Raw genomic sequence first — 56,569 nt, 5'->3', positions numbered from 1 at the left:
CTTTTGGTCTTGGCCTCACCAGCCTGCTGGCCGCCCCACGCCTTGCTCAGGCTTCAACATCCTTCATACCCTCAGATGTGCCGCCCCCTACGCTGGAGGTCCTGAAATGGGCCCCCGCCACGCGCGCCGCCCTGCAAAGCGTGATGGATGCACACGGCCACTATTCCGAAGGGTATGACGCCAACCAGCGTCCCTATGCGGTGTTTGACTGGGATGAAACCGCCATTGTCGGCAATGTTCAGGAAACCCTGTTCCATTTTATGCTGGAACATTTCAGTTTTCTGCTCCCTGCCGAGCAGTTCCGGCACCTTCTGCACGTAGGTGGGTCCGAGCATCCTCTCCCTGCCCCGTTTAAAAACCTTGCTGGCCAGCCCATCATTTTTTCTGAGCTGATACAGGATATTCTGGAAGACTACCGCGCCCTTGCCGCGCATTACGGCCATATGCCGCACCCGCTCCCACGAGAAGAGCTGGCGGATGATCCGGCCCTGCAGGCCTTCCGGGCGAGAATGGCGCTGTATCATCAGGCTCTGCGCGCCACACATGGGGAGGAAGTGGCCCAGCGCGGGCTCATCCGCCTGCTGGCAGGCCAGACCGTGCAGGATGTTGTCGCCCTTACCCGCGCCGCGAATGAGAGCGCGCTTGGCCAGTCCATTGAGCGCGTGACATGGAAAAGCCCGGCCAGCCGCCCCGGCAGAACCGGCCCTCTGAGCGTGACCATCACGCAGGCGCTGCGCCTGACGCCGGAAATGGCAGACCTTTTCCAGATTTTGCAGGAACAGGGCATCGACCCGATTATCTGCACATCCTCGCTGGAAGAAAGTGTCGCTATTTTCGCAACATCGGCTGAATATGGCTACAATTTACGCCGCGAGCATATTTTTGGTGCGCGCCTCACACAGCATAAAAAGCTCTATGGCCAGACGGAGGAAGCCAATTATCCGTTCCCCTTCGGAGTGGGAAAAACCTCAATCATCCACACGCACATGGCGCACCGCAAACAACCACCGCTGATTATTTTTGCGGGCGAAGACAGTTCCGGCCATCTGCTCTCGGCTTTTCCGGAAACCCGGCTCTGCTGCCTGATCAATCGCAAACAGACGGCAGACATGCAGCCATTTCTGCAAGAGGCCGTGAAACAGCGCGGCACCTCCACCCCGCGCCTTGTTCTGCAAGGGCGGGATGAAAACACTGGAGAATGGAGGCCGGATGAAGCCAGCATCTTTCTGGGGGAAACCAATCCCACCTTGCCGTAAGGCATAAAAAAAGGCCTGCCGGATTACCCGACAGGCCCTTTTCTTGAAGCAACCAGAAACTGGCTGGCTTCTTAGTTCTTGGTTTTGTCGACCAGACGGGATTTTGCAATCCACGGCATCATGCCACGCAGTTTTGCACCAACAGCTTCAATCTGGTGGGCATCATTACGCGCACGCGTTGCCTTGAAGCCGATGTTGCCGGACTGGTTTTCCAGAATGAAGTTACGGACAAAGGTGCCGTTCTGGATGTCCGTCAGAATGCCTTTCATGGCCTTCTTGGTTTCCGGCGTAATCACGCGCGGGCCGGACACATACTCACCATACTCAGCCGTGTTGGAGATGGAGTAGTTCATGTTGGCGATACCGCCTTCATAAATCAGGTCCACAATCAGCTTCGTTTCGTGCAGGCACTCGAAGTATGCCATTTCCGGGGCGTAACCGCCTTCAACCAGCGTTTCAAAGCCAGCGCGGATCAGCTCGACCAGACCACCACACAGAACAGCCTGCTCACCAAACAGATCGGTTTCCACTTCTTCCTTGAAGGTGGTTTCGATCACGCCTGCACGGCCACCGCCAATAGCGGATGCGTAGGACAGAGCGATGTCCAGAGCGGAACCTGATTTGTCCTGTGCGATTGCCACGAGGCAGGGCACGCCGCCGCCACGCTGGTATTCAGAACGCACCGTGTGGCCGGGGCCTTTCGGAGCGATCAGGAACACGTCCAGATCCGGGCGGGCTTCAATGATGCGGAAATGAATGGCCAGACCATGAGCAAATGCCAGAGCGGCACCCGGCTTCAGGTTCTTTTCCAGAGAGTCCTTGTAAAGGGCACCCTGGCCTTCATCCGGCGTCAGCACCATGACAACATCAGCCCATGCTGCGGCTTTATCCGGCGTCATGACCGTAAAGCCAGCCTGCTGTGCCTTCTCGATTGCGGAAGAGCCTTCACGCAGGCCGATCACGATATCCTTAACGCCGCTGTCTTTCATGTTGTTGGCGTGGGCGTGGCCCTGACTGCCGTAACCGATAACAGCAACTTTTTTGGATTTAATCAGATTCACATCAGAATCGCGGTCGTAATACACACGCATTGTCATACTGTTTCTTCCTTATTCTGTCAGAGCGCGGGCGCTCTGCTCTTTCACCTTCAGAGGGACTGAATCGTCTGGGGACCGCGGCAGATTGCGGCGACTCCGGTACGGGAGACCTCAACTAGCCCAAGCGGACGCATCAGCTCGATGAAACTGTCAAGTTTGTCGGTAGACCCCGTCAGCTCGAACACGAAGGACGAAGCTGTTGTATCCACCGCCCGCGCCCGGAACGCCTGCGCAATGCGCAGCGCCTCGGTGCGGGGTTCGCCAGAGGAGACGACTTTAATCATCGCCATCTCACGCGCAACATGCGGGCCATCTGCCGTCAGATCTGCCACGCGGGAAACCGGCACAAGCCGCTCCACCTGCGCCTTGATCTGCCGGATATCGGCCGGGGTGCCGGTGGTCACAATATTCACGCGGGACTGCATGCCATGCTCGTCCACCGGAGCCACCGTCAGGCTGCGGATATTATAACCGCGGCCGGAGAACAGGCCGACAATACGGGCCAGTGCCCCGCTTTCGTTATCGACCAGAAGAGAGATGACCGCAGAGCCGGGAGCTTCCTGCTGCATTGAAAAAATTCCTGAAAACACGCCAGAACAAGCCGTGTGCCTCACACGGCGAAGAAGAAAGGAGGAGCAATCAGACGAGCATCATGCCCTCACGCGTCACCTTCGCACCGCGTTCTTCCTGGTCCGGACCAAGGATCATCTCATTATGCGCCGCACCTGAGGGGATCATGGGGAAGCAGTTTTCCCCTTCCGTCACGCACAGATCCACAACCACCGGACCATCATGCTCCAGAGCAGCACGAATGGTGTCATCCAGTTCTTCCATCCGTGTGGCCCGCAGGCCTTTAGCATGGAAGCTTTCCGCCAGCTTCACAAAGTCCGGCAGGGCATCACTATAGCTTTCGGAATAGCGAGACCCATGCAGCAGTTCCTGCCACTGGCGCACCATGCCCATATAGTGGTTGTTGATAATGAACAGCTTAACCGGCAGACGATACTGCGCGATGGTCCCCAGTTCCTGAATATTCATCAGGGTGGAAGCCTCACCGGCAATATCCAGCACCAGCGCATCGGGATGTGCAATCTGCGCGCCAACGGCTGCGGGCAGACCATAACCCATGGTGCCCAGACCACCGGACGTCAGCCAGCGGTTCGGATCGTCAAACCGGAAGAACTGGGCAGCCCACATCTGGTGCTGGCCAACTTCGGTCGACACATACGTGTCCCGACCTGTCTCACGCGCCAGTTCATAAATCCGCTGGATGGCCTTCTGCGGCTTGATGACAGCATCCGGGGCCTGATCCTGCGAGAACCGCAGACAGTCCAGCGCACGCCATGCTTCAATCTGCTCCCACCAGGCAGCAAGATCGGCCTGATGCGCGTAAGCGGGTTCTTTTTCCCACTCCTCGATCATCATTTCGATAATCCGACCGGCATCGCCCACAATCGGCTGATCGACTGGGATGATCTTGTTGATCTGGGACGCATCAATATCGGCATGGATCTTGAAGGAATCCGGGGAGAACGCATCCACCCGGCCCGTCACGCGGTCATCAAACCGGCTCCCCAGAGCAATCAGCACGTCACAGCCATGAGTGGCCAGATTGGCCTCATACATGCCGTGCATGCCCAGCATGCCCAGATACTGCTTATCGTTCCCCGGATAGGCCCCAAAGCCCATCAGCGTGGACGTAATGGGGAAGCCCGTCAGCTTCACCAGCTTGCGCAGATTTTCACAGGCTTTCGGACCCGCGTTGATCACACCGCCACCTGTATAAAACAGCGGACGACGGGCCTTTTTCATAGCGGCAACGGCGCGTTTCACGGCCTCACGGTCCGGCTCAGCCGTGCCTTTAGCAACGCGCATCGGCGTCTGGCTGGCGGCAACATACGGGGCATCACCCACCGTGATGTTCTTGGGCAGATCAATCAGCACCGGGCCGGGGCGGCCAGAGCGGGCAATGGTGAACGCTTCATGCACCGCAGGGGCCAGATCTTCAGGCCGGCGGACCAGATAATTGTATTTCGTTACCGGGCGGGTAATGCCCGTGGTGTCGGCTTCCTGAAAAGCATCATTACCAATCAGGGAGGACGGCACCTGCCCGGAGAGGCAAATCAGCGGAATGGAGTCCATCAGGGCGTCCAGCAGGCCGGTCACCGCGTTGGTAGCGCCGGGGCCGCTGGTTACCAGCACAACGCCCACCTTGCCGGTGGAGCGGGCATAGGCTTCCGCTGCGTGCACGGCGGCCTGCTCATGCCGCACCAGCACGTGGCGAATACGGTTCTGTTTGAACAGGGCATCATAAATCGGCAGCACAGCGCCACCGGGATAGCCGAAAATAACTTCCACACCCTGCTCATCTAGCGCGCGCATAAGCACTTCCGCGCCCGGAAGGGTCTGCGGTTTCTGTGCATCGGGTGCTGAAGAGGCGGTCTGCGGTGTCATCTTATCCTGTTCTCCCATGGAGGGGCTGGCCGCATCTTTAGGGAACCCGCTGGCAACCGTCAATCCCGAAAAGAATAAAAGAAATAATTTCGAACCATTTTCTTTCCGAAAATTTCGCGAACTCAGGTATGCACGTATCAAGATCATACGTCTGGCCCGGTTTTGTCAGGTCATGATGCGCAAACCACGTGGCCTGCCGCCGCGTGTAACGGCCCGTTGCGAGGATAGCGAGGCGGGCCGCTTCCTCCCCGGACATCTCTCCACGCAGCATGGCCGCAAGCTCTGGCACGCCGTGCGCCCGCATGGCGGGCAGGGCCGGGTCCAGCTTCTGGGCAAGGAGTGCCTGTACTTCTTCCACAGCGCCCTGTTTCAGCATGGCTTCAAACCGTGTAGCGATTCTGGCACGCAGTTCCGGCCGGGGCGGCAACAGGCGCAAGGCTGTAAACCGACACGGTGCAGGCGGTAGCCCCGGCTGAGCCTGCCACCATGCCAGACTACGGCCCGTTCCCCGCCACACTTCCCACGCACGGGAGACACGCTGCGAATCAACCGGTTGCAAACGGGCCGCCATCTCAGGATCAACCTCGGCAAGCCTGGCATGCAGAGCGGGAGCCCCCTCCTCTGCCACCAGTGCACGCGCTTCCGTCCGTGCGGCCTCCCCGCAATCGGGGATTTCCGCCAACCCGTCGGTCAGGGCGCGCATATACATCCCGGTGCCGCCACACAAAATGGGCAGGCGGCCTGTGGCCCATGCCTCATCCATGGCGGCCAGAGCCTGCGTGCGCCACCAGGCCACGCTGCCTTTTTCCGCGGCGGGCAGAACGCCATAAAGGCGATGCGGTACAACCTGCTCGTCTGCTGCACTCGGGCGGGCTGTCAGCACATGCAGGTCTTTGTACACCTGCATGGAATCCGCATTGATGATGGTGCCGCCGAGTTCCTGCGCTACCGCAAGGGCAAGAGCAGATTTGCCCGAACAGGTTGGTCCGGCAATGATCAGGGCCGGGGGTTGGGTTGTCTGGTCTTCCGCTTGCTTCATGCGGGCATTCCTGTCACACACCGATCTGAAATGATGAGCTTTGTTCTGACACTTGTCGCACAACGCGACGCCACCACCCTTGATAACGCTACCATCGCCCTCGCGCGGGATACGCTGGATGGCGCACGGGACATCACCGTTCTCTCACCGGAAGAAGCGGTTGATATCCCCTGCCCCGCCACAGCAGCCGAGCACCTGCCAGCCCTGCATGCTGCACTGGAAGGCCGGGCGATTGATGCGGTCCTGACACATCAGGCCAGCCGACGCAAACGACTGCTGGTCTCGGACATGGACAGCACCATCGTGGCGAATGAAACGCTGGATGATCTGGCCACTCATGCGGGCATTGGCGAGAAAATTGCCGCCATTACCACCCGCTCCATGAATGGTGAGCTGGATTTTGCTACCGCCCTGCGGGAACGCGTGGCCCTGCTGAAAGGCTTTCCGTCTGCCCTGCTGGAAAAGGCGTGGAACGATGCCACCCTGAACGAGGGTGCTAAAGAGATGGTGCAGACCATGCACGCGCACGGGGCGCATACGGCCCTTGTGTCCGGCGGGTTCACCTTCTTTACATCCCGCGTGGCAGCCCTGTGCGGGTTTGATGAAGACCATGCCAATACGCTGATTGTGGATGAGGCGCAGGGCATTCTGACCGGTGAGACAGGGCACCCAGTTCTTGGGCCAGACACCAAGCTGGCTCTGCTGGACCGTCTGGCCACTGAGCACGGAATCCCGCTGGCAGAAACGCTGGCAATCGGGGATGGCGCGAATGATCTGCCGATGCTGAAAAAAGCCGGTCTGGGGCTGGCCTTCCATGCCAAGCCGGTGGTGCGCAAAGCCGTTGCGGCACAGATCAACCAGACATCCCTCAGAACAGCCCTGTTCGTACAAGGCTACCCTGTCTCGGCTTTTTCAGGCACATAAGACAAAGATTACGGCCCGAAGGGAGGAGACCACACGATGCAGCTTGATCCGCGTGATTTTTCTTCCTTCCCCATTGCCCGCACCATTCTGGTGATCGTGGGCTGCGGCCTGCTGATCTACTGCTTTCAGTATTATCTGGTTTTGCCGCCAGACTCTCCCGAACATGTCATGCGCCATGTGGCAGCACTGATTGTCGGCACTCTTATTCTGCTCGGAACAATCTGGGTTTAAAAAAACGGCCTCAAACAGCCAGCCTGAAAATTCCGGGCTGGCGTTTGAGGCCGTTTTTCATAACGACGCTGCGGGCAGGTTTGCCTGCCTCAGTGTCAGGATTTCTTCACGAACTCGGATTTCAGGTTCATGGCCCCGATACCGGGGATCTTGCAGGCAATGTCATGCCCGTCTCCGCCATCAGACAGACGGATGCCCTTAACCTTCGTGCCGCCTTTGACCACCAGTGAAGACCCTTTGACCTTCAGATCCTTGATCACGGTCACAGTATCCCCATCGGCCAGCACATTGCCGTTGGCATCGCGGATTTCCGTGCTGCCTTCTGCGCCGTCAGCCTCGGCGGCCTGATCCTGCTGGCTCCATTCGTGCCCGCATTCCGGGCAGATCCACAATGCGCCATCCTGATACGCATAGGCGGAACCGCATTTGGGGCACTTAACGTCACTATCCATCATCAACCTCGTTGTTATGGATAAGTCCTAAAGCACGGATCTCGCACCTCTCCTACCCCTGACGGACCCGGATGCAGGGCGGCTATGGTGGAAAAGCGCGCTTGCTGCCTCGTTACGGCTTATCAGACGTCCGGCCTGTCCACAGCCAGAGCGCAAGCGGCGGCACAAAGAAATACAGAGCAACAGCCACAATCAGCAGACGCAGTTCAAACAACAGATCCGTATGCAAAATGCTGCGACAGAAAATATTGGCCAGCCCCAGCATCAGCACGACGCAGGCAAACCCACCCAGATTGGCCAGAAAAGACCGCCCGGCATTAATCTGCACAAGGGTTCTGAACACCACGCCACCCGGTTGCTGCTTGTTCATGGCTTTTCCTTTGGTTCTGCTTTGTGTGTTTCTCTTAAGCGCCTGCCGCCGGGAAGTCACTGACCGATCTGGGAAACGCTGCCCCTAGAATCCCAGCCGCCGATGCATTTCTGCCACCAGTTCCGGCGTATCATCCAGCGGCGTGACAGCCCATGGCGTCAGGCCTTGAGCGGATATGTCCTCATCCAGCATGCGGATGCGGCCTGCCGCCTCCAGTCCTTGCAGAAAGCGGGTAATCCGCCGGGAGCGGCCCGGCAGTGGGAACACAAACACGCTGGCCGGTCCTGCCACGGCCTCGGATACCATGGAAACACTATCCATCGTCACCACGAGACTATCCGCACAGGCCACCAGTCCCCGATACGGATTGTCTCCCTCACCGTTCCAGACGGTGCCGCCAGCCCCTTCCACCAATTCCGTCAGAACCCGCAGGGCGTCCGGGTCTGTCCTACGAGAAGGCGTGACAATCAGGCTTCCGCCCTGTTGCCCGACAGCCTGTGCCAGGAGCGCCCCCAGCTTGTGGGCTTCCTGAACCCCAAACTTGAAACGCCCGTTCGAGCCGCCCACCAGCCCAGCAATCAACGGACGCGGCAGACCGGCAAAACGGGGCATCCAGTCTTGCTGCGCCTGCGCCAGCACTTCTGGTGTCAGGCCATGCAGAGCCGTGCGACCCAGCAGCACATTGGGGCCGGAAATTTCGTCATGCTCACAGGCTACAATCAGATCAAACCGCTCCAGAGACTGACGCGGATTTTGCACCTGCACCACAGGCCGCCCCGGCGCCCGCAGCGCCGCCCCTATCGCACCACCTTTGCCGCCAATGCTGATGACCACATTCGCCTGCGCCAGTTCCGGCATGCTCCCAAACGGTGCGCCGGAGGATGTGCGCAGAAAAGGACGGGCCAGAACCTGCGGACCGGCAAGCATCAAACGTGCAAGCCGACCGGGGCTGACGGCCTGAAAGTGGCTCTCCCACCCCGCCCGGCTTGCCAGCCCCAGAGCCTGAGAGCGCATGCCGGCAAAATCTTCCCCCACCACCAGAGCGGAGACAGGATTTGAACCCGGCACCTTTCCGGCATATACGTCTTCAGCCATCAGGCTCCCCTGCTTTTTTTCGTTTCAAACCCGGTCAGGACGGATACCACACAGCATGTCCAACAGCTTTGAGGCAATGGGCCTTCTGCCGTCTTTGTGCACATGGGCCGCACAGGCAGGCATGGAAGAGCCCACGCCCATCCAGCACGCCGCCATTCCCGCAGCCCTTGCACAGAAAGATATTCTGGCCATTGCCCCAACCGGCACGGGCAAGACGGCCGCCTATGCCCTGCCCATGCTGCAACAGCTTCTGGAAAGCAAACGCACGCAGGATGTACTGGTGCTGGTCCCCACGCGTGAGCTGGCTTTGCAGACGGCGCGTGTATTCCGCACCTGTCTGGGCCAGAAGGCCGATAATTCCCGCCAGAAAGCGGGCACCGTTGCGGTTATTCCGCTCTATGGCGGCGCTGACCGGGCGCATCAGGCCGAGCGGCTGCTGCATGACGGACCGCGTGTGCTGATTGCCACCCCCGGCCGCCTGCTGGATTTTGCCGATGGCGGGGAGATTATGCTCGCCTCCTGCACCCGCGTGGTGATGGATGAAGGGGACCGCCTGTTCTCCCCGGAATTTTTTGAAGAAAGTGCTGCCATTGTCAGCCTGCTGCCCCCTGTCCGGCAGACGCTGTTTTTCTCCGCAACGCTACCGGCAGCACTGAAACAGACCGTTCAGCAGTTGCTGCGGCGGCCAGAAGAAATTCATATTACCCGTGCCGCAGAAAAGCGTGGCCCTATTCGTCAGGGCGCACTCTTTATAGAACCTGCCCAGAAAACCGGCTTCCTGCGGCAGTTTTTCATACGGGACCGCACCAACCGAGCTATTATTTTCGTCAAAACCAAAGCCGAAGCCGACCAACTGGCCGCCACACTCAAAAAAGCCCGCGTTCAGGCCGCCCCGCTGCATGCTGACCTTTCTCAGGCCCAGCGCAATGCAACGGTGGCCAGCTTTGCCGCTGGCAAAATTCTGGTGCTGGTCGCAACCGACATCGCCGCGCGCGGACTGGACCTGCCATCCGTGAAAAACGTGGTGAACTATGACCCGCCAGATCAGCCGGAAGCCTATCTGCACCGCATCGGCCGCACAGGGCGTGCGGGCCAGACCGGTTCCGCGCTGACGCTCTGTGCCGCTGCGGAGCGCGCAAAGCTGCGGCAGATTGAACTGGGAGCATCCGTGCGCCTGCGTATTCTTTCGCAGGAACAGGCACTGCCGGACGCGCCCGAGCCTAAGCAGACCTCCCGAACACCGCGCGGAGGGAAGCCCGCCCCACGTCGCACATCCGGCACTTGAACGCGGGCACAAAACAGTGGACCATAGTCTCATGATTTGCACGAAGAGCGCCCGATGAGCACACGCCAGACTGGCTTAGGCCCGGTTCATATTTATGTCTGCCATCACGCCGCGGGCTTTACGTTTGAAGATGAGGTGTTTCGCCCCATTCAGGTGGGCCGGGCGCTGGCCACCACGCACCTGCCCATTCGGGGGGATGATACGGGTGACAATATTTCCAGCAAAAACCGGGAATATTGTGAACTGACAGCCCTGTACTGGGCCTGGAAAAATGATCAGGACGCCGCATGGATTGGCTTCATGCACTATCGGCGGTTTCTGGATTTTGCCTGCACAGGGCTCAAGCCCGACCAGTATGGCTGCATCACCCTGCCGGACATGACGCCCCAGACGCTGAAGCAGATGGGCCTGAACGCCGCGACTGTCCGCAAGACGATTGAAAACACACCCAACGCCTGCGCCGTTCTCCCGGAGAAGTGGTCCGTGCGGAATGTCGGCTTTACGTCGTTCTACCAGCATTATGTGGAAGCCGATTACCACTTCGCGCATGATCTGACCCTGACCCGCGCGGTGATTGCCGACCTCTACCCGGATGATCTCGCCGCCTTTGATACGGTCATGGCCGCGGATGAGGGCTACTTTACCAATGTCTTCGTCTTCCGGCGGGACCTGTTTGACACTTACTGCGCGTGGCTGTTCGCCATTCTCGCAGAAGTGGAACGCCGGGCAGACCTGACGAATTACTCCGCTCAGGCCCGCCGGATTTACGGCTATCTGGGTGAACGGCTGTTCAACGTGTTCATGGCCTCCCCGCATGTGCCCAAAGAGGGCGTGATTGAACGCGCACGCTGCTTCTTTGAAAATACAAAAACCGGGAAAGAGGTCATCCTCCCCAAGAACCCGTCGGCCCCCGCAGCGAACGCCGTGACCATTGTCACTGCGGCAGATGAAAATTTTGTTCCGCATCTGGCAGCCCTGCTGGAATCCATCAAGGCGTCCTTCAACAGAGACCGTTTTCTGGAACTGGTTGTGCTGGACGGGGGCATTCCGCCCCTCAAACGCAATCTGCTGAAGCGGCAGTTCCATATTGATCTGCCCGCCAGTAAAGGCAGCCTGACTTTTCTGGACTGCCAGCATATGTATCGCGGCATCAGCACGCATATGCATTTCTCTCCGGCCACGTTCTACCGGCTCTCACTGGGGCAGCTTCTCCAGCATCATCCGCGTGCGCTCTATATTGATTGCGACACCATTGTTCTGACGGACCTATGCCGCCTGTGGGACACACCGCTGGATGGCAACGTGATTGCGGCAACGCCTGACCTGATCATGAAGAACTTCGTGAATGCAGGCATCCGCTCCATGGAAGAAACCGGAGCCCTCCCCGCCAGCCGCTATCTGAGCGAATATCTGGGGCTGCAAGGCCGGGGCGATGCCTATTTTCAGGCAGGCGTCATCCTGTTTGACCTTGATGCCTTCCGGGCCGCCAATATTTCCAACGCCGCCATCAAGGACCTGAGCAACCGGCGCTACTGGTTCCTTGATCAGGATATTCTGAACAAATATCTGATCGGCAAAGTCAAAATGCTGGATACGTCATGGAACTGTGTGAACAGCATCCGTGAAATCTTCCCGCATCTGAATGCGGACTGGCGCGCCAAGGTTCTGGAAGACCTCAAAAACCCGAAAATTGTGCATTATGCCGGGTATGAGGCCAAACCCTGGAACAACCGTAACGCACCGCTAAGCTTTTTCTACTGGTTCTTCCTGCGGAAAACCTTCTGGTATGAAGCCATTTTCAATGGCGGCACGGCGCCGGGGGATGAACCGGCCCCCTTCCGGCACAGTCTGGTACGCCGGGTGCTGACACGCGGCTGGCATCTGCTGCCGCGCCCCCTGCGCAGGCCTTTGTCCGGGGTTGCCTCGCGCATCAAGCGCGCGTTGTAAGGCTCGATATGCCTCATCAACCTGCCTCCTCAGCCGGACAACATTTATGCAAGGTGACAGCCGTCATTGTCACCTGCAACCGGCTCCCCATGCTGAAAACAGTTCTGGAGCACACGCTCGCCCAGAATTTCTCCGCCGTGGTGGTGGTCAATAACGCCAGTCAGGATGGCACGCGGGACTGGCTGGAAACCCAGACAGACCCGCGCCTGCATTGCGTGCATGAAGCCGTAAATAGCGGGGGTGCGGGCGGGTTTGCACGTGGCATGGACTATGCCGCGCGCCAGACAGACTGTGACTGGCTTGTCTGTTTTGATGATGATGCCTGGCCGCAGCCTGACGCGCTCAGACTGTTTCAGTCCCTCCCTCTCCCTCCCACGGTGGGCGGGGTGGCCGCTGCGGTCTATTTCCCCAACGGGACCGTGTGTGACATGAATCGGCCCGGCCTGAACCCGTTTGCCAGCATCGGGAATTTTTTCCGCCTTCTGAAGACGCGCAGACGCACCTTTGCCATAGATCCTGCGGCTTACCAGCAAAACAAACCTCTGCCGGTCGATTATGCCTCCTTTGTGGGCTTCTTTGTCCGTGCCGCTCTGGTGCGTGGCCCGCTGGGACTGCCGCAGAAAGACCTGTTCATCTACGCAGATGACATCCTCTATGCGTGGAAATTACGATGCCTGGGGCTGAAGATTTTGTTTGTTCCAAGCATCCGATTTTCTCATGACTGCAAGACCACTGTCAGCTTTGCCCGCAACCGGTGGAAAATCTACTATATCACCAGAAACAGAATCCTTTTTTACAAAAAAATTGCCGGATTGCTGTTCCTGCCGTTCGCTCCCCTCCTGCTCCTCAGCACGCTAAAACTGTACTGGAAGAACAGAACCACTCCCCATATCCGCCGCCTGATGCTAGCTGGCCTGCGGGATGGTTTGCGCAATGACACCACACGCACACATACCAACATTGTGACCCTTGCCGGCGAGTCCTGACACGGATGGGATTGCAGCATAAGCCAAGGGGGATAATACTTTCTCCGCTATGCTGTGTCTTATCCCCTCATCTGGCGAAAATGCCCCCCTGATTTTCAGCTTCATAACAGGCTGGGTTTCGTCATGAGTTGTGCGTCCCGCCGCCAGAGCACGCAACAGGGACGCATCCGTCTTCGGACCCTTTCCGAGACACTCCCCCCACCACAGCTCCCCCTGCCACATTTTGATATTGCTCTGCCACCACCGGACCTCAGCCCGTGGCAAGACGGCAATTGCGGCATTCCCGGCGCCTACCATTTTGAAGCCCGCCGTCCCGGCCCGCACGTCGCCATCACGGCACTCATGCACGGCAATGAATATAGCGGAGCCTATGCGCTGGATCATTTGCTTACGCATGCCGTCCGTCCCGAACGGGGGCGTCTGACCCTGATTTTTCTCAATCTGGCCGCTTTTGCACGGTTCGACCCGGCGCGCCCCACCCTGTCCCGTTTTATTGATGAGGACATGAACCGCCTCTGGCAACCGGACCTTATTGCCTCTGAGCACACATCGCATGAGATGGAGCGCGTGCGCGGCGTAATGCCGATCCTCAACACGGTTGATGCGCTGCTGGACCTGCATTCCATGCTCTGGCCTGCCGAGCCGCTTCTTTTGAGCAACATGACAGAAAAAAGCTGCGTGCTGGCCTCAGCTCTTTCGGCTTTCCAAACCCCTCCGCCGCTGGTGGTGCAGGATAGCGGACATGAGGATGGTCCCCGGCTGATTGATTACGTGCGTTTCGCCTCCAACCGCACAACTGCCAAGGCCTGCCTGCTGGAAGCCGGGCAACACTGGCAGCCCAGCGCTGCCACACTGGCCCTCAGCGTCTGCCAGACATTTCTGGAACAGATGGGCACCGTCTCACCCAATAACAGCCCTGCGCCCAGCCGCCAGAAAATCCGGCAGGCCACCGTGACAGACAACGTACAGGCCCTCACGTCCCGTTTTGTGTTTGTCAAAACGTTTCGCAGCGGCGATGTGATTAAAAAAGCGGGGACTTTACTGGCATTTGACGGGTCTGAAGAAATCAGAACGCCTTATGATAACTGCCTGCTGGTCATGCCTAACCTCAGGCCGATGCGCGGGCATACCGCTGTGCGGCTGGCCCGCTCCATCTGAAAAACCCTGAGGCCGGGGCCAAAGCCCCTGCCTCAGAATTTCATATTTTAGCGGTTATAGATCGGGAAGCGTGCGCAGAGTTCACGCACGCGCTCATGCACGGCGTTTTCCACTGCGGCGTCACCTTCCCCGCCAGATGCGGCGAGAGCGGTCAGCACTTCGTCAATCATTTCACCAACCTGACGGAATTCCGCTTCACGGAAGCCGCGGGCTGTGGCTGCCGGGCTGCCCAGACGCACACCAGAGGTGATGGCGGGCTTTTCCGGGTCAAACGGAATGGCGTTCTTGTTGGCGGTAATGCCTGCGCGTTCCAGAGCATGCTCGGCAGCTTTACCGGTCACTTTCTTGGGTCGCAGGTCAACCAGCAGCAGGTGCGAATCCGTGCCACCCGTCACAATGTCAAACCCACGTTCCACCAGAACTTCGGCCAGAACATTGGCGTTCTTCTGGACGGCTTTCTGGTATTCCTTGAATTCCGGCTGAAGGGCTTCACCAAATGCAACGGCCTTACCGGCAATCACATGCATCAGCGGGCCACCCTGAAGACCGGGGAAGACGGCGGAATTGATCTTTTTCGCCAGCGCTTCATCGTTGGTCAGGATCAGACCACCACGCGGGCCGCGCAGGGTTTTATGCGTGGTGGACGTCACCACATGCGCATGCTCAAGCGGGTTCGGATACAGGCCAGCGGCCACCAGACCGGCAAAGTGCGCCATATCCACCATCAGGAACGCGCCAACTTCATCCGCAATGCGACGGAAGCGGGCGAAGTCGATGATACGCGGATACGCAGACCCACCGGCCACAATCAGGGTCGGTTTGGTCTCACGGGCCAGACGCTCCATTTCTTCATAGTCGAGCAGGCCATCGTCTTTCCGCACGCCATACTGCACAGCGTTAAACCACTTGCCGGAATAGTTCGGAGCCGCACCGTGCGTCAGATGACCACCAGCAGCGAGGCTCATACCCAGAATGGTGTCGCCCGGTTTGGACAGCGCCATAAAGGCGGCCTGGTTGGCATTGGCGCCGGAGTGCGGCTGCACGTTGGCAAAGCCTGCGCCGAACAGGGTTTTGACGCGCTCAATAGCCAGCACTTCGATCTTATCGACCTCGGAGCACCCGCCATAATAGCGACGGCCGGGATAGCCTTCCGCATATTTGTTGGTCAGCACGCTGCCCTGAGCCTGCAACACGGCTTCAGACACCATGTTTTCGCTGGCAATCAGTTCAATGCCGTCCTGCTGCCGCTTCAGCTCACTGGCGAGCGCTGCTGCAACATCCGGATCCGTCTTTGTAACCGGCGCATGAAAAAAACGATCCAGATCCGTCTGGCTCATCAGGAGCTCCTCATTTCATCTCGTTCAACCGGCCCATGCACTGTCCTGTAAGTGCCGGGCCGTTCGTTACGTTTAAAACACATCTTGCTAAGAGAGACACTCTAGCCTCTCTATGGGACGAAGACCACCAATTGCTCTATACGTCGTTTTCTTCACGGTCGAGACAGGAGAGAAAAGTCTATGACGCAAAGGCCTGCATCTTCCGCAGCGTCATTCATTACGCGCTGCATGCCTTTGGATAAGCTGGAATCCGCGCAAGGCCTTAAGCGTGTTCTTGGTCCGGGCAGCCTTGTTGCCCTTGGTGTGGGGGCTACCATTGGCGCTGGCCTTTTCTCTCTGACTGGCATTGCCGCTTCAGAAAATGCCGGACCGGCCGTCATCCTCTCGTTCCTGATTGCGGCCATAGCCTGCGGATTCGCCGGGCTGTGCTACAGTGAACTCGCCAGCATGATCCCCATTGCAGGCAGCGCCTATACCTACGCCTACGTCACGCTGGGTGAACTGATGGCGTGGATCATCGGATGGGATCTGGTTCTGGAATACGCAGTCGGGGCCGCGACGGTGGCAGTCAGCTGGTCACGGTACGTGGTCTCGCTTCTGGATTCGTGGGGTCTTGTGCTCCCTCCACGCCTGACAGCCTCCCCTTTTGAGACCGTGCAGATGCCAGACGGCAGCCTGACAGTCGGACTGATGAACCTCCCCGCCGTCTTCATTATCGGGCTGGTCTCCATGATCCTCATCCGGGGCATCTCGCAATCTGCCAAGGTCAATGCCGTCATCGTCGTGATCAAGCTGCTGGTGATTGCTGCCTTTATCGGGTTTGGCATTTCCTACATCCATCCCGCCAACTATCATCCCTTTATTCCGCCGAATGACGGCACGTTCGGGCATTATGGCTGGTCTGGCATCATGCGCGCTGCTGGCACGATCTTCTTCGCCTATGTGGGTTTTGATGCGGTTTCCACCACGGCGCAGGAAACCAAAAACCCGGCGCGAGACATGCCCATTGGCATTCTGGGCAGCCTGCTGGTCTGCTCACTGGCCTATATTGCGTTCTCCTTCGTCATGACAGGTCTGGTCAATTACAAGGACATGCTGGGTGACGCCGCACCCGTTGCCACCGCCATTAACCGCACGCCCTTCCACTGGCTGCAACTGGCGGTAAAAATCGGCATTATCTGCGGCTTTACCTCTGTGCTCATGGGCATGCTGCTGGGCCAGAGCCGGGTGTTTTTCGCCATGTCACGCGATGGCCTGCTGCCCCCCATGTTCAGTCGCACGCATCCGAAGTTCCAGACGCCCTGGCTGTCCAACATCTTCTTTATGATCATCACCTGCCTGCTCAGCGCCTTCCTGCCCATTTCTGACCTGGGGCATATGACGTCCATCGGCACGTTGCTGGCCTTTGTGCTGGTATGTGCCGGCGTGATGGTTCTGCGTCGCAAATCTCCGGATGCACCCCGCGCCTTCCGCGTGCCGGGTGGGGACCTTATTCCGGTTCTGGGTATTCTCAGCTGCTCCGCCGTCATGATCTCGCTCGACAAGCTGACATGGATCCGGCTGGTCGTATGGCTGGCCATCGGCATGGCCATCTATCTCGGTTACGGGCGCTATCGCAGCGTTCTTGCGCGCTCCTGACCCCCGCGCGCATGGGGTTGCATAACGCGGGAAGCGGCGCATACTCGCTTCCCGCTACTCACCCCCGTCGGGTTTCTGCCTGATCTGGCCTCGCATTGCCCGGCCTCTCAGGTCCGCCCGACACGCAATGGAGATCCCGCCCATGCTGGCTGGTCGCTTCCCTCAGGCCCGCCCTCGCCGTAACCGGTTTGATGATTTCACGCGCAGACTGGTCGCTGAATCCTCTCTGGGCATCAACAATCTGATCTGGCCGATTTTCTTCATGGAGGGTACCAACTCCGTGACAGATGTGGCCTCCATGCCCGGCGTACAACGCGTCACGCTGGACCGGCTCGCTGCCCATGTTGAACCCGCCGCTAAACTGGGCATTCCCGCTCTGGCCCTGTTCCCCATCACACCGGCTGAAGCCCGGAATGAAACAGGTTCCGAAGCCCTGAATCCGGACAACCTGATGTGTCGGGCTGCGCGCCTTCTGAAAAAAGAATTCCCCAATGTCGGGCTGATCGGCGATGTGGCGCTGGACCCCTACACCAGCCATGGTCATGACGGCATTATCCGGAATGGCTATGTGGTGAATGATGAGTCCGTCACCATTCTCGCCCAGCAGGCTGTCAATCAGGCTGCTGCCGGGGTGGATATCCTCGCTCCGTCCGACATGATGGATGGCCGCATTGGCAGCTTCCGCACGGAGCTGGACAAGAACGGGTTTGTTGATACCCGCATCATGTCCTACGCCGCCAAATATGCCAGCGCCTTCTACGGCCCGTTCCGCGATGCTCTGGGCTCTGGCGACCTGCTGAAGGGCGACAAAAAGACCTACCAGATGGACCCCGCCAACAGCGATGAAGCTCTGCGTGAAGTGGAGATGGATATTGCCGAGGGCGCGGACATGGTCATGGTCAAGCCCGGCCTGCCGTATCTCGACGTCATCCGTCGCGTGCGGGACACATTTGCCGTGCCGACCTTCGCCTATCAGGTCTCCGGTGAGTATGCGATGCTGATGGCTGCCATCCAGAATGGCTGGCTGGACCATGAGCGCGCCGTCATGGAAAGCCTGCTGGCCTTCCGCCGCGCTGGTGCCCATGGCGTGCTGACGTATTTTGCGATCGAAGCCGCAGAACGCATCAAACAGACATACGGCGTCTGAACAGTCGCCGGAGCCTCTCGCGCTTCGGCCACCGCCCGCATCGCCTTTCTGTGAAACCCCTCAGGGGTTGAAAGCAAGTGCGTTGCGGGCGGCATTCCTGTTACAGTCAGTCAGGCTGTAGGTCTTTAAGGGCCTGCCAATCCCTTTTCCGGACATGACGTATGGTTTCGACACTGCGGCAATCGCAGTTTTTCTACACAACAGCACCCCAGCCCTGCCCCTACCTCCCGGGACAGATGGAGCGAAAGGTGATTGCGGATCTGGCCGTCCCCAATGCGGACGCCCTGCATAACCGCCTCTCTCGTGCCGGGTTCCGGCGCAGTCATACGCTGGCTTATGCCCCGGTCTGCGCCACCTGCTCCGCCTGCACCCCTATCCGTGTTCCCGTTCATCGATTTGAGCCCGACCGCACACAGCGGCGCACCCTGCGTCACAATGCCGATTTGCAGGCCAGACGTCTCCCGCCCATCACCACGCCGGAACAATACGCCCTCTTCCGCCGCTACCAGACAGCACGCCATACGGACGGCGACATGGCCACCATGACGGGGGAAGACTATCGCAGCATGGTGGAAGACACGCCCGTGGAAACTATGCTGTTTGAATTCCGGACAGAGGCCGGTGAACTGATGATTGTCAGCCTGATTGACCGGCTGGAAGATGGGCTATCCGCTGTCTACAGCTTCTATAACCCAGACCTGCCCCGCCGCTCACTTGGCAGTCTGGCAGTGCTGTTCCTTATTGAGGAAACAGCCCGCCTTGGTTTGCCCTACCTGTATCTGGGCTACTGGATTCAGAAGAGCCGGAAGATGTCCTACAAATCCCGCTTCCAGCCTGCCGAAATCCTGACCCACGGCGTCTGGCATACGCTGGACGCTGAGGCGTAACTCCGGCTCAGGCTTTCTTGAGCGCCCAGGACGGAGCTTCCTTACCGACAGCGGCACGTTTGCCCACCCAGGTCTGGAGGTCAGCAAACGGACGCAGGCGCACGTTTCCGGGCCACAGCAGGCCATCCTCAGCTTTAAAGACGACTGCGTTTTTCAGGGACTCACTGGCTTTGCCATATTTCTGCAAGCCAACACCCAGCCCACGACCCATAACCGGCAATTGCTCCAGCGGGAAGATCAGGAAGCGACGGTTGCTGCCCAGCACGGCGACCTGATCACCTTCCGCCGGCACGCAAAGCTGCGCACTTTCCTCGCCCTTCAGGTTCAGCACCTGACGGCCAGAGCGTTTTTCCGCCACCATACTCTCTTCTTCTACCAGCATGCCGCGCCCGGCGCTGGAGGCAACAAGCCGGCGCTGACCGGCCTGCACCGGGAACACGGCAATCACGTCTTCATCGTTCGAAAGGTCAAACAGCAGACGCACCGGCTGGCCATCGCCACGCCCGCGCGGCAGATCCGCCCCTTTCACGGTAAAGGCACGCCCATCTGTGCCGAAGAAGCACAATTTGTCTGTGCTCTGGCAGGGCACGGCAAGCCGCAGGCCGTCCCCTTCCTTGAACTTCTGGTTTTCCAGATCAACAGCATGACCTTTTACTGCCCGCACCCAGCCTTTCTGAGACAGGATGAGGGTCAGAGGCTCACGCTCCACCGTTTCCACCACGGAGATATCAACGGGGGCCGGAGCAGACTGCAATGTGCTGCGGCGCTTGCCCAGCTGGCCCTGCCCGAACTTCTTGACCATGCCCTCAAGTTCGCGCCCGATACGGGACCAGCGCTTCTTCTCGTCAGCCAGAAGCGTTTCCAGTTCGGCTCTTTCGGCTGAGAGCCCGTCATGCTCCTTGCGGATTTCCAGTTCTTCCAGCCGGCGCAGGCTCCGCAGGCGCATATTAAGCACAGACTCGGCCTGCAAATCGGTCAGTGAGAAGGTGGCAATCAGGCTGGCCTTGGCATCATCCTCTTCCCGGATAATGCGGATGACTTCATCCAGATTGAGGTAAACCGCCAGAAAACCGTCCAGAATTTCCAGACGCCGCAGCACGGCGGCCAGACGGTGGCGGCTCCGGCGTTCCAGCACAACATGGCGGTGGTCCAGCCAGGCCCGCAGAACGTCTTTCAGCCCCATGACGCCCGGTGCGCGGTCTGCACTCAGCACGTTCATGTTCAGCGGAAAGCGGCTTTCCAGCGTGGTCGCCCGGAACAGGGTTTCCATCAGCACTTCAGGCTCAATACCGCGTGTTTTGGGCTCCAGAACCAGACGGATTTCATCCGTGCTTTCATCCCGGATATCGCCCAGCAACGGCAGCTTCTTCTGCTCCAGAAGGTCGGCAATCTGCTCAATCAGGCGGGACTTCTGCACCTGATACGGAATTTCGGTGACAATAATCTGCCAGGTGCCAAAGCGCCCCTGCTCGACTTCCCACCGCGCCCGCATGCGGAAGCCACCACGGCCTGTTTCATAGGCTTTCAGAATGGCATCCGAATCTTCAACAATCAGGCCGCCGGTCGGAAAGTCTGGCCCCGGCATCAGCGCCAGTAGCTCAGCCGTGGTGCTTTCTGGCTTACGGGCCAGCAGTGCAGCAGCCGCACAGACTTCGGCAGCGTTGTGCGGCGGAATGCTGGTGGCCATCCCCACGGCAATCCCGGCCGCGCCATTGGCCAGCAGGTTCGGGAACGCCGCAGGCAGCACAACCGGCTCCTGCTCTTCACCATCATAAGTCGGGCGGAAATCGACGGCGTCGTCTTCGATCCCATCAAGCAGAGCCTTGGCGACTTCCGTCAGGCGGGCTTCGGTGTATCGCATGGCAGCGGCGTTATCACCGTCAATGGACCCGAAGTTCCCCTGCCCTTCTACCAGCGGATAACGGGCGGCAAATTCCTGCGCGAGACGCACGAGTGCCTCATAGACCGAGGCATCCCCATGCGGATGGAATTTACCAATAACGTCCCCCACCACACGGGCACATTTCTTGAAGCCGGAGGACGGGTCCAGCTTGAGCTGGTGCATGGCGTAAACAAGCCGACGATGCACCGGCTTGAGGCCATCCCGCACGTCAGGCAGCGAGCGCGACATGATGGTGGACAGCGCATAGGCCAGATACCGTTCACTGAGCGCATCCGCCAGCTTGGTATCCTCAATATGGCCTTCAAATGTCTCGCTCATTTCCTGCTCCCCAGACCCAATGCCGGCTCTCATACAGCCTGAGACATAACGCTGTGACGCGTTTTGTTCTAGTCTCCTTCTTCGTCAGCAGCCTCATTCGGCTGTCCGGCAAGACGCGTCACACGGTCCACCAGCCGCTCCCGTGCCGCAGGCAGGGGGCGATGCCGCTGCCCGAAGGCGTCCCGCGCCAGAAAATGACCTGTCAGCCGCAGTCCGGCCAGCCAATCCTCCGGTGTGCCGGTTTCCTCTTCAGACAGCAGGAAGGACGGAAGCGGTAAAAGCCGGTCTTTCCATTCCCCGGCGCCGTCTTCTGACACCGCTTTTCCTGTTTTGGGAGAGACATAGGCAAGTCCTGTTGTCGCCCCGGTGACCGCACAGGCGGAAAGATCGAGCCCGAAGCCAAGCTCGGTCAGCAACGCGCATTCCCAGCGCACCACATCCGGCAGCCCTTCGCGCTCGGACACGGCGGGATCAAACCCCAGAAAACTGAGAAGCTTTACCGTTTTGGCAAACAGCACCGGACACGGCTCACCCTCTGGCAAAGCCGCATCGGCCAGCACGCAGACGGACTGGACCATGGCCAGCGTGAGCGGCGCATCCAGCAGCCGGAAGCCGCATCCATAGAGTAATTCACCAGAAAGCCGGACTATGCCGCCGGCAGAGCGGGCCTGAAAACGGGTTTTAACCAGATTCCCCGGCTGCCATAACGCGCTGCCTGCACGGGATCTGGCCCCATAGACCACACCGCGCACCAGCCCGTTTTCTTCTGTCAGCACATGCACACGGGCGTTATTTTCACCCAACAAGGCCGCAGAAAGCACAAGGGCGGGAGCCTCCCTGTCGAGGGAAGTCCCGCCCTGTTGCATCATCGTGCAGAAACGCCTGACTTAGACGCCGGAAACCTTGGCCACTTCAGCAGCAAAGTCGTCGGCTTCTTTTTCAATGCCTTCGCCCAGCTGGAAGCGGTCAAAGCCAACCAGCTTCACGCCAGCTTTCTCCAGAACCTTCTTCACGCGGCTTTCACCGTCATGCACCCACACCTGCTCCAGAAGAACAACTTCTTCATAGAACTTGCGGATACGACCTTCGACCATCTTTTCGATGATGGCTTCCGGCTTACCGGAGTCTTTCGCCTGGTCGATCAGCACAGCGCGTTCACGCTCAACTTCAGCCTGATCAAGGCTGGTCACGTCCAGAGCGGACGGACGCGTTGCAGCAACGTGCATGCCAATCTGGCGGCCCAGCTGGTTGATGGCGTCAGAAGCGGTCGGAGCTTCCAGAGCAGCCAGAACACCAATCTTGCCAACGCCCGGACGCAGTGCACCGTGCACATACGTTGCCACAACGCCAGACGGCACCGTGAACACGCGAGCGCGACGCAGGGACATATTTTCGCCAATGGTGGCGATCAGGTGCGTCAGTTCATCAGCAACCGTGCGGCCGGTAGCCAGCGTTGCAGCCTTGATGGCTTCCAGATCGTCACCGACCTTCAGGGCAACCTGAGCAACAGATTCAACAAAGCTCTGGAACGCTTCGTTACGGGCCACAAAGTCCGTCTCGGCGTTCACTTCAACCATGGCTGCTTTCTTGTCTTCTGATGCAACAGCAACCAGACCTTCAGCGGCAACACGGCCAGATTTCTTAGCAGCAGCAGCAAGGCCCTTGGTGCGCAGCCAGTCAATGGCGCCTTCAATTTCACCATTGGACTCGTTCAGAGCCTTTTTGCAGTCCATCATGCCTGCGCCCGTTTTTTCGCGCAGTTCTTTGACCAGTGCAGCGGTAATGGCCGCCATAGTTCATCTCCTTAAAAACCGGAACGCGCCCGTGGGGGCGCGCACAGGGCTGTCATGCCTGTGTGCAGGCATCTATCGTATCTGAAAAACCGGCCCGGCAGATCATGCGCGGGCCGGTCAGCAAAACTTTAGTTTGCAGCAGGTGCCGGAGCAGCAGCAGCTTCAGGTGCCGCAGCCGGAACTTCTGCTTCCAGAGCCGGGTCAACCGGCAGTTCTTCAGCAGCACCGAAATCCTGGCCAGAAGCGCCCAGTTCAGCGGAGATCCCGTCCAGAACGGAAGAGGAGACCAGATCGCAATACAGGGAGATGGCGCGGATGGCGTCATCGTTACCCGGAACCGGGAAGGTCACGCCCTTGGGGTCGGAGTTGCTGTCCAGAATCGCCACAACCGGAATGCCCAGCTTGTTAGCTTCTTCAACAGCCAGCTTTTCCTTGTTGGTGTCGATGATGAACAGGATGTCGGGCAGACCGCCCATTTCCTTGATCCCGCCGAGGGAGCGTTCGAGCTTGTCACGTGCGCGGGTCAGCTCAAGAATTTCTTTCTTGGTCAGACCAGACGTGCCGCCGTCCAGCGTTTCTTCAATCTGGCGCAGACGCTTGATGGAACCCGTAATGGTCTTCCAGTTCGTCAGCATGCCACCCAGCCAGCGGTGGTTGACGTAATACTGACCGCAGCGCTTTGCAGCTTCAGCAATCGGTTCTGCAGCGGCGCGCTTGGTGCCAACAAACAGAACGCGGCCACCACCGGCAACAGTGTTGCGGATTGCCTGCAGGGCGCGGTCAAGCAGGCCAACGGTCTGCTGGAGGTCGATAATGTGGACCTGGTTACGCACACCGAAGAGGTATGGCTCCATCCGCGGGTTCCAGCGGCGGGTGTGGTGACCGAAGTGAACACCAGCTTCAAGCAGCTGGCGGAGTGTGAAATCTGGCATCGCCATGGGGCGTATCCTACCTTATCTGGTTAATCCTCCGCGAAGCACGGCCCCTTATACTGTTCAGGGCACCAGAAGGTGTATGGCTTCGCGTGCGTAGTCCCGGCCTGGGCCAAGCGATGCCGATATGACGGTTTTCGCTGGCCCTTGCAAGGCAAAAATGCGGGTTATCAGCCCTTGTGGATGGGTTTGGCGTTTGCGTTGGGCACGCCTTTACGGGCCAGCAGAGCCCGCAGAGCCTTCACAATAGGGAAGACTTCAATGTTGTGGTCGCCCCCAAGTTCACGCCAGGCCTTCTGCTCAAGCTCCACAACTTCGCGGTCTTCTTCAAAAATACGGTGTGTGAAGATCCCCAGCACCGGCCAGGCCATATCCAGCAGAAAGCCCCATTTGGGCTTTTTAACGGAGAGCAGACCAAATGTCTGGGTGCCCAGCTGGTCAGACCCAAGCGGCACATAGGCGACCCACAGGTCCATCACCAGATCGCCATCTTTGTCATGAATTTGCAGAGTCTGGTACGGGTAGGTGGTGCGGATGGAGACAATTTCCTCCACCGGCTGTTCCTGCCCTTCAATCTCACGATGCTTGCCGAAAATAAGCGCTTCCGCCAACGGCTGGTTGCCGCCCTTACGGGCAAAGCTATACCGGGCTTCCTGAAAATTCTCGCCCTTGTCCTGCCCCATAAAACGGGCCGTGATGGAGCCCATCTGCCGCCGGTGCAGGAACTGATGGTTCATGTCCATCAGGTTTTCATGCATGAAGGTGTAGTGACATTTCAGGCGCGGATGGAAGCGACGGGTCTTGAATTCCGGATTTTCAACCTGCGCAATGTCGGGCATCGGCACGCTGTCCGCCAGAGCAGGATCTCCGGGGAAAACAAAAATCAGACCGCTTTTTTCCCGGCAGGGATAAGACTTAACTGGCCGCCCCACGCCTTCCTTATTAAGGTAAGGCACCGTGACACATTGACCTGCACGGTCAAACGCCCAGCCATGATAGCAGCATTTGATGCAGTCGCCCTCGACCATACCTTTGCTAAGCGGCACCTGCCGATGCGCACAACGGTCTTCCAGCGCATAGACCGGTCCATTTTCCGGACGGATCAGGGCAATGGGGTGTCCGGCATAGCGGGCAGGAAAAGCCTTGCCCGGACGCACCTTGTGCGACCACGCAATGGGGTACCAGAAATTCGGATCACAATCGATCTGCCGCAGATCATACTCCGGGGCAGAGACCTGTTCAGCCGGTTTTTCTTTGACTGCTTCTTCCTGCATGGGTCACCTCTCATAGTACCAGAGGTGAATGCGCATAAAAAACGGCATCACCTCACCGGGTCATGTCGTCTAGGATTGGTCTTTCCCCCAGGATCAGACAAGCCCCACCTCTGCATGCCTGATTAGCAGGGGATTAGCGCATTATAAAGGAAGAGCCCTCTGCTCCACCGGGGAACAAAGGGCTCCAGCACGCTTTTTATTTAGGCGAATGTGCCAGAGGGTAATGCTTACGGGGGTGAGTCGGCTGATCAGGCTTTTCGGTTTGAGGGCCCGGAGTTGTGGTACCGCGGTTCGTCGTCGCGTCCTGACCATTACCACCATTGGAGGGCGGCTGCGTCCCGGGCTGTTCCGCCTCGGTGCGCGGGTTGTTCCAGAGTTTATGAGACGGCTCAACCCGATTGCCGTTCTCGTCCTTCGCCGCAGGCGGCACCTTACCAACCTGAGACGCCGCAGAATTTGCGGTCGGCGCGCCGGGAACCGAATCACTCTGCGTTGTCTGCGCCAGCGCGAGAGTGGGTGCCATCAGCATGGAAACAGCCAAAGTCATGGAATATAATTTTGAAGACATGGGATGTCCTCCCGTTGAAGATGTATAAAGGCACTCATGCCCCTAACGAGGCCTTCCTGAAAAAGTTGCCTTCCCTTTTTTACAGAGCACACCAGTCAAAACGGGAAGGTAACCTTTACACTGCCCCCTACGCAGGCAACGATATGTCCAGTACAGCACACAGCCTGCTCAGCCCTGCTGCGGACTGCCGGACAAACGCACCATCAAACACCCTCACCTGCCGCACGCTCAGACTGTTAATCAGGTAAAGCCCCTCTGCGGCTTTCAGGCGCGCCAGAGAAACAGGCTCTTCCCGCAACATTCCCGCCTGCAACAAAACAGCCCGCGCGACCCCGGGCAACGCGCCTTCCCCGACCGTCGGGGTGAAAAATTCGCCCCCTTCCTGAAGCACCACCGTACTGATGGTTGTTTCTGCCACCCTCCCCTGCACATTCAGCAACAGGGCTTCCTCACACCCTGCCCGTGCAGCTTCCTGCCGGGCCAGAATATTGGGCAGATAATTGAGGCTTTTCAGACGATTCAACGGAGATTGCTCATCTCGCCGGATGGTTTGGCTTGTCATAAGGGAGACGGATGAGACTTTTGCCTGCCCTGCCGTAACGGTCATAAAAACAGTGGGGCCACCATCCTGCGGCGGCAAAAGCCCTCTCGGAGCCACGCCGCGTGTGACTGTCAGGCGAGCAGAGCCATTTTGCACATCCGTAGCCTGCAAAAGCGCCTGTGCGGCCTGCGCCACTGTTGCAGCGTCAGGAACAGACAAGCCCAGCACGGCTCCCCCATGCTGCAAACGCTGCATATGCAAATCCAGATGGCATACACGACCCTTTTGCACACGCAGCGTTTCAAACAGACCATCCCCCAGCGTCAGACCCCGATCCGCCAGACTGACATGCGCCTGCGCAGCCTCGCACAGATTACCGTTCAACCAGACCAGACTCATGCCTCACCTCCAAACAGCGCAAGAAAGGGCGCTAATTTCAGGCGCATTTCTTCATATTCCTTTTGCGCGTCAGAGAGGATGGTAATACCGCCCCCCGCAGCCAGGGTCAGTGAATCTTTTTTCCGGACAAGGGTCCGAATGATCACGGAGCTTTCCAGACGCCCTTCCACCCCGATACAGAACATGCTGCCGCAATAAGCCCCACGCGGAGAGGCTTCCAGGTCTTCAATAATTTCCATCGCCCGATGCTTCGGTGCCCCTGTGACAGAGCCGGGCGGCAGAGTGGCGCGCAGCAGGTCAAATACATCCTGCCCGGCCTCCAGCTCTCCTCGCACTTCGGACACCAGATGATGCACATGAGCAAAGCGTTCCACCGTCAGAAACTCCGGCACGCTCATGCTCCCAACCCGCGCCACACGGCCAATATCGTGCCGCATGAGGTCAACAATCATCAGATTTTCGGCACGCTCTTTGTCATCTGCATTCAAAGCAGCCGCACAGGCGTCATCCTCTTCCGGCGTCTGCCCTCGTGGGGCTGTGCCCTTGATGGGGCGGGACGTCACAACACCCTGCGCATCACACTGCAAAAACCGTTCTGGTGACGTGGAATGCAACGCGCATCCAGCCCCGCAGGACAGATACGCCCCAAACGGTGCCGGAGCCTTTTGACGCAGAGCCAGATAGAGGGCCGTATTGGAAAAGTCTTTTGGAAAGAAGGAAGAATAGCGCCCTGTGATATTCACCTGAAAAATATCCCCGGCGGCAATATACGCTTTAGCGCGCTCTATAGCCCGGCAATACGATGCGCTGGACTGATCAAGACGAAAACGCACCCGAGGCACATCAGGCAAAGCCCCCACATCCGTAGGCACGGCATTCCATGCCGCAACATGCGCTGCAACCGCCTTCCGCCCCGCAGCCTCATCGCCCTCAGCCAATACAATGCCTGTGGCGAACACCCGTTTTGAAAGACGGTCCCACACAAAGGCATGATCGTAAAAACCGGAAGCCCAGTCCGGCTCATCCTGCACAGAATGCCCGGGCACAATATGTTCCAGATACTGCCCGAAACCATATCCGGCAAACCCGATCCAGCCACCGGAAAATGGCAATTCCGGTATTTCCTCCGGCCCGCCTGCGCGGACAACAGCAGACGGCATGGCCTGCCGTAACCCAGCAAACAACGTATCTGGCAAAAAAGGCACAGGCGGCTGGGAGCCCTGAAAAATCTGCCCATCCTGCGCCACCAGAATCTGCCGCGGCGTTCGGCAGAAAATCTGCCAGCGACTGCGTCCTTCTACTGGCCCACCGCTATCCAGAAACGCACACCAGGGCGCATCGCCCCATGCTGCAAACACCGCTTCCGGCTCACGCCAGGGCAGTTCCTGTACCCAGACCCGCGCCGTGACCATAGTTTTGCACCCTCAGACCTGTTCTACGCGGGAAATGCCTTCCAGCATTTTCAGCCTCTGCCCCAGCAGCGGTGTAACCCGATACCCACCGCGCAAACGGATTTCCACATCACAGGTTTCCGCAACGCCGGGCAGCAGGGTAATCCTGCTGGAACCCCCTTTTTGCTCGGTCAGAATTTCATTCAGACGTGGCAAAACGCCTTCCTGCTCCACCCATATCCGCAACTCACTTTTTGCCTGCGCGGCAGCCTGCTCAAGCTCCACAATGTCGGTAGCTGTAATGCGCATCGCCTCGCCTTCCAGCTTCAGGTCTGCTGTCACCAAAACAGCTGTGCCAGCTGTAAGACTTTCGCGCACACGGGTCAGCACTTCAGAAAACACGGTGACTTCACACCCACCGGAGGAATCTGAAAGCCGGACCCACGCCATCTTGTTCCCCGTGCGGGTCGGGCGCTCCTTACGGTCCACCACACAGCCCGCAATACGCACGCGCCCCACCCCGGCCTCCGCTGCGGAAAGCAGGCCAGAACAACGCGTCACATCCAGACGACGCAGCACTGTGCCGTAGGAGTCCAACGGATGAGCCGTCATGTGGAAGCCAATGGCTTCGGCCTCCATGGCCAGACGCTCGAACTCCGGCCAGTCCTGACATTTTGCAAGACGCAGCGGTTCCACATGCCCACCGCCACCAAACAGACCGATCTGCCCCGACGCCGCCTCCTGCGCCTGACTTTGCGCCCGCCGCAAAATGGTATCCGCCGAGTTAAACGCCAGCGCCCGGTTTTTATCCAGACATTCAAACGCTCCGGCTTTTGCCAGATTTTCCATCTGCATGCGGTTGATCTGCTTCGGGTCAATCCGCATGGCAAAGTCTGCCAGATCCTTAAATGGCTTGTTCCCACGCGTTGCCACAAGAGCTTCCATCGCGCTGAACCCAACCTTTTTGACCGCCGCCAGAGCATAACGAATACCGTGGCTCCCATCCGGCAATGTCTCAACCGAGAAATCGGCTTCCGACTTGTTCACATCCGGCGGCAGAACCTTAATACCCATCCGTTCGGCTTCCTGCCGCAGAGCGGCCAGCTTTTCCGTCCGTTCCCGCGCAAGAGACATACAGCCCGCAAGGAACGCCACCGGATGGTTGGCCTTCATCCACGCCGTCTGATACGAGACCAGCGCATAGGCGGCCGCATGCGATTTATTGAAGCCGTAGTCAGCAAATTTCGCCATGAGGTCAAACACCTCAACGGCTTTATCCCGATCAATCCCGCGCTTGACGGCCCCTTCCGTGAAAATCTCACGCTGGGTATCCATTTCCGCACGGATTTTCTTACCCATGGCGCGCCGCAGCAAGTCAGCGGCCCCAAGGCTGTAGCCCGCCATTTTCTGGGCAATCTGCATCACCTGTTCCTGATAGACCATGATGCCATAGGTCTCTTCAAGAATATCGCGGATTTCCTCGTGCGGCGGCTCCCATGCTTCCCCGTGTTTTCTCCGGCAATAATCAGGAATATTCGCCATCGGGCCGGGACGATACAGGGCCACCGCCGCAATCAGGTCTTCCAGCCGGGTGGGACGCATCTGTTTAAGGACATCACGCATCCCGGCACCTTCAAACTGGAAGACGCCGGCAGTATCGCCGTTGCTGAGCATGTCATAGGTGGCCGCGTCGTTCAGCGGAATACGGCTGAGATCAACCTCAATCCCCATTTTCTTGAGGAAGCCAACGCCTCTTTGCAGAATGGTCAGCGTTGTCAGCCCCAGAAAGTCGAACTTGACCAGCCCCGCCTGCTCAACAAATTTCATGTTGTACTGCGTGACAAGCATGTCGCTTTTCGGGTCTCGGTAGAGCGGCACCAACTCCACCAGAGGCCGGTCACCAATCACCACACCAGCGGCGTGGGTACTGGCATGGCGGAACAGCCCTTCAATCTGCTGCCCAATTTCCAGCAGGCGGCGCAACGCTTCATCATTGTCGCGCATTTCCTGAAGTTTCGGCTCTCCAGCAATAGCTTCCTTCAGCGTGGTCGGTTTAGCCGGGTTGTTGGGAATAAGCTCCGCGACCCGGTTAACCATGCCGTAAGGCAGGCCCAGCACACGCCCCACGTCACGCACCGCAGCACGCGCCTGCAACTTACCGAAGGTGATAATCTGCGCCACGCGGTCCGCCCCGTATTCACGGCGCACATAGGCAATCACCTCGTCTCGCCGGTCCTGACAGAAATCGATATCAAAGTCAGGCATGGAGACACGTTCGGGGTTTAGAAACCGTTCGAACAGCAGGTTGAAGGGGATGGGGTCGATATCCGTAATCGTCAGCGCCCATGCCGCCAGAGAGCCTGCGCCCGACCCACGCCCCGGCCCCACCGGAATATCATGCGCCTTCCCCCACTGGATGAAGTCCGCCACGATCATGAAGTAACCGGGGAACCCCATGCGGGAGATAATATCCAGCTCAAAGGTCAGGCGGTCTTTATATTTCTGCCGGGTTTCCTCATCCATGGTCATGCCGGAAAGGCGCTTTTCAAGCCCTTCCCACGCCATGGCGCGCAGGGTTTCGTCTTCCGTGGCCCCTTCACGCACTTTTGGGCAAACAGGTAGCAACGGCTTGCGCGTTTCCACTTTGATCGCGCAACGACGGGCGATTTCCAGCGTATTGTCACAGGCATCCGGCAGATCGGCAAACAGGGTGCGCATCATTTCCGGCGGCTTGAACCAATGCTCCGGCGTCACACGCCAGCGGTCACGCTCCGCCATAGTACGGCCCTGCGCGATACAAATCAGCGCATCATGCGCCTCGTACATTTCCGGACGCGGGAAGAAACACTCATTGGTTGCCACCAGCGGGAGCCCGAACGCGTCCGCCAGCGCCAGCACACCCGGCTCCACTGCTTTTTCCACCGGCAGGTTATGGCGGTGCAGTTCCACAATCAGGCGATCACCAAAGGCCTCCTTCGCCTGCGCCAGCCAGCGTTCGGCTTCGTCCTTCTGCCCATCGGCCAGCATCTGGAAAACCGGGCCACGGGTGCCACCTGTTAGCAGCAGCAGCCCCTCCGAGCGCTCACACATTACCTCCATGCTGATAACCGGATCAGCCGGGTCGGATTCTCGAAAGCCTGTGGAGGACAGATATTGCAGGTTGGCCAGCCCCACCTCGTTCTGCGCAAGCATGACAATCGGCTCAGACGGCGAGCCGGGTTTGTCGTTGCGTGACGGCAGGCCAAGCTGGCAGCCAATAATTGGCTGAATGCCGCTCTTGCTGGTGTACTGCGAGAACTCCAGTGCCCCGAAGAGATTGCCCGAATCCGTGATAGCGACGGCGGGCATCCGCATCTCTTTGGTCAGAGAAACCATCTCCGGCACACGAATGGCCCCCTGGCTCAGGGAGTAAGCGGAATGGACACGGAGATGAACGAAATCGGCGTAAGACATACCCCGTTCTATCACACCCTCCGGGGCCTGCGTCACCTTACAAATGCTTATCTGGATACCGCCGCGCGCCCGGATGCTTTACAACCCCCTTATGGAGCACACGGGAACAGAGCTACGCCGGGGCTGGACCACCGGAAGCTGCGCAACAGCGGCAGCAAAAGCCGCATGGCTGATGCTCATGGGGCACGAGCCTCCGGTCAGTGTGGCTATTACGCTCCCCGGTGGCCAGCGCCCCGCCTTTGCCATTTGCCGCACAGGACTGGAAAACGGCCATCCGTTTGCCGAGGTGGTGAAAGACGCGGGGGATGACCCGGACATCACCCACGGCGCCATCATCCGTGCCACAGTCTGCCGCCTGCCCACTGGCTCAGGTGTGCAGTTTCAGGCAGGACCCGGCGTTGGCATGGTCACACGCCCCGGCCTGCCCATTCCGCCCGGCGAGCCAGCCATTAACCCCACCCCTCGGGCCATGATCCGCACAGCCCTGACCGAAGCCAACAGCGGCACTTTGCCAGATGCGGACGTCACGCTTTCCATTGAGAATGGAGCCAGACTGGCTGAACGCACCCTCAACAGCCGCCTTGGCATTATCGGTGGTCTCTCTGTTCTGGGGACAACCGGCATTGTGGTGCCGTTTTCCTGCGCTGCGTGGATCGACAGTATTCATCGTGGCATTGATGTCGCCCGCGCAGAGGGCCTGAGGCATATTGCAGGCTCTACCGGCAATGTTTCAGAAAAAGCCGTGCAGAAATTTTACGCGCTGCCTGACACTGCGCTGATTGAAATGGGTGATTTTGTCGGCGGTATGTTGAAGTACCTACGCCGCCACCCCGTGCCACGCCTGACCATTGCGGGCGGCATTGCGAAAATGACCAAACTTGGTCAGGGCAAGCTGGACCTGCACTCCAAACGCGGACAAGCCGACATGGCAGCCCTCGCACAGCTTGCCGCAACAGGCGGCGCACCTGCCCCCGTAACAGACGCCATTGCTGCCTGCCCCACCGTAGCCGAGGCTTTTCTGCTTGCCACCGCAGCGCACATCCCGCTCGGCACGCTCATCGCACAATCTGCCCTGCGCACGGTTCTGGAAACTCTCGCCCCAGCCCCCTGCGCAGTGGACGTGATGGTGTTTGACCGCTCAGGCCAGTGTGTGGGGCAGGCTGGACCGTCCCTCCCCCCAACCTGACTTAACTGCGGAAACGCCGCCGATAATCCGGGTCATACAAAGCGCTTTCCCGAAAATCTTTTTCTGCCAGAGCAGGCCCTACCAGCACCAGAGCTGTACGCTCCACCGGGTTTTGCGCCAGCTCTGCTTCAATCGTGCTCAGCGTGCCACGCAGCACAAGCTGATCCGGCCATGTTGCCCGCGCCACAATAGCAACGGGGCAATCAGCTCCATAAAAAGGCGTTAACTCCTGCACGATTTTTTCCAGAGCATGGATCGCCAGATGAATAGCCAGAGTGGCTCCGGTGGCTGCAAACGCTGCCAGTGTTTCACGCTCCGGCATGGCAGAGGCCCGGCCTGTCATGCGTGTGAGCACCACACTCTGGGCTACACCCGGCACCGTCAGTTCCCGCCCCAGCACAGAGGCCGCAGCGGCAAAAGCGGGGACACCCGGCACCATGCTCCACGGGATCCCCAGCCGATCAAGCCGACGGGTCTGCTCCGCAACGGCGCTGTAAATGGACAAATCGCCTGAATGCAGCCGGGCCACGTCCTGCCCTTCCGCATGGGCTTTGGCATATTCTGCTTCAATCTCATCCAGAGAGAGCGGAGCTGTATCCACCAGCCGCGTCCCCTCCGGGCAAAATTTCAGCATATCCGGTGGCACAATGGAGCCCGCATAAAGGCACACCGGGCAGCGTTCCAGCAGATCGCGCCCACGCAGCGTCAGCAAATCCGCAGCCCCCGGCCCGGCACCGATAAAATAAACCGTCATTTCGTTCCCTCTCCTTCCGCCACTGCACAGGTTACACCCGCATGTGCCTGCCGAGGCACGCGCAACCACGCCCCCGGCCCCGCGCCAGCCAATGCACAGCCTTCCGCCACAGCGGCAAATCCTGTTTCCTGCAAAGCTCTTTCTGAAACTGTTGGGCAAAGTGTCTGCACCGCCCGCAAAGCGCCTTCTGAAACCCAGAATAGCGGGACACCAAGCAGAGCGGCCACTGTCTCCGGCAACGCGTCCCCCTGCCGAAAACCCGGCACCGCCAGAAGCGTCAAACTGCTTACCCCACTTTCCTGCACCATCTGGCGTACAAAGACCGCTGCCTCGGGCGCAGTGGCCGAGCTACTCCATCCCATCCCGGCAACACTCATGAGGGCGCGTCCGGTTTCCACGCAACCCATTGCGTCACACTCATGGCCGGACGAAAACCGTGCATCTGCCCGATCCCTTCCATGCGAGAGACCGCCAGACGGGTGAGCGTGCCACCCCACTCCTGCACTGCCTGCATCAGCCGTGCTTCCGTTTCCATCACCACGGCATTAACCACAAGCCGCCCTCCGGGTTTGAGCGCCTCCCATGCACCTTCCAGAACACCAGCGCGACTTCCGCCTCCGCCAATAAAAATAGCATCCGGACGTTCCAGATTTTCAAAACCCTGTGGTGCGCGGGCTTCTACAATCTGTAAATCGGGCACACCCAAATTAAGCGCGTTGCGGGCAATCCGTGCAGCCCGTTCCGGCACAGGCTCCAGCGTTATGGTGCGGCAGGTTGGGTCGGCCAGCATCCACTCGATCCCGACAGAGCCAGAACCGCCTCCAACATCCCACAGCAACTCCCCGGCACGCGGGGCGAGGGAAGAAAGCGTCACCGCACGAATTTCGCGCTTGGTCATCTGCCCATCATGCTCAAAGCAGGAATCCGGCAGGCCCGAAGTCCGAGGAAGGCTGAACGTCAACCTGTCCGGCACAGTCTCCAGCGCCAGAATAGTCAGCTTGCCGGGAGAGACAGGCACACCCTCCCGTGCCTCAAAATCATAACGGCGTTCCTTTGGTCCACCGAGCGCTTCAAGCGCATGGCAACGCGTGCGCCCAAAGCCTGCCTCCCTCAGCCACTCCGCAAGCTGAGCCGGAGACTGCTCATCCGCACACAGCACCATCAACCGCGCACCGGGCTGCAAAAATGGCTTCATGCGGTGCATATTGCGCCCACACAAAGACACTACCCGACAGTCCTGCAAGGCCCAACCGAGACGCGCGCAGGCGAGAGAGATGGAAGAAGGTGCTGGCAGGCACAGCATCTCCTCGGGCGGCACGTGTCGGGCCAGCGTTGCACCAACGCCGTAGAAAAACGGATCACCCGACGCCAGAACCACAACGGGCTTACCCCGCCGCGCTAGAATAGCATCAACACCTTTTTGAAAAGGTGACGGCCAGACAGCCGTTTCTCCGTGAATCTTTTCTGCCGCCAGTTCCAGATGCCGCGCGCCTCCCACAACATACGAGGCATGAGAGAGCAGTGTGCGGGCAGCAGCACTCAGGCCGTCCAGCCCATCCTCACCAATTCCAATCAGTGTCAGCCAGACATCCGGCATCACATCACTTCCCCCGGTTCTGCGCCGGTGCGCATTACGTTCTGCACCTTTCCGAACACCCGACTTGCGGAACCTCCGCCCAGATCGTTATGGAAAGACGCATACAGTTCTTCAGGATACAGCACGCCATGCCCTTTTCTGCCGCCTCTGCCCCCGTGCCTGTATTGATTCTGGGTGGCACGACGGAAGCCTCCGGCCTGTGCCGGCTGCTGGAACACCACCCTGCTTTTGCCCCCACCCTCTCGCTGGCTGGCGTGACTAAAAATCCGCATCTTCCCAATATCGCCGTCAGGATTGGCGGGTTTGGCGGTGTGGAAGGGCTGAAAGACTGGCTGAAACAGCGTGCTATTCAGGCTGTGATTGACGCCACCCATCCCTTTGCAGCCACTATGAGCCAGCATGCGGCCGCAGCGTGCGCGGAACTGGCGCTCCCGGTGCTGCGGCTGGAACGCCCGGCGTGGTTGCCTACGCCGCAAGACCATTGGTACAGCGTGCCCAACCTGACCGCCGCTGCCAGCCTTCTGGCTGACCCTGCGGGTTTTGGCCAGCGCCCCTTGCGGGTTTTTCTGACAACCGGACGTAAGGAGGTCGCGCCATTCTGCGCCGCCCCGCAACATACTTATCTGCTGCGCTCTATTGATGCACCAGATCCGGCAAGTCTGCCCCCACACACCACATGCCTGTGCGCGCGGGGACCGTTTGATTACGCGGCAGAACTGGCCGTGATGCAGGCGCATCATATTGATATTCTGGTCACTAAAAATTCTGGTGGAAACGCGACCTTTCCAAAACTGGAAGCGGCCCGCTCCCTGCATTGCCCGGTCATTATGATCGAGCGCCCGCCTCACCCCGCCTGCACGCGCGTAGACACGCCTGAAGAGGCTATGGCGTGGCTGCAAACGCATCAGACTGCTTCCACCTTGCGCGACGTATAAAACCACACGCTCCCGTCCGGGCGGGGGATCAGACGACTGGCCACACAGCCAATCAGCACCAGCGTGCTCATATCCGCCCATGTGGCATCCGCTTGCGCCAGAGTGGAGAGACGCACAGCTTCATCTTCCCGCCCGATAGCCCGTGCGAACGCTACGGGGATTGATCCGGGCAGGCATCCGCGCAAATGGTCCAGAGCCTCGCCCAACTGGGTCGGGCGCGCTTTGGAGCGCGGATTATACAGGGCAATCACAAACCCGGCCTCTGCGGCCAGAGCCAGCCTGCGCAAAACAACTGACCATGGCTTAAGGTTATCGGAAAGCGACATTACGCAAAAATCGCCCCCCAACGGTGCCCCCAGCCGTGCCGCTGCGGCCAGAACAGCGCTGACGCCGGGAACAACCGTGATCTCAAGCGCGCGCCATTCCTGCGGCCCGTGGTCCACGGCCTCAAACACGGCGCTAGCCATACCGAACACGCCTGCATCGCCACCGGACACAACAGCAACATGCCGTCCCTGTATGGCCATTTCCAGCGCATGACGGGCGCGCTCCAGTTCGACCCGGTTATCGGAGCTGTGCCGCACAACGGATGCCGGTGCCTCAACCCGCTGCACATACGGACCATAACCAACCAGATCCGTCGCCCGACTGAGCGCCTGATCGGCCTGCGGCGTACGCTGGAGCACGTTACCGGGCCCTAACCCGATAATGGTGACAGACCCTGTCATCGCACACCCTTTCTGCCGGGCACCAACGCCAGAGAAAAATAGGGCGCAGGCCCCTCCTGCTCCACCAGTGGCAAACACCGCGCCTCCGGCTGTGTGCCACGCTCCACGTAAACGGCGTCTGGCAAACGCCCTGCCTGTGACAGCGCCTTACGCAATTTTGGCATATTGCGGCCAATCTTCATCACCACAGCGGCATCAGCTTTTTCCAGCCAGTGCGCCAGATCCTCCTCCGGCATGGTCGCGGGCAGCACGCACAACACATCATCCCCATGCGTCATAGGGCGCGCCGCCTGTGACCAGCACCCGCTCATGGCGGAAATGCCCGGCACGACCTGCGTTGCAAAGCGGCTGCGCAGGCGGTCAAACAAATACATGGACGAGCCATACAGAAAGGGGTCACCTTCACAGAGCAGAGCCACATCCTTCCCCTGCTCCAGAACCACAGCCAGATCCTGCGCGCAGCGATCATAAAACGCGTTCATATTCTTATGATACGCTGGATCTTTAACCGAAAGTTCCGTTGTAAACGGATAAGCCAGCCGTATTTCCTGCGTCGTTGGGGCAATATGAGCCTGAGCAATGCGCCGGGCATGGCCCTGTGTGTCATGCCGACAGAAATACGCTACTACCGGCGCGGCTTGCAGAACTTTGACTGCGCGCAACGTCATCAGGTCCGGGTCACCCGGCCCAACGCCCACCACATGCAATGTGCCGTGCGCCATCACTCAGCCTCACTTGCCAATGCGTTCACAGCCGCTGCGGCCATGGCGCTGCCTCCCAGCCGCCCATGCACAACCAGCCAGGGCACATCATGCCTTTTTGCAAGGGCCTCTTTAGATTCCGCTGCCCCCACAAAGCCAACCGGCAACCCGATTATAGCCGCAGGCTTCGGTGCGCCAGCATCAAGCAGTTCCAGCAAATGGAACAGCGCTGTGGGAGCATTGCCAATCGCGACCACGGCCCCACCCAGTTTCTCTCCCCACAAATCCAGCGCCGCCGCGGAGCGCGTGTTGCCAATCTCCTTAGCCAGTTCCGGTGTGCGGGGATCACGCAAAGTGCAGACCACCGCATTGTCCGCAGGCAGACGGGCGCGTGTAACGCCATGCGCAACCATTTCAGAATCACAGAGAATGGCACAGGATTTTTTAAGGGATGCTCTGGCTGAAGAGACGAAATCCGCCGTCATCGCCACAGACTGCGCGACCTCCACCATGCCGCACGCATGAATAATCCGCACGACAACCTGCGCCTGCTCCGGTGAAAATCCGCTCAGATCCGCTTCTGCCCGAATGGTGGCAAAGGAGCGTTTATAAATAGCGGCTCCATCCCGAATATAGTCATAAGCCTGCATACTTAAACGTCTCCTTTCGGCAGAGCCTGCAAAAAGGCTCTGACATCCTCATTTTTTGGCAGAATACGGCTCGGTTCATCACTGGCCCTGCCATGCAGCACCACACCATAGCCCTCGGCTCCAGCAACAAGTGTGACCGTTGCAGCACGCGGATGCGCGCAGCCCTTGCGGCAGCCCGATACATGCATGTCTGCTGTATCGGGGAGAAACTGCGCGAGAGCTAACGCATCACGCCCCACATCACCCGCAGCCTGTGCGCATCCCGGCGCGCCAATACAGGCGTAAACATGCAGGCGCGCGTCGTCAGGGTCCGTAATCATTCCGGAAATTTCAGGATTTTTTTTCAGTCCGTGAAAAATCAATCCTGACCACGGCGTCATCCGCAGCATACCATCCCCTTCCTGCGCAACCTGTGCGCAGGCACGGAGCGTTGCTGCCGTCAGACGCCCTAGCGGCGCTACCGCTGCATAAATGGAGCCTGTGAGATGACCCGCCAGCGTGCCGGGCCGATTTCCGCCTTGCATTGCCACCACAGGGGCAGGCCCGCACGTCAGTCCTATTGCAGCAAACAGAGATTGTCCTACAGAAGGCATTCGAAGCGGCCTGTGCGTTTCACCCCGTTTTACAAAAGCTGCTGCCAGAGCAAGCGCTGTCTGCACAGTGTCCTGCACGCTCTGCGGCTCTGAGCAGCAGCTCCCACACACGACCCGCCAGGCAGCTTGTGCTGAGGCCGGACCATCCACAGCCTGTACCATAATATCAGCGAGCAGAGAGCCTGTCGGGAAAAACCCTCCACCGTCGACGCAAAAGCCAAATTTATCAGGCAGAGCAGAAAGAGACGATTGGTCTATCAGACCGCTCCGCAGGGTCTCAGCGCACAGCAACGTCTCTGCGGCACAGGCAGGGTCTATACCGGCCAGAGGAGAAACCTGAAGAGCCAGACGGCGCTCGGCCTCCGGGTCAGCCTGCCCCAGACCTGCCGCGATCATACGGTGCGGAAAAGCCTGCGCTGCCTCCAGACTAAACCCGCGCAGTTGCACGTTCCCTCGGTTTGTCAGGCTGATCTGCCCATTGCCGTCCTGCTCCGCAACATCTGCCAGAAGATGAGCCTGCGCTGCGGTCATCCGGCCCAGAGGCGGACGCACACGCACCAGCCAGCCGTCCGCTGCCTGCATGGGCGCAAACAGGCCGGGACACCATCCTTTGACCACAGGTGCAGAAAACGCGGCCGACATGAACACCCTTCAGGCAACACACCGCACAAAGCAGCATGGGGGTGCAGTTCTGAGGCCGACCGGACAAGCCAGACGGTAACGCGCACGTCAACGCGCCATCACGCACCGGACACCCCGCCGGACATGACACTCCAGAAAATCAGATGGCAGGTCTCCTGGCTGATGACACAAAACCACCGGTATTCCGGCGGCTTTCGCTTGTTCCATACCTTCCCGGATAAATCTCCAGTGGCAAAGCACTCAGCGGCAGAGTGCTGAAACACGCCTGATGTCACATACAGTTGCGGGGGCAGCGACGGCCAAGAAACAGCGGAGTTCTCACCGTACTTCCCTTTTTCATCCCAAAGCGGGAACCATCGCGTCCTGTTAAGCAGGCTCTCCGGGAGATGTCAAAACACTGTGTACGCAGCCCTGCACTCTTGAAAGAAAGGCCCTGTGCCGCCAGCTCTCAAAGGGCTTACGCCCCACCTGCCACACGCACGGAGAACAGAATGATGCAGTATCGCCAGCTCGGTCGATCCGGCCTGCGTATTTCCGCCTTTACCCTTGGCACCATGACATTCGGCGGCAAAGGCGCTTTTGCCAAGACCGGCAATACCGATACAGCCGGGGCTCGCCGCCTGATTGATCTGTGTCTGGATGCCGGCATCAACATGTTTGACACAGCAGACGTGTATTCCTCCGGAGAGTCTGAAACCATTCTGGGAGAAGCGCTCAAAGGCCGCGCACAGGAAACTCTGGTGACCACCAAGGCCCGCTTCCGCATGCAGGACGGTCCGAATGGAGAAGGCTCCTCCCGCCTGCATCTGATTGCCGCGTGTGAAGCCAGCCTGAAGCGTCTGGGCCGTGACCATATCGACCTGTATTATCTGCATGAGTGGGACGGCCTGACCCCGCTGGATGAAACGCTGGAAGCGTTGGATACCCTCACCCGTGCTGGCAAAATCCGCTATGCGGGCGTTTCCAATTTCTCCGGCTGGCAGCTGATGAAGGCGCTTTCGGTCGCCGAGCGGAACAGGCTGATTGCCCCGGTCTCCCAGCAGATTTACTATTCTCTGCAAGCGCGGGATGCGGAATATGAACTGTTACCCGCCGCCGTTAATCAGGGCATTGGCGTGCAGGTCTGGAGCCCGCTGGCGGGTGGCCTGCTATCTGGAAAATATCGCCGCAACAAACCAACGCCACAAGGCCGCCAGCTTGAAGATTTTGGCGAACCCCCGGTGCATGACAAGGAAAAGCTGTTCGACATTGTCGAAGTGCTGATTGCTGTTGGGGAAGAACATGGCGTTTCCGCAGCCCAGATCGCGCTGGCATGGACCATGCACCGCCCGGCCATTACGTCCGTCATTATCGGCGCCCGCACGGAAGAGCAGCTGAAAGACAACCTGAAAGCAGCCGAACTGGTGCTGTCGGAAGACCAGTTGAACCGCCTGAACCAGGCCAGCCTGCCGCCCCTGCTCTATCCTTACTGGCATCAGGCCAGCACGGCCGCCAGCCGGCTGAGCGCGGCGGACCGGGTGCTGCTGGAACCGTTCCTGAAAACACAGTAAGACGGGCGCAGGCCGGACGGCCGCCCGCTCGGTTTTCTCGTGCACAAACTGTGCGGGCGGTTGTCCTTCCCTTTTATCGCAAACCGGGATGCGTCATGAAGCTTGTGAGAACCAGACACGAACTGGCCGAAATTGTCACGCAGTGGCACCATGAGGGTGAAACAATCGGGCTGGTGCCCACCATGGGGTCTTTGCACGAAGGCCATCTGACCCTGGTGCGCGCGCTGGATGGCAAAGCCACCCGGCGGATTGTGACGATTTTCGTCAACCCGATCCAGTTCAACAACCCGGATGATTTCCAGCTTTACCCACGCGGTCTGGAGGCAGACGAAGCCCTTCTGGCAGAAACCGGTGTGGTGGATGTTCTATATGCCCCGGATGAAACACAGATTTACCCACCCGGCTTTTGCACCCGCATCAGCGTGTCCGGGCCAGACCGGATGCTGTGCGGCGGAGACCGACCCGGCCATTTTGATGGCGTTGCAACAGTTGTTACCAAGCTGTTCATGCAAACCCGTGCGGACATCGCAGCTTTTGGGGAAAAAGATTTCCAGCAGCTCTGCATTATTCGTCGGGTTGTGACAGATCTGGATCTGCCCATCACGATTCTGCCCGTTCCCACCGTGCGGGAAGCAGACCATCTGGCTTTATCCTCCCGCAACAAACGCCTCACCCCGGCCCAGCGTGAACAAGCCAGCCATCTGCCAAAAGCTCTGATGGCGTGCCTTGCAGCCCTGAAGGCCGGACAGCCCATTACCGCCACTCTGGAACACTGTACGCAAACGCTTAAAGACGCTGGCTTTAGCGTGCATTATCTGGACCTGCGCTCTGAAAAATCACTTGGCTCAGTTGAAAAGGCCGAGGCCGGTGCACGGCTGTTTGTGGCCGCCAGTCTGGGCGATGTCCGGCTGATTGATAACATGCCAGTTGCCTGAAACTGCTGACACACCACAAGGAAAAACCCATGACCATTACACGCCTTGACCCCGAAGAACGCCTGACAGGCGCAGTGATTTATAACGGACTGGTGCATCTGGCCGGTCAGGTCGCAGATGATGCTTCTCTGGATGCAGAAGGCCAGATGGCCGACATTCTGCGGCAGGTTGATGCCCTGCTGGCCAAGGCCGGCACAGATAAAAGCCGGCTGCTCTCCGTGCAGATTTTTCTGGCAGATATGACTGATATGGCAGGCATGAACCGGGCATGGGATGCCTGGCTGGACCGTGACAACAAACCCGCCCGCGCCACAGTGGAAGCCAAACTCGCCAACCCGGACTGGCGCGTGGAACTGACCGGCATCGCCGCTCTGCGCTAAAGCTAACAAAAAGGCTGCTTTCCTCCCGTTTGATACGGAAAAGAGCAGCCTTATTCTGCCTCCGGTAAGATCAGCCAGAACGCGTCACGCAGGGATAGGGCAACAAAGCCATCAACGCAAACCGCATAGCAAAAGCCACGGCTTAAAGCGTTAAACATTATTTTGAATTTTAGGAAAAAGGCTGGCTCCCGAAGTAGGACTCGAACCTACGACCCAGCGATTAACAGTCGCTTGCTCTACCAACTGAGCTATTCGGGATCAGCGAGGCATCGTATAACCGTGATCCGGGGGTGCCGTAAACCCCCTTTTTTCATTTTTTTTGTGTTCCATGTTTTTATGAGCAGACGACGCTGAAAACCCCTCATGGTAAGAAAGAAGCATGAGCGCACAAGGACCTTCCTCCGACCCGGCCTTCCGCCGCCGAATTGTTCTGACCAGCCTTGCCGGGCTGGCCGTAGCGGGAGCCGTGGGAGCGTTTGAACACCATGCGCACAACCGCCCGCCACGCAAGCAGCCGGACGGCCAGTACCGCAAGCTCAGGCTGATCTGGCCGCACTCGGACACCGCCCCCGTGCTGGCCGTGGCGTATCAGAAAGGTTTTTTTGCCCGCTACAGTCTGGATGTGGAAAGCGTTTCCACCCCGCAAAACGGGAATGACACGCTGGATGCACTGGCCGCAGGCAAAGCAGAGTATGCCGTCGCTCCGGCGCTAACCTGGCTGCCCCGCCTGTATGGCGGCCTGCCAGCCAGCCTTATCCTGGGTATTCAGCCCGGCACGTTTCGCCTGCTGGTGCGGCGGGGCGCAAACATCACCCGGCTGGACCAGCTTGTGGGCCGCACAGTGGCCATGCCGGATAAAAATGCTGCGGATAAATTTTTCTTCGCCATCATGATGCGCCGCAAGGGCATTAACGCCATGGGCGGCATTACATGGACCGATATGCCCGCAGACCAGATGGTTGACTCTGCCCGCGCCCGTAGCATTGATGCCGTCGTAGCGCATGACCCGGTGGCCTGGCAGTTGCTGAATGGGCATGCTGACCTGTTTTCTGAGCTGGTTGGCAGCAACACAGGCCATTATGCGGACCGCACCAGCCTGATCCTTGGGGCAGCAAAAACAGCACTGGATGCAGACCCGGATGCAGCAACTGCCCTGACCCTTGCTCTGCGCGATGCTGCACGGTGGGCTAACCAGCACCGGGATGAAGCCGCCACACTGGTCGCCGATGACTCCGCAGACTTCAGCACCGACGCCATGCGCGCCATGCTGCGTCATCAACCTGCCATCACGCCGGTCACGGGCCATGCGCTACGCGACCAGATGGCCCAGTATTGTGATGAATTACAGCTGATCGGATTGCTGCCGGATACAGAAGCCGCCTCCGCTATTGCCCGGCGCTCGACCCGCAATGTGCTGAATGGCTGAGACTTCAGGACAGGTCAGGATTTTTCCTGCGGCGCGGTAGCCGGATTTCACTGGCCAGAACCCCCAGCACAATCAGCCCGGCTCCTGCCATAGCGAGTGGCGGCAGACGTTCCCCTGCAATACGCCCCACAAGCCCGGCCCAGACCGGCTCACCTGCGTAAATGACCGTCGCCCGCGTTGCGGAAATGGTTTTTTGCGCCCAGTTCATGGCGAACTGAATGACTGCGCTCATTACCCCCAGCCCGACGCCAGACGCGACCCACACCCACGAGAAAGCCGGAATATGCTCCCCTGCCACCGGCATAAAGGCCAGCGCCAGAATGCCCGCCACCAGCAACTGCACAATGGTGACGCGTCGACTATCCACCCGCAGCGCGTACCGGCTGATCAGAATGATTTCGCCTGCTATGGAGACAGCCCCCAATAAGGTCGCGATCTCACCGGGGCTGAAGCTCAGGCCGCTGGCGGCGTCGGGCCCGGTCAGGCAGATAAGGCCGACAAAGGCGATCAGAACACCAACCCAACTCATCATGTGCGGCCTGCGCTTAAGCACGGCCCACTGCAAAAACGGCACCATCGGCACGTATAAAGCCGTGATAAATGCGGACTGACTGCTGGAAATGGTTTTCAGGCCCAGCGTCTGGAACGTGTAACCCAGAAAAACGCCAACCCCGATCGTGCACCCGGCCTTCAATTCATACCGCGTCATCCCGGCCAGCGATTTGCGGAACAACAACAGGGACATCAGGCCTGCCGTAATAAACCGCACCCCGACAAAAAACAGCGGCCCTGTGTGTTCCATGGTATGGTGGATGATCAGGAAGGTTGCCCCCCACAGCATGGTGATCAGGACAAGTATGATTTCCTGTTTCGACAGGAACTTGACGTGAGAGCCAGAGGCGGGTGGAGTCTTGATCATAGTTAGCAGCGTATATGGGCACTATAATGCACAATCAACCCCCACGATCCGATGTTTTAAAATATGTGGGGACAAATTTGCGTCGCCTGCGCAAAGACGCCGGCCTTAGTCAGGAAGCTCTGGCCAATGCGTCCGGTATCAGTCGCCGTATGATTGTGAGTCTGGAAGCCGGAACTGCCAATATCAGTCTGGGCAGTCTCGACCGGCTGGCAGAAGCACTGGACACAACCTTTCTCAAACTGGTGAGCAACCCTGATCGCGAATTACGCCGCATTGAGGAAGTGATGTGGCGTGGCAAAACCCCCTCCAGCAAAGCCACGCTGCTTGGGGCAGCTCCGGCCCGGCAGGATACGCAGCTCTGGCTGTGGTCACTCGCTCCAGGAGAACGCTACATAGCGGAACCCGACCCGGAAGGCTGGCATGAAATGATTTTTGTGCTGGAAGGCACACTCACCATTGAGTTCGATACAGAAACTCAGCTTGTGAACGTGAACGATTTCACAATTTACAATAGTGCCCAGAATTATGCCTATCTGAACGCTGGCAAGAAAGCCGTGCGCTTCCTGCGCACGGTTTCATCCTGACGTAAAACGCGACCAGTTTAGCGCAGATTGCTGACAAAGCGCTCCAGACGCTGGCAGGCTTCCATCAGATCAGCATCACCCGTCGCACAGGACAGGCGCAGGTAAGGCGACTGCCCGAACGCGCTGCCCGGCACGGCGGCAACGTATTCTTCTTCCAGAAGAGCCAGCGCAAAATCATGATCTGTTTCCAGTCGGGCACCGCCCGCGCTGGTTTGCCCCAGACATCCGGCCACACCAGGATACGCATAAAATGCGCCCTCCGGCATGGCGCAGGTCAGACCGGGAATACGGCGCAGCGCATCCACCACCATCTGCCGGCGGCGGCCATAGGTTGCGGCCATTTCCTGCACCAGATCCGCCGGACCATCCAGTGCCGCAGCCGCAGCCGCCTGCGCAATGGTGCAAATGCCTGACGTGGCATTTCCCTGCACACTTCGCATGGCGGCAATCAGATCTTTCGGCCCGCCGGCAAAGCCAACGCGCCAGCCTGTCATGGCATAGGCTTTGGACACACCATTTAACGTAATGATGCGATCTTTCAGGTCTGGCGCGACAGCAGCCAGTGAGGCCGAACGCACGCCATCAAACACCAGATGCTCGTAAATCTCATCCGACAAAACCCAAAGATCAGGATATTGACGGACGATTTCAGCAATCGCCTCAAGCTCCTGCGCGGTCATCACCGCACCCGTCGGGTTATTGGGAAAGTTCAGCACGAGCCAGCGAGACTTTGGCGTCAGAGCCTCAGCCAGCGCCTCGGCTTTCAGCTTGAAGCCATCTTCTTCCCGGCACGGCACCGTAACCGGCACACCACCAAACATACGAGCAATCAGCGGATAGCTGACCCAATAGGGCGCAGGTACAACGACTTCATCACCGGAATTCAACGTCGCCATAAAGGCGTTGAAAATCACCTGCTTACCGCCATTGGAGACCATGATCTCGTCCGGCGCATAATCGAGCCCGTTTTCCCGCGTGAACTTACGGGCAACAGCGGCTTTTAAAGCAGGCGTACCGTCAACCGGCGGGTATTTGGTTTGCCCGGCCAGAGCCGCCGCATGGGCAGCTTCCACCACAGCAGGTGGCGTGGGGAAGTCCGGCTCCCCCAGCGCCAGAGAAATAACCGGCTTGCCTTCCGCCCGCAGCGCACGGGCACGACGTGCCATTTCAATAGTGGCAGGAGCAGGCAGCCCCTCCAGCCGACGGGCGAAAGACCGTGCCATACTCTTAAATCAGCCCTTTGCAGAAGCGCTGGATACGGGTGCAGGCTTCACGCAGGCTTTCCGTATCCGTGGCATAGGAAATGCGCATGTAATCCGGATACATGAAGGCCGAACCATGTACGGCGGCAACGCCTTCTTCTTCCAGCAGAGCCGTGACAAAATCCTCGTCGGTTTCCAGCTTGCGCCCACCGGGGGAGGTTTTACCAAGGCAGGCCTTCACGGAGGGGAACACGTAAAACGCCCCTTCCGGTTTGTCACACTGCAAGCCTTCGGCCTCGTTCAGCATGTCCACAACCAGATCCCGCCGCGCCTGATAGGTTTTGACCATCTCACCAATAAAATCCTGCGGGCCGGTCAGCGCTTCAACAGCCGCAGCCTGCGCGATGGAGCAGGTATTGGAGGTGGACTGGCCTTGCAGCTTGTTCATAGCTTTGGTCATTTCCACCGGCGCACCGGAGAAGCCAATGCGCCAGCCTGTCATGGCATAGGCTTTGGAGACCCCGTTCATGGTCACGGTGCGGGACCGCAGCAGCGGCTCCACTTCCACAAAGGTGGCCGGACGGAAGCCGTCATAGGTCAGTTTGGCGTAAATATCGTCCGTAAACACCCACACATGCGGATGGCGCAGCAGCACATCGCACAGCGGGCGCAGATCTTCTGCAGAGTAAGCGGCCCCCGTGGGGTTACAGGGAGAATTCAGAAAAACCCACTTGGTACGCGGGGTAATGGCAGCTTCCAGCTCTTCGGCTGTCAGTTTGAATCCATTTTCCCGCCGGCACGGCACAATCACCGGCACGCCTTCAGCCAGCGTCACGATATCCGGGTAAGACACCCAGCACGGGGCCGGGATAATCGCTTCATCGCCCGGATTGAGCGATGCCATCATGGCATTGTAGATGACCTGCTTGCCGCCGGTGGAGACAATGATTTCTTCCGGCGTGTAATCCAGACCGCTATCCAGCCGGAAGCGGTCTGCCACGGCTTTACGCAGCGCGGGCGTGCCTGCGACATCCGTGTAACGGGTCTGGCCGTCTTCAATCGCCTTCATGGCGGCGCGGGCAATATTGTCAGGCGTGCGGAAATCCGGCTCACCAGCCGAAAGGCTAATGATATTTCGCCCCTGCGCCTTAAGCTCACGCGCTTTGGTCGAAATAACAATCGTCTGGCTCGGGCTGATCCTGTTCAGACGGTCAGCAACAATGCTCATAATCCCAACACTTCCTGACACATTATGCCATCGGCCCCGCCTTGTTCTGCCGGAACAGAGCCTGATGGAGATAAAAAACCGGCAAGGGCCAACACACTAATGCGCTTCTGCCTCGGGCGGAACCGGCGAAACCGCGTCTGTCGTCAAATTTTATGAAAAATCATTTAAAAATGACTGGAGAAAATCTCAGACCGTTCATCCAAAAACACCGGGATAACCCGCAGCCTCTCTTACGTCTTCCGGTGTGAGGCCTGCCTCGCGCATGGCGCGAACAGCTTTAGCCCCATCCCGCTTGGAAAGACGCCGCCCCTCCGCATCGCACAACAACGGATGAAACAGATAAGCCGGTGCAGGCCAGCCCATAAGCGCCTGTATCAGCCGGTGCAGGTCCGTCGCGGGTCGCAGATCCTCCCCGCGCGTGACCAGCGTGACACCCTGTGCGGCATCATCATGCGTGACACACAGATGGTAAGAGGCGGGAACATCCCGTCTGGCCAGCACAACATCCCCAAACAGCTCCGGCTGGCAGTAAACCGTGCCGCGCTCGAGGTCTGTATAGGTCAAAGGCCAGACGGTTGGTGCAGACGCCCTGACCCGCTCCAGCGCCCGTACCATATCCAGCCGCAACACATGCGGCTTTCCTTCCGCAAGAGCGGCCGCCCGTTCTTCGACCGAAAGATGCCGGCAAGTGCCGGGGTAGCGCAGACTGCCATCGGGGGCGGCGTGCGGAGCGGACATCATGCCCGCAGACTCTCGCGCAATATCGGACCGGGTGCAGAAACACGGATACAGCATCCCCATCTGATCAAGCTGCTCCAGCGTGGCCCGATAGGCCGCCATATTGGCAGATTGATACAAGACTGGCCGGGCTGAGCGTAAGCCGAGCCAGTCCAGATCTTCCAGCAAGGCTGTGGCGTAACTGTCGCGGCAGCGTTGCGGGTCAATATCTTCCATTCTCACCAGCCAACTGCCGTGCGGCCCTGTATGCGTCCAGCCAGCCAGAGCAGATGCCACATGCCCCAGATGCAAAAAGCCGGTCGGGCTGGGAGCAAAACGGGTTACCCAGGAGGACTCCGTCATGAGGCACAACCAGAGAGAACAGCACGCATAAAACGCCCTCATAATGATAATAATACTGTTTTGTTAAATACTTAGGCCATTTCTTGCGGCAAACCAATCTATCTGCAATACTCACGACAACACTGATCTCGACGACGCACTTCTGACGGCGTTTTGTTACGAGTTTTTTACGCCAGCTCTGGAAGTTGCGCCCTCACCTGCACCAAGGAGGCGCGTCTTGGCTGACGGCAGTACGATAAATTTCCCTGCTCTGGTGTTGAATGCGGATTTTCGTCCGCTCTCCTACTTTCCACTCTCCTTGTGGTCCTGGCAGGATACCATCAAAGCGGTATGCCTCGACCGGGTTTCGGTGCTGAGTGAGTATGATGCCGAAGTGCATTCGCCCCATCAGACCTTCCGCCTCCCCAGCGTGATTGCGCTGAAGGACTATGTGCCGTCTGCCCGCAAACCAGCCTTTACCCGCTTTAATGTTTTCCTGCGGGACAATTTTTCCTGCCAGTATTGCGGGGACAAGCACCCCACGCAGGATCTGACGTTTGACCACGTCATCCCCCGCTGCAAAGGCGGCCGCACCACGTGGGAAAACGTCGTAACGGCCTGCGGTATCTGTAATCTGCGCAAAGGCCCGCATCTGCCCCACAGCATCAACATGCTGCCCCGGCAGCGCCCGGTACGCCCCACCTCATGGCAGTTGCAGGATAATGGCCGGGCTTTCCCACCCAATTACCTGCATGAAAGCTGGCGTGACTATTTGTACTGGGACACAGAGCTGGACAGCTAAGCGCCTTTATTTGGTGTAGCTGTAACCGTATTCATCCGCCTGCTTTTGCAGGTCCGGGGCATCTTTCAGGTTCAGCGGCAGCGGGTGCGCGTCTTTTTCGCCCAGAATAAAGTTGTGGTTGCTCATGCGCTGGCAGGTATTGGCCGCAAGCGGAAAACTGAGGAACATCGGACCTTTCATCTGATTTCTCAGGCAGGACACATCCGTATCCAGAAAAGGCTTACGGCCTATTTCAGAAGAACATCCGCCCAGCAGCGTAAGCCCGGTGAGCATAATTCCAAAGCCGATTGTCTTCTTGTTCCGTCTCACAACCACGCTGACCTTTTCCTCGCCACTCTGCGCCGGCATCCAAACGCCGGATAGGGCTGCCTACCCTGCCATGCCTTGCGATGTGCGCCTAGTATAAGGCTGGGCAAATCGCCCCCGTGCGAGCCGCATGACAGAGCCGGTTTTTCTTTACCCGACGTCGAAACCAGCCCCAAGAATGGCATTCTGCAAAGAAGACGTCCCTGCCCGTGCAGGATCATACACAATTTTCACCTCGCCCGTGGCAAGATTGACGTCCGTGCTTTCCACCCCATCCACAGCGGCCAGAGCCCGTTTTATGGCAGAAACACAGCCATCGCAGGTCATGCCTTCCACCATAAAGCTTGTTTCTGTGGTTGCCATTGTCGCGTTATCCCTTGTTGAAATCTCATCTTCTGGCTGATTTCTGCCAGAGCAGACGGCATTCTACTCCATCTACTCTCCTTGCCAAAAGCCCTCCTCCGGCAAAACGTATCTATGCCCTTCAGACAGGAAGAGAGTTCAGGAACGGTCTTTTGCCGCTGCCCTCTCGGCATCTTCCTCTGCGCAGAGTAAGATGCGCCCATGCCGGATATGCCTTCTCTTTCTGCCGCGTTGCAGTCTCAGCCTGAATACTGCTGGCGGGATACAGCCGTACACCGCCTGATGCTGACAGCCCTGCTGAACGAACTGGACGCCTCGCTCCTCAGCGCCTCCAGCGCCACCCGGACGCTGGAAGACTGGAGCCAGCGGCACCATCTGGCTCCTAACGCCACAGTACGCGCCATCTGCCAGCAAACGCCCCCGCGCCCGTGCCCGGCAGCATTACGAGAAGCGCTCCACCTCCCCGCAGAGGCCGCACCAGACACTCTGCGTTACAGACATGTCCGGCTAATGTGTGGGAATCTCACGCTCTCTGACGCAGAAAACTGGTACTTGCCCAGCCGCCTGACGGATGAGATGAACAAAGAGCTGGACACAACAGAAACCCCGTTCGGTCGCGTCACAGCCCCTCTGGCCTTCACGCGCCGCCTTGTGCTGGCCGAGCGCGTATGGTCGCCGCTGCCTTTAGGGTGGGAACTTGCTTCCCTGCCCGCAGGCTCAGGTCAGGCTCTGGCTTTTCCGCCTGTTCTGTTTCGGCATCATGCCGTGCTGTCCCGGCTGGATGGCACGCCCATCAGCGCGGTGATTGAGAGCTACACAGCCGGAGCTTTCTGCTTTCCGCCCCCGGCCATGCCGGACGCGTCCTAAACCCCCGTCCAATAAAAAAGCCTGAACCCACAAAACAGGTTCAGGCTTTAGCAATCAGCTATCAGCCGCGCAGGCGTCTTCGCTCATGCGGGTCTTATCAACAAACTGCTCTGTCGCATCGTCGAGCGCACGTGTCTTACGGCCACCCGGACCATGCACATACAGGTCTTTTCGATCTACAGAGTCCACCACATCCGGCTGAATGGGCATCAGATAACGGGCCTTGCGCATATGGTCGGCCAGCTGAAGTTTGGGGTTAAAGACGGAATTGAACTTCCAGAGCATTTTAAGGAAGTTTGTCTGCCCCTTCAGCAACAGGCGGCCTGCAATCCCGGCCGTATCTTTCAGCGCTTCCCAGCCCATATGTTTGGTGTTGAGCACCTGCTGGGTCTTCACCAGCTCTTCATAAAATTCCGGCAGCGGCAGTTTGGTGGGCAGCACAGCATGCTGAATATCAAACAGGCGGTAATCGCGCGTCGTCAGGCGGCGCGCTTCCTTGTGCCAGATTTCCGTGCCCGGATAGGGCGTGGTGACGGAAATATTGACGATTTCCGGAATCTCCAGACACCACTGCCGCACAGCCTCAAAACGACCACGATCCCAGTCCGGGTCGGCAATAATGTTAATGGCGACAATCAGCCCCAGAGAACGCGCGTAATCCAGCGCCTCAAAGTTCTTGTCCAGCGAGACACGCTTACGGAACTGCTTCAGCCCTTCTTCATCCACCGCTTCCATGCCGATGAAGATGTAGGAGAGGCCGATCTCACTCCAGACCTTGAACACTTCCTTGTTGCGCAGCAGCACGTCTGCCCGCGTTTCCAGATAGTATTCTTTCTTGATGCCGCGCTTTTTAATCTCATTGGCAATGGCCATGCCGTGCTCTTCGTGCACAAAGGCCACATCATCCACAATGAAGATGCCGGGCTCCTTAATCTCCTCCAGCTCGTCCGCAATCACGGTCGGGCTGGCGGTGCGGTAGGAGCGGCCATAGAACGTCCATGCCGAACAGAAGGTACAATCCCACGGGCAGCCACGCGCGAACTCAATAGAAGCTGCCGGGTCCAGCGTGCCGATAAAGTACTTGTTGCGGTGCCGCAGCAGGTCACGCGCCGGGCGGATATCGTTAAGCGATTCCACAAAGACCGGAGACGGCCCTTCCCCTGTCATGGTGACAACACCGGGAACGGTCAGCAGATCTTTCCCATCTTCCAGCGCGCGCAGCAGCAGCCCGATGGAGGCGTCGCCCTCCCCTTTGAGAATGCAGTTTACCGCCCCTTCGGACAGAGCCAGCACATCCCGCGCAATAAAGGAGACAGAGTGGCCGCCAATAAACTGGAAAATATCGGGGTAGCGCACCCGGGTAGCGCGGCACAGATCGATAATTTCCGGTACATTGGCCAGATAGTTACCGGAGAAGCAGACAACATCCGGCTTAAAGCTTTCCAGAAGCTCCCAGTAATCCTTATGGGTTTCAACCTGCAGATCAATAATCTGCACGTCATGCCCGGCATCCCGCGCAGCGCCTGCCACCAGCTCCAGCCCGAGCGGCTCCAGCCGGAGAAAAACCTTGGTATACATGAGGGCGCTGGGGTGAACCGCCAGGACTTTCATGACATTCCTTTCCTATACGGGCGACCACAAAAAGGCATGGCCTCTACCGGTTTGTCAGAATTTTCGAGTGTCAGATCATAAAGGATCAGCGGTCCACAACCTTGGTGCTGACAACCCACCACCCATGCGTGGAACAGATGTCTTCAGGCACGTTTTTGGACAGAAAATAAACCATAACTCTTTGTTATAGAATTATTTTTTTATCATTTCAGTTTCCGTTTAACCTGCTTTTTCAGGCTATCCGGTCTGCTCATAACTTTTATGTGCTTTACGCAGGTGTCATCTTTCGGGCGAACCCACACGCCCCATACACATCTGGCCCGTCCAGCTCCCAGAACGCTGTAACGCGCTCTGGGTTCCGGTCCGGGCCAGCGTGTCTCATGCCAGCACGCTCATGCCCTCAGGCAAAAAGCGCGCTGCTTACATGAAAGACCTTCTCAGGGAAGGATTTCGGTTTCCGCGAAGAAGAAGCGGATTTCATTGGCAGCGTTCTCGGCACTGTCGGAACCGTGCACGGAGTTAGCTTCAATGCTTTCAGCAAACTGAGCACGGATGGTGTGTGCTTCAGCTTTCTTCGGGTCCGTTGCACCCATGACGTCGCGGTTCTTGGCAACGGCGTTTTCGCCTTCCAGAACCTGCAGAACAACCGGGCCGGAGATCATGAAGGACACCAGATCGTTGTAGAACGGGCGTTCTTTATGCACAGCGTAGAACGCACCGGCCTGAGCCGGGGTCAGCTGCACGCGCTTCTGCGCCACAATCTTCAGGCCAGCGTCTTCAAACACGGCATTGATCTTGCCGGTCAGGTTACGACGGGTGGCGTCGGGCTTGATGATGGAAAGAGTACGTTCTGTCGCCATGTGCGGTCTCCTCATTCATAATCGGGCCGCACAATAACGCGGCCTTTCAGCCTGCTCCTCTAGAGCATATTCGCGCAGGCTGGTAGGTACTTCGCCTGATCAAAATAAGATTCCAGCCAGAACGAGACCCCCGTTGAGCCTTCTTGTCATTTCCGACCTTACTCTCCGCATTGCTGGCCGCACCCTTCTGGACCAGGCAGACCTCTCCATAGAACCCGGCCGCAAGGTGGGGCTTGTGGGGCGGAACGGGGCCGGAAAATCTACCCTGCTGGCCGCTATTGCGGGCGATATCGCGCCGGATGGCGGGGAAATCCGCCTCTCCTCCCGGGCCCGCATGGCGCGTGTCAAGCAGGAAGCCCCAGCCGACGGCGCCTCGCTGCTGGACACCGTTCTGGCAGGCGATACCGAGCGCACAGCCCTTCTGACCGAGGCTGACACGGCAACAGACCCGGCCCGTATTGCGGAAATTCATGAGCGTCTGCGCGCCATTCAGGCTGATAGCGCCCCGGCCCGCGCAGGCTCAGTGCTGGCTGGACTTGGCTTTAGTGCGGAGGCCCAGCGCCGCCCGGTGTCTGACTTTTCCGGCGGCTGGCGGATGCGTGTCTCCCTCGCCACAGCTCTGTTTCTAGAACCGGATCTGTTGCTGCTGGATGAGCCCACCAACCATCTGGATCTGGAAGCGACTCTCTGGCTGGAAGGCTGGCTGACTCGCTTTTCCGGAGCGGCGCTGATTGTCAGCCATGACCGTGGGCTGCTGGATTCGTGCGTGGATGCCATTGCCCATCTGGACAAAGGCAAGCTCAGCCTGACACCCGGCGGCTACGAAAATTTTGTCCGAATCCGTACCGAGCAGGCGTTGCAGCAGGCTCGCGCAGCCGAGCGAATCGCTGCCCAGCGCGCTCATATGCAATCCTTTGTGGACCGTTTCCGTGCGAAAGCGACCAAAGCTCGACAGGCGCAGGCCCGCCTGAAGGCTCTGGAAAAACTGCCGGTGATTGAAAGTGTGGTCGAAGACGCCCCAACCCGCTTTGCCTTCCCGGAGCCGGAACAGCTTGCCCCGCCGATGTTCACGGCCAATCGCGTTACCATCGGATATGGCACCACACCTATTCTCTCCAACCTGTCCTTCCGGCTGGATATGGAGGACAGAATTGCTCTGCTGGGCGCCAACGGAAACGGGAAATCCACCCTCGCCAAGCTGATTGCCGGTCGGCTGGAACCCATGTCCGGCTCGGTCGAGCGCAACTCCCGGTTGAAAATCGGCTATTTTGCCCAGCATCAGGCGGAAGAACTGGTACTGCACCAAACCCCGATTGACCACATGGAACGCGCGCTTCCCAAAGCTCTTCCTCCTGTGGTCCGGGCGCAACTGGCGCGGTTTGGTCTGGATGCGGATCGAGCGGAAACGCCTGTCAAAGACCTCTCCGGCGGTGAAAAAGCCCGCCTGCTTCTGGCCCTTGCCACGCGCGATGCCCCGCAACTGCTTATTCTGGACGAACCGACCAACCATCTGGATCTGGATGCGCGTGATGCGCTGGTTCGTGCGCTCTCGGAATTTGAAGGCGCCGTGCTGCTCATCAGCCATGATCCGCATCTGGTGGAAATGGTGGCAGACCGGCTGTGGCTGGTGGCGGACGGCAAAGTGACGCCGTTTGAAGGCGATATGGCGGATTATCGCCGGTGGCTGATTGAACAGAATCGTGCCACCAACCGCAGCACCAAGCAGGACACCTCCGCACAGGCCAGCCGCAAGGATGACCGGCGGGAACGCGCCGAAGCCCGCAAGGCTCAGGCTCCCCTCCGCAAAATTATTCGCGATGCAGAGGCCAAACTGGCCAAGCTGGCAACAGAACGCACAAAAATTGAAACCACTCTGGCCGACCCTGCACTTTATACAGACGGCAAGACCGATGAGGTCACCCGCCTGAACACGCGGCTCGCCGCCATTGGCAAGGAGCAGGCGGAACTGGAAGAACGCTGGCTGGAGGCAGAAGCAGAAATCGAAAGTGCCGCTACGGAAGACTGAGGATTGAGTCGCCTGATTTGATGAATTTCTTACAAAAATCTGGGCGAAAATTTGGGATAACTCTCGTGCAAAGCAGTGGTGATAAACGCGCTACAAAACTTCATGAAACCGTTTCGGATTCTGATATTTTTATAAATGGATAAGAACGACAACAATCTCAGAACTGAATGTCTATCGGGTCAGTAGTAATCTTCAATATGGTGGCATTTCGCCGACTGGGAAAATAAAGGATGGCAAAAAGCAGCTAGTCCTCTCCAATGATACCAAGCTGGAAGACTGGGAACTGTATCCAATTCATTTAAAAAAATTCACAACGAATGTAAATTTCATTCCTTATTACGCTGGCAACAACTTTGTTATGGATGAAACCGCAAAAGCCCTGTTGCAGCCTCTGATACAGGATTGTGGAGAGTTCCGGCCTGTCAAAGTAGGAGAGCGGCTGTATTGGTGGTTCAAATGCACCCTTGAATATGACTGCACGGTCAAGGGACAAATCGAGGGTGATATTGGACTTCCAGAATTTAATATGTGGTCCGATGTCAATCGTTGGGTTTTTGATCCCGTCAAATTGAAAAATGCCCCTGCTATTTTCTATCCTCATGAAAAACCAACATTCCTTTTTTGTACCGATGTCCTGAAAGATGTGGTCGAAGCATCCGGGCTGGTGGGACTGACATTCCAACACCTCTGGAATGAGACAACGGGTGGTGTGTGGGTTGAACGCCCCCCTGTTCTCGGCCCCATAGCAGCAAAACTGGGGAAAGAACTGGAGGACAAGTGGAAAAAGAAC

General features: G+C 58.6%; 54 protein-coding genes, 1 tRNA gene and 1 riboswitch (1 of these 56 cut by a window edge). Of the genes, 21 read left to right on the top strand and 34 right to left on the bottom strand.

Annotation, left to right across the window (positions count from 1 at the left end):
• A protein-coding gene (locus tag HK23_RS07695; protein WP_086653512.1) for a lipoprotein pyruvate-formate lyase crosses the window boundary here: on the top strand, positions 1 to 1,256 show its 3' portion. It extends 25 nt beyond the left edge of the window; the window shows 1,256 of its 1,281 coding nt (coding positions 26-1,281); the start codon falls outside the window, past its left edge; the stop codon is at positions 1,254 to 1,256.
• 71 nt (positions 1,257 to 1,327) lie between these two features.
• Here HK23_RS07695 and ilvC read toward each other — a convergent pair whose 3' ends face one another.
• From ilvC to miaA, 4 genes are all read right to left on the bottom strand, one after another.
• Positions 1,328 to 2,347, bottom strand: coding sequence for a ketol-acid reductoisomerase (ilvC, locus tag HK23_RS07690; RefSeq protein WP_063908536.1), 1,020 nt, complete (start codon positions 2,345 to 2,347; stop codon positions 1,328 to 1,330).
• Positions 2,348 to 2,403: 56 nt separating this feature from the next.
• Positions 2,404 to 2,922 (bottom strand): acetolactate synthase small subunit, encoded by a 519-nt coding sequence (gene ilvN, locus HK23_RS07685; RefSeq protein WP_063908491.1) that lies wholly within the window; start codon positions 2,920 to 2,922, stop codon positions 2,404 to 2,406.
• Positions 2,923 to 2,992: 70 nt separating this feature from the next.
• Positions 2,993 to 4,807: a biosynthetic-type acetolactate synthase large subunit gene (gene ilvB, locus HK23_RS07680; RefSeq protein ID WP_086653523.1), complete on the bottom strand. Its 1,815-nt coding sequence runs from the start codon at positions 4,805 to 4,807 to the stop codon at positions 2,993 to 2,995.
• A gap of 37 nt (positions 4,808 to 4,844) precedes the next feature.
• Positions 4,845 to 5,846, bottom strand: coding sequence for a tRNA (adenosine(37)-N6)-dimethylallyltransferase MiaA (gene miaA, locus HK23_RS07675; protein WP_086653511.1), 1,002 nt, complete (start codon positions 5,844 to 5,846; stop codon positions 4,845 to 4,847).
• A gap of 30 nt (positions 5,847 to 5,876) precedes the next feature.
• On the opposite strand from miaA, the gene serB reads away from it, so the two are divergent.
• A complete protein-coding gene (gene serB, locus HK23_RS07670; protein ID WP_086653522.1) occupies positions 5,877 to 6,770 on the top strand; it encodes a phosphoserine phosphatase SerB in 894 nt (297 codons plus the stop codon).
• Positions 6,771 to 6,806: 36 nt separating this feature from the next.
• Positions 6,807 to 7,001 (top strand): hypothetical protein, encoded by a 195-nt coding sequence (locus HK23_RS07665; RefSeq protein WP_043553631.1) that lies wholly within the window; start codon positions 6,807 to 6,809, stop codon positions 6,999 to 7,001.
• A 95-nt stretch (positions 7,002 to 7,096) separates the two neighbouring features.
• Here the strand turns inward: HK23_RS07665 and HK23_RS07660 are convergent, their stop codons facing one another.
• The 3 genes from HK23_RS07660 to HK23_RS07650 all read right to left on the bottom strand — a co-directional run bounded on the left by HK23_RS07660 (position 7,097) and on the right by HK23_RS07650 (position 8,918).
• Entirely contained in the window at positions 7,097 to 7,453 is a 357-nt protein-coding gene (locus HK23_RS07660; protein WP_063908534.1) for a zinc ribbon domain-containing protein YjdM, read from the bottom strand.
• Between the two features lie 112 nt (positions 7,454 to 7,565).
• Positions 7,566 to 7,823, bottom strand: a complete 258-nt coding sequence (locus HK23_RS07655; protein WP_179193843.1) for a hypothetical protein — start codon at positions 7,821 to 7,823, stop codon at positions 7,566 to 7,568.
• Positions 7,824 to 7,907: 84 nt separating this feature from the next.
• On the bottom strand, positions 7,908 to 8,918 hold the full coding sequence (locus tag HK23_RS07650; RefSeq protein WP_086653510.1) for a mitochondrial fission ELM1 family protein: 1,011 nt from the start codon (positions 8,916 to 8,918) through the stop codon (positions 7,908 to 7,910).
• A gap of 55 nt (positions 8,919 to 8,973) precedes the next feature.
• Here HK23_RS07650 and HK23_RS07645 point away from each other — a divergent pair, with 55 nt between their 5' ends.
• From HK23_RS07645 to HK23_RS07630, 4 genes are all read left to right on the top strand, one after another.
• On the top strand, positions 8,974 to 10,203 hold the full coding sequence (locus tag HK23_RS07645) for a DEAD/DEAH box helicase (protein WP_086653509.1): 1,230 nt from the start codon (positions 8,974 to 8,976) through the stop codon (positions 10,201 to 10,203).
• Between the two features lie 54 nt (positions 10,204 to 10,257).
• Positions 10,258 to 12,150, top strand: coding sequence for a DUF4422 domain-containing protein (locus tag HK23_RS07640; protein ID WP_086653508.1), 1,893 nt, complete (start codon positions 10,258 to 10,260; stop codon positions 12,148 to 12,150).
• 53 nt (positions 12,151 to 12,203) lie between these two features.
• On the top strand, positions 12,204 to 13,136 hold the full coding sequence (locus tag HK23_RS07635; RefSeq protein ID WP_218777700.1) for a glycosyltransferase: 933 nt from the start codon (positions 12,204 to 12,206) through the stop codon (positions 13,134 to 13,136).
• Between the two features lie 123 nt (positions 13,137 to 13,259).
• Positions 13,260 to 14,294 (top strand): M14 family metallopeptidase, encoded by a 1,035-nt coding sequence (locus HK23_RS07630; protein ID WP_086653506.1) that lies wholly within the window; start codon positions 13,260 to 13,262, stop codon positions 14,292 to 14,294.
• 47 nt (positions 14,295 to 14,341) lie between these two features.
• Here HK23_RS07630 and glyA read toward each other — a convergent pair whose 3' ends face one another.
• The gene (gene glyA, locus HK23_RS07625; RefSeq protein ID WP_063908484.1) at positions 14,342 to 15,631 is read right to left on the bottom strand and encodes a serine hydroxymethyltransferase; all 1,290 of its coding nucleotides are present in this window, start codon (positions 15,629 to 15,631) and stop codon (positions 14,342 to 14,344) included.
• 180 nt (positions 15,632 to 15,811) lie between these two features.
• Here glyA and HK23_RS07620 point away from each other — a divergent pair, with 180 nt between their 5' ends.
• From HK23_RS07620 to HK23_RS07610, 3 genes are all read left to right on the top strand, one after another.
• Complete coding sequence (locus tag HK23_RS07620) at positions 15,812 to 17,269, top strand: amino acid permease (protein ID WP_063908483.1); 1,458 nt, start codon at positions 15,812 to 15,814, stop codon at positions 17,267 to 17,269.
• A gap of 142 nt (positions 17,270 to 17,411) precedes the next feature.
• Positions 17,412 to 18,416: a porphobilinogen synthase gene (gene hemB, locus HK23_RS07615; protein WP_063908532.1), complete on the top strand. Its 1,005-nt coding sequence runs from the start codon at positions 17,412 to 17,414 to the stop codon at positions 18,414 to 18,416.
• 161 nt (positions 18,417 to 18,577) lie between these two features.
• Complete coding sequence (locus tag HK23_RS07610) at positions 18,578 to 19,303, top strand: arginyltransferase (protein WP_086653505.1); 726 nt, start codon at positions 18,578 to 18,580, stop codon at positions 19,301 to 19,303.
• 7 nt (positions 19,304 to 19,310) lie between these two features.
• On the opposite strand, the gene parC is transcribed toward HK23_RS07610, so the two are convergent.
• The 9 genes from parC to dnaE form a co-directional block, all read right to left on the bottom strand.
• Positions 19,311 to 21,524, bottom strand: coding sequence for a DNA topoisomerase IV subunit A (gene parC / locus HK23_RS07605; RefSeq protein ID WP_086653520.1), 2,214 nt, complete (start codon positions 21,522 to 21,524; stop codon positions 19,311 to 19,313).
• A 68-nt stretch (positions 21,525 to 21,592) separates the two neighbouring features.
• The gene (gene recO / locus HK23_RS07600; RefSeq protein WP_086653504.1) at positions 21,593 to 22,393 is read right to left on the bottom strand and encodes a DNA repair protein RecO; all 801 of its coding nucleotides are present in this window, start codon (positions 22,391 to 22,393) and stop codon (positions 21,593 to 21,595) included.
• Positions 22,394 to 22,411: 18 nt separating this feature from the next.
• The gene (tsf, locus tag HK23_RS07595) at positions 22,412 to 23,317 is read right to left on the bottom strand and encodes a translation elongation factor Ts (protein WP_063908481.1); all 906 of its coding nucleotides are present in this window, start codon (positions 23,315 to 23,317) and stop codon (positions 22,412 to 22,414) included.
• 128 nt (positions 23,318 to 23,445) lie between these two features.
• Positions 23,446 to 24,255 (bottom strand): 30S ribosomal protein S2, encoded by an 810-nt coding sequence (rpsB, locus tag HK23_RS07590; protein WP_043553616.1) that lies wholly within the window; start codon positions 24,253 to 24,255, stop codon positions 23,446 to 23,448.
• 164 nt (positions 24,256 to 24,419) lie between these two features.
• Positions 24,420 to 25,523 carry an aromatic ring-hydroxylating oxygenase subunit alpha gene (locus tag HK23_RS07585; RefSeq protein ID WP_086653503.1) on the bottom strand — a complete coding sequence of 368 codons (1,104 nt, stop codon included), beginning with the start codon at positions 25,521 to 25,523 and terminating at the stop codon, positions 24,420 to 24,422.
• A gap of 196 nt (positions 25,524 to 25,719) precedes the next feature.
• Positions 25,720 to 26,091 (bottom strand): hypothetical protein, encoded by a 372-nt coding sequence (locus HK23_RS14525; RefSeq protein ID WP_179193842.1) that lies wholly within the window; start codon positions 26,089 to 26,091, stop codon positions 25,720 to 25,722.
• Positions 26,092 to 26,218: 127 nt separating this feature from the next.
• Positions 26,219 to 27,031: an aminotransferase class IV gene (locus tag HK23_RS07575; protein ID WP_086653502.1), complete on the bottom strand. Its 813-nt coding sequence runs from the start codon at positions 27,029 to 27,031 to the stop codon at positions 26,219 to 26,221.
• A complete protein-coding gene (locus HK23_RS07570; RefSeq protein WP_086653501.1) occupies positions 27,028 to 28,443 on the bottom strand; it encodes an anthranilate synthase component I family protein in 1,416 nt (471 codons plus the stop codon). The genes HK23_RS07575 and HK23_RS07570 overlap by 4 nt, the downstream gene beginning before the upstream one ends.
• A 12-nt stretch (positions 28,444 to 28,455) precedes the next feature.
• Positions 28,456 to 31,875, bottom strand: coding sequence for a DNA polymerase III subunit alpha (gene dnaE / locus HK23_RS07565; RefSeq protein WP_086653500.1), 3,420 nt, complete (start codon positions 31,873 to 31,875; stop codon positions 28,456 to 28,458).
• A gap of 91 nt (positions 31,876 to 31,966) precedes the next feature.
• On the opposite strand from dnaE, the gene HK23_RS07560 reads away from it, so the two are divergent.
• A complete protein-coding gene (locus tag HK23_RS07560; protein WP_086653519.1) occupies positions 31,967 to 33,061 on the top strand; it encodes a cobalt-precorrin-5B (C(1))-methyltransferase in 1,095 nt (364 codons plus the stop codon).
• A gap of 1 nt (position 33,062) precedes the next feature.
• On the opposite strand, the gene cobM is transcribed toward HK23_RS07560, so the two are convergent.
• From cobM to HK23_RS14755, 4 genes are read right to left on the bottom strand one after another with little or no spacing between them, the layout of a single operon-like run.
• A complete protein-coding gene (gene cobM / locus HK23_RS07555; RefSeq protein ID WP_086653499.1) occupies positions 33,063 to 33,815 on the bottom strand; it encodes a precorrin-4 C(11)-methyltransferase in 753 nt (250 codons plus the stop codon).
• The gene (locus HK23_RS07550; RefSeq protein WP_179193841.1) at positions 33,812 to 34,192 is read right to left on the bottom strand and encodes a cobalamin biosynthesis protein; all 381 of its coding nucleotides are present in this window, start codon (positions 34,190 to 34,192) and stop codon (positions 33,812 to 33,814) included. Before HK23_RS07550 ends, cobM begins: the two co-directional genes overlap by 4 nt.
• Positions 34,189 to 35,412, bottom strand: coding sequence for a precorrin-6y C5,15-methyltransferase (decarboxylating) subunit CbiE (cbiE, locus tag HK23_RS07545; protein WP_086653497.1), 1,224 nt, complete (start codon positions 35,410 to 35,412; stop codon positions 34,189 to 34,191). Before cbiE ends, HK23_RS07550 begins: the two co-directional genes overlap by 4 nt.
• Positions 35,412 to 35,537, bottom strand: coding sequence for a hypothetical protein (locus HK23_RS14755; protein ID WP_256940109.1), 126 nt, complete (start codon positions 35,535 to 35,537; stop codon positions 35,412 to 35,414). Before HK23_RS14755 ends, cbiE begins: the two co-directional genes overlap by 1 nt.
• 3 nt (positions 35,538 to 35,540) lie before the next feature.
• Here HK23_RS14755 and HK23_RS07540 point away from each other — a divergent pair, with 3 nt between their 5' ends.
• Positions 35,541 to 36,347: a cobalt-precorrin-6A reductase gene (locus tag HK23_RS07540; RefSeq protein WP_086653496.1), complete on the top strand. Its 807-nt coding sequence runs from the start codon at positions 35,541 to 35,543 to the stop codon at positions 36,345 to 36,347.
• Here HK23_RS07540 and cobJ read toward each other — a convergent pair.
• From cobJ to cobG, 4 genes are read right to left on the bottom strand one after another with little or no spacing between them, the layout of a single operon-like run.
• Positions 36,317 to 37,075, bottom strand: a complete 759-nt coding sequence (cobJ, locus tag HK23_RS07535) for a precorrin-3B C(17)-methyltransferase (RefSeq protein WP_086653495.1) — start codon at positions 37,073 to 37,075, stop codon at positions 36,317 to 36,319. The two genes, HK23_RS07540 and cobJ, sit on opposite strands and share 31 nt — an antisense overlap.
• The gene (locus HK23_RS07530; protein WP_086653494.1) at positions 37,072 to 37,797 is read right to left on the bottom strand and encodes a precorrin-2 C(20)-methyltransferase; all 726 of its coding nucleotides are present in this window, start codon (positions 37,795 to 37,797) and stop codon (positions 37,072 to 37,074) included. Before HK23_RS07530 ends, cobJ begins: the two co-directional genes overlap by 4 nt.
• Positions 37,797 to 38,426: a precorrin-8X methylmutase gene (locus tag HK23_RS07525; RefSeq protein ID WP_086653493.1), complete on the bottom strand. Its 630-nt coding sequence runs from the start codon at positions 38,424 to 38,426 to the stop codon at positions 37,797 to 37,799. Before HK23_RS07525 ends, HK23_RS07530 begins: the two co-directional genes overlap by 1 nt.
• Before the next feature lie 2 nt (positions 38,427 to 38,428).
• Positions 38,429 to 39,661: a precorrin-3B synthase gene (gene cobG / locus HK23_RS07520; protein ID WP_086653492.1), complete on the bottom strand. Its 1,233-nt coding sequence runs from the start codon at positions 39,659 to 39,661 to the stop codon at positions 38,429 to 38,431.
• Positions 39,662 to 39,789: 128 nt separating this feature from the next.
• Positions 39,790 to 40,034, bottom strand: a riboswitch (cobalamin riboswitch).
• A 121-nt stretch (positions 40,035 to 40,155) separates the two neighbouring features.
• Here cobG and HK23_RS07515 point away from each other — a divergent pair.
• From HK23_RS07515 to HK23_RS07505, 3 genes are all read left to right on the top strand, one after another.
• Positions 40,156 to 41,211 (top strand): aldo/keto reductase, encoded by a 1,056-nt coding sequence (locus tag HK23_RS07515; protein ID WP_086653491.1) that lies wholly within the window; start codon positions 40,156 to 40,158, stop codon positions 41,209 to 41,211.
• 95 nt (positions 41,212 to 41,306) lie between these two features.
• The gene (gene panC / locus HK23_RS07510) at positions 41,307 to 42,146 is read left to right on the top strand and encodes a pantoate--beta-alanine ligase (protein ID WP_086653490.1); all 840 of its coding nucleotides are present in this window, start codon (positions 41,307 to 41,309) and stop codon (positions 42,144 to 42,146) included.
• A 29-nt stretch (positions 42,147 to 42,175) separates the two neighbouring features.
• Positions 42,176 to 42,526: a RidA family protein gene (locus HK23_RS07505; RefSeq protein ID WP_063908466.1), complete on the top strand. Its 351-nt coding sequence runs from the start codon at positions 42,176 to 42,178 to the stop codon at positions 42,524 to 42,526.
• A gap of 182 nt (positions 42,527 to 42,708) precedes the next feature.
• Here the strand turns inward: HK23_RS07505 and HK23_RS07500 are convergent.
• A tRNA-Asn gene (locus HK23_RS07500) sits at positions 42,709 to 42,784 on the bottom strand.
• A 121-nt stretch (positions 42,785 to 42,905) separates the two neighbouring features.
• On the opposite strand from HK23_RS07500, the gene HK23_RS07495 reads away from it, so the two are divergent.
• The gene (locus HK23_RS07495; protein WP_086653489.1) at positions 42,906 to 43,952 is read left to right on the top strand and encodes an ABC transporter substrate-binding protein; all 1,047 of its coding nucleotides are present in this window, start codon (positions 42,906 to 42,908) and stop codon (positions 43,950 to 43,952) included.
• A gap of 4 nt (positions 43,953 to 43,956) precedes the next feature.
• Here HK23_RS07495 and HK23_RS07490 read toward each other — a convergent pair whose 3' ends face one another.
• Complete coding sequence (locus tag HK23_RS07490) at positions 43,957 to 44,871, bottom strand: DMT family transporter (protein ID WP_086653488.1); 915 nt, start codon at positions 44,869 to 44,871, stop codon at positions 43,957 to 43,959.
• A 26-nt stretch (positions 44,872 to 44,897) separates the two neighbouring features.
• Here HK23_RS07490 and HK23_RS07485 point away from each other — a divergent pair, with 26 nt between their 5' ends.
• Entirely contained in the window at positions 44,898 to 45,455 is a 558-nt protein-coding gene (locus HK23_RS07485) for a helix-turn-helix domain-containing protein (protein WP_218777699.1), read from the top strand.
• A gap of 17 nt (positions 45,456 to 45,472) precedes the next feature.
• Here HK23_RS07485 and HK23_RS07480 read toward each other — a convergent pair whose 3' ends face one another.
• The 3 genes from HK23_RS07480 to gluQRS form a co-directional block, all read right to left on the bottom strand.
• Positions 45,473 to 46,678 carry a pyridoxal phosphate-dependent aminotransferase gene (locus tag HK23_RS07480; RefSeq protein ID WP_086653486.1) on the bottom strand — a complete coding sequence of 402 codons (1,206 nt, stop codon included), beginning with the start codon at positions 46,676 to 46,678 and terminating at the stop codon, positions 45,473 to 45,475.
• 4 nt (positions 46,679 to 46,682) lie between these two features.
• Complete coding sequence (locus tag HK23_RS07475; RefSeq protein WP_086653485.1) at positions 46,683 to 47,885, bottom strand: pyridoxal phosphate-dependent aminotransferase; 1,203 nt, start codon at positions 47,883 to 47,885, stop codon at positions 46,683 to 46,685.
• A gap of 195 nt (positions 47,886 to 48,080) precedes the next feature.
• Entirely contained in the window at positions 48,081 to 48,965 is an 885-nt protein-coding gene (gene gluQRS / locus HK23_RS07470; RefSeq protein WP_086653484.1) for a tRNA glutamyl-Q(34) synthetase GluQRS, read from the bottom strand.
• 217 nt (positions 48,966 to 49,182) lie between these two features.
• On the opposite strand from gluQRS, the gene HK23_RS07465 reads away from it, so the two are divergent.
• Positions 49,183 to 49,746 (top strand): HNH endonuclease, encoded by a 564-nt coding sequence (locus tag HK23_RS07465; RefSeq protein ID WP_043553596.1) that lies wholly within the window; start codon positions 49,183 to 49,185, stop codon positions 49,744 to 49,746.
• Between the two features lie 6 nt (positions 49,747 to 49,752).
• On the opposite strand, the gene HK23_RS07460 is transcribed toward HK23_RS07465, so the two are convergent.
• On the bottom strand, positions 49,753 to 50,019 hold the full coding sequence (locus HK23_RS07460; RefSeq protein WP_063908529.1) for a hypothetical protein: 267 nt from the start codon (positions 50,017 to 50,019) through the stop codon (positions 49,753 to 49,755).
• A 183-nt stretch (positions 50,020 to 50,202) separates the two neighbouring features.
• Positions 50,203 to 50,415: a heavy-metal-associated domain-containing protein gene (locus HK23_RS07455; protein WP_063908460.1), complete on the bottom strand. Its 213-nt coding sequence runs from the start codon at positions 50,413 to 50,415 to the stop codon at positions 50,203 to 50,205.
• 201 nt (positions 50,416 to 50,616) lie between these two features.
• Between HK23_RS07455 and HK23_RS07450 the strand changes: the two genes are divergently transcribed.
• Positions 50,617 to 51,282, top strand: coding sequence for a hypothetical protein (locus HK23_RS07450; RefSeq protein ID WP_086653483.1), 666 nt, complete (start codon positions 50,617 to 50,619; stop codon positions 51,280 to 51,282).
• A 54-nt stretch (positions 51,283 to 51,336) separates the two neighbouring features.
• On the opposite strand, the gene hpnR is transcribed toward HK23_RS07450, so the two are convergent.
• The gene (hpnR, locus tag HK23_RS07445; RefSeq protein ID WP_063908459.1) at positions 51,337 to 52,893 is read right to left on the bottom strand and encodes a hopanoid C-3 methylase HpnR; all 1,557 of its coding nucleotides are present in this window, start codon (positions 52,891 to 52,893) and stop codon (positions 51,337 to 51,339) included.
• Between the two features lie 437 nt (positions 52,894 to 53,330).
• Complete coding sequence (gene ndk / locus HK23_RS07440) at positions 53,331 to 53,753, bottom strand: nucleoside-diphosphate kinase (RefSeq protein WP_043553592.1); 423 nt, start codon at positions 53,751 to 53,753, stop codon at positions 53,331 to 53,333.
• Positions 53,754 to 53,886: 133 nt separating this feature from the next.
• Between ndk and HK23_RS07435 the strand changes: the two genes are divergently transcribed.
• Positions 53,887 to 55,779: an ABC-F family ATP-binding cassette domain-containing protein gene (locus tag HK23_RS07435; RefSeq protein ID WP_086653482.1), complete on the top strand. Its 1,893-nt coding sequence runs from the start codon at positions 53,887 to 53,889 to the stop codon at positions 55,777 to 55,779.
• 358 nt (positions 55,780 to 56,137) lie between these two features.
• Positions 56,138 to 56,569 (top strand): hypothetical protein (locus HK23_RS14295; protein ID WP_143217512.1); only part of this gene is annotated, 432 nt, incomplete at its 3' end.

The sequence above is a fragment of the Acetobacter malorum genome (genome assembly GCF_002153605.1).
Taxonomy (GTDB): domain Bacteria; phylum Pseudomonadota; class Alphaproteobacteria; order Acetobacterales; family Acetobacteraceae; genus Acetobacter; species Acetobacter malorum_A.
The sequence above is the reverse complement of the archived record's forward strand: the minus strand, read 5'-3'. Positions and strand labels throughout refer to the sequence as shown.

Bases quoted from the DNA above. Each gene is read 5' to 3' on its own strand.
- ilvC (WP_063908536.1), bottom strand. From the start codon at position 2,347: ATGCGTGTGTATTACGACCGCGATTCTGATGTGAATCTGATTAAATCC.
- ilvN (WP_063908491.1), bottom strand. From the start codon at position 2,922: ATGCAGCAGGAAGCTCCCGGCTCTGCGGTCATCTCTCTTCTGGTCGAT.
- ilvB (WP_086653523.1), bottom strand. From the start codon at position 4,807: ATGACACCGCAGACCGCCTCTTCAGCACCCGATGCACAGAAACCGCAG.
- miaA (WP_086653511.1), bottom strand. From the start codon at position 5,846: ATGAAGCAAGCGGAAGACCAGACAACCCAACCCCCGGCCCTGATCATT.
- serB (WP_086653522.1), top strand. From the start codon at position 5,877: ATGATGAGCTTTGTTCTGACACTTGTCGCACAACGCGACGCCACCACC.
- HK23_RS07665 (WP_043553631.1), top strand. From the start codon at position 6,807: ATGCAGCTTGATCCGCGTGATTTTTCTTCCTTCCCCATTGCCCGCACC.
- HK23_RS07660 (WP_063908534.1), bottom strand. From the start codon at position 7,453: ATGGATAGTGACGTTAAGTGCCCCAAATGCGGTTCCGCCTATGCGTAT.
- HK23_RS07655 (WP_179193843.1), bottom strand. From the start codon at position 7,823: ATGAACAAGCAGCAACCGGGTGGCGTGGTGTTCAGAACCCTTGTGCAG.
- HK23_RS07650 (WP_086653510.1), bottom strand. From the start codon at position 8,918: ATGGCTGAAGACGTATATGCCGGAAAGGTGCCGGGTTCAAATCCTGTC.
- HK23_RS07645 (WP_086653509.1), top strand. From the start codon at position 8,974: ATGTCCAACAGCTTTGAGGCAATGGGCCTTCTGCCGTCTTTGTGCACA.
- HK23_RS07640 (WP_086653508.1), top strand. From the start codon at position 10,258: ATGAGCACACGCCAGACTGGCTTAGGCCCGGTTCATATTTATGTCTGC.
- HK23_RS07630 (WP_086653506.1), top strand. From the start codon at position 13,260: ATGAGTTGTGCGTCCCGCCGCCAGAGCACGCAACAGGGACGCATCCGT.
- glyA (WP_063908484.1), bottom strand. From the start codon at position 15,631: ATGAGCCAGACGGATCTGGATCGTTTTTTTCATGCGCCGGTTACAAAG.
- HK23_RS07620 (WP_063908483.1), top strand. From the start codon at position 15,812: ATGACGCAAAGGCCTGCATCTTCCGCAGCGTCATTCATTACGCGCTGC.
- hemB (WP_063908532.1), top strand. From the start codon at position 17,412: ATGCTGGCTGGTCGCTTCCCTCAGGCCCGCCCTCGCCGTAACCGGTTT.
- HK23_RS07610 (WP_086653505.1), top strand. From the start codon at position 18,578: ATGGTTTCGACACTGCGGCAATCGCAGTTTTTCTACACAACAGCACCC.
- parC (WP_086653520.1), bottom strand. From the start codon at position 21,524: ATGAGCGAGACATTTGAAGGCCATATTGAGGATACCAAGCTGGCGGAT.
- recO (WP_086653504.1), bottom strand. From the start codon at position 22,393: ATGATGCAACAGGGCGGGACTTCCCTCGACAGGGAGGCTCCCGCCCTT.
- tsf (WP_063908481.1), bottom strand. From the start codon at position 23,317: ATGGCGGCCATTACCGCTGCACTGGTCAAAGAACTGCGCGAAAAAACG.
- rpsB (WP_043553616.1), bottom strand. From the start codon at position 24,255: ATGGCGATGCCAGATTTCACACTCCGCCAGCTGCTTGAAGCTGGTGTT.
- HK23_RS07585 (WP_086653503.1), bottom strand. From the start codon at position 25,523: ATGCAGGAAGAAGCAGTCAAAGAAAAACCGGCTGAACAGGTCTCTGCC.
- HK23_RS14525 (WP_179193842.1), bottom strand. From the start codon at position 26,091: ATGTCTTCAAAATTATATTCCATGACTTTGGCTGTTTCCATGCTGATG.
- HK23_RS07575 (WP_086653502.1), bottom strand. From the start codon at position 27,031: ATGAGTCTGGTCTGGTTGAACGGTAATCTGTGCGAGGCTGCGCAGGCG.
- HK23_RS07570 (WP_086653501.1), bottom strand. From the start codon at position 28,443: ATGGTCACGGCGCGGGTCTGGGTACAGGAACTGCCCTGGCGTGAGCCG.
- dnaE (WP_086653500.1), bottom strand. From the start codon at position 31,875: ATGTCTTACGCCGATTTCGTTCATCTCCGTGTCCATTCCGCTTACTCC.
- HK23_RS07560 (WP_086653519.1), top strand. From the start codon at position 31,967: ATGGAGCACACGGGAACAGAGCTACGCCGGGGCTGGACCACCGGAAGC.
- cobM (WP_086653499.1), bottom strand. From the start codon at position 33,815: ATGACGGTTTATTTTATCGGTGCCGGGCCGGGGGCTGCGGATTTGCTG.
- HK23_RS07550 (WP_179193841.1), bottom strand. From the start codon at position 34,192: ATGAGTGTTGCCGGGATGGGATGGAGTAGCTCGGCCACTGCGCCCGAG.
- cbiE (WP_086653497.1), bottom strand. From the start codon at position 35,412: ATGCCGGATGTCTGGCTGACACTGATTGGAATTGGTGAGGATGGGCTG.
- HK23_RS07540 (WP_086653496.1), top strand. From the start codon at position 35,541: ATGCCCTTTTCTGCCGCCTCTGCCCCCGTGCCTGTATTGATTCTGGGT.
- cobJ (WP_086653495.1), bottom strand. From the start codon at position 37,075: ATGACAGGGTCTGTCACCATTATCGGGTTAGGGCCCGGTAACGTGCTC.
- HK23_RS07530 (WP_086653494.1), bottom strand. From the start codon at position 37,797: ATGGCGCACGGCACATTGCATGTGGTGGGCGTTGGGCCGGGTGACCCG.
- HK23_RS07525 (WP_086653493.1), bottom strand. From the start codon at position 38,426: ATGCAGGCTTATGACTATATTCGGGATGGAGCCGCTATTTATAAACGC.
- cobG (WP_086653492.1), bottom strand. From the start codon at position 39,661: ATGTCGGCCGCGTTTTCTGCACCTGTGGTCAAAGGATGGTGTCCCGGC.
- HK23_RS07515 (WP_086653491.1), top strand. From the start codon at position 40,156: ATGCAGTATCGCCAGCTCGGTCGATCCGGCCTGCGTATTTCCGCCTTT.
- panC (WP_086653490.1), top strand. From the start codon at position 41,307: ATGAAGCTTGTGAGAACCAGACACGAACTGGCCGAAATTGTCACGCAG.
- HK23_RS07505 (WP_063908466.1), top strand. From the start codon at position 42,176: ATGACCATTACACGCCTTGACCCCGAAGAACGCCTGACAGGCGCAGTG.
- HK23_RS07495 (WP_086653489.1), top strand. From the start codon at position 42,906: ATGAGCGCACAAGGACCTTCCTCCGACCCGGCCTTCCGCCGCCGAATT.
- HK23_RS07490 (WP_086653488.1), bottom strand. From the start codon at position 44,871: ATGATCAAGACTCCACCCGCCTCTGGCTCTCACGTCAAGTTCCTGTCG.
- HK23_RS07485 (WP_218777699.1), top strand. From the start codon at position 44,898: ATGCACAATCAACCCCCACGATCCGATGTTTTAAAATATGTGGGGACA.
- HK23_RS07480 (WP_086653486.1), bottom strand. From the start codon at position 46,678: ATGGCACGGTCTTTCGCCCGTCGGCTGGAGGGGCTGCCTGCTCCTGCC.
- HK23_RS07475 (WP_086653485.1), bottom strand. From the start codon at position 47,885: ATGAGCATTGTTGCTGACCGTCTGAACAGGATCAGCCCGAGCCAGACG.
- gluQRS (WP_086653484.1), bottom strand. From the start codon at position 48,965: ATGACGGAGTCCTCCTGGGTAACCCGTTTTGCTCCCAGCCCGACCGGC.
- HK23_RS07460 (WP_063908529.1), bottom strand. From the start codon at position 50,019: ATGCTCACCGGGCTTACGCTGCTGGGCGGATGTTCTTCTGAAATAGGC.
- HK23_RS07455 (WP_063908460.1), bottom strand. From the start codon at position 50,415: ATGGCAACCACAGAAACAAGCTTTATGGTGGAAGGCATGACCTGCGAT.
- HK23_RS07450 (WP_086653483.1), top strand. From the start codon at position 50,617: ATGCCGGATATGCCTTCTCTTTCTGCCGCGTTGCAGTCTCAGCCTGAA.
- hpnR (WP_063908459.1), bottom strand. From the start codon at position 52,893: ATGAAAGTCCTGGCGGTTCACCCCAGCGCCCTCATGTATACCAAGGTT.
- ndk (WP_043553592.1), bottom strand. From the start codon at position 53,753: ATGGCGACAGAACGTACTCTTTCCATCATCAAGCCCGACGCCACCCGT.